Raw genomic sequence first — 50122 nt, forward strand, 5'->3', positions numbered from 1 at the left:
ACCGAGCGAGGTCGATGCCCGACCCCGGGATAAGGCCTGTCTGCCCCATCCGCACCAGCTTCTCGGCCACGAAGAGCCGACGGTCTTCCTCATTCTGGAAGAATACCGTGTGCGACCGCCGAAGCGAAACCCGGTAAAGTGCCTTTACCAGCCGCAAAAGCCAGGTGTCGGAGTGGAAGGCGGTCCCCAGGCCGGAAATGTTATTGACGACAGGAATGCCAAGGATGTGCGCCACCAGCGACCCATAGACGTTCGGCTTGATCGTGTAGCCAAGAAAGACGTCGGGGCGCTCGCGACGCAGGAGGCGCCAGTATCGGCTCATCAGCAGGAGATCCCGAACCGGTGAGCTCCCCTTGTTGTCCATCGGCAGCGGAATGTAGCGGCAACCGAGAGAAGTCAGTCGGGGCTCGTACTGATCAGGCGGGGTTGCGGCGATGACCTCGAAACCGCTGTCGATCAGCGCCCTGATGACGCCTGCTCGAAAGTTGTAGACGTTCCAGGCGCTGTTGATGGAAAGGAAAATTCGAGGTCGCGTCATGGCGATGCATTCAATGCAGGAAGTTGAAGCTGTATGGAAGCCGAGGGAATTCTCTGAACAAAAACCGACGAAAAGCGCCGGATATTTGTCGAATAAAGGATGATCGGCATCGCTGCCAGCCGATTCCCATCCTCCATGTGTCGGGAAAGCGCGAGAGCGCACAGAATTTGATCGGGATTGAGTACAGGGCCGGCCTGTCGGTCGAATCGGACGGTGATGGCATGATCAGCAACGCGAAAAAGGGGGAAGGGCCCGCCGGATATGTCCACAGTCGCGCCTCGGCGAATGGAACAGCGAACCGGCGACGAAATGCGAGGAAAGCCGCTGCGTGCAACCCATTCATAGCAATTCTGATGGCTACTCCCTCCAACTCGGGTCGGGCCGCAGTGTGATATGTCGTCGTCTCGTGACGTCGCGTCCGGGGAGGAAATAGAGCCGAGACCGCCACCCCGGTCCAGATCCCGGCTTTTTGCTTCCGCAAGCGCAGCTCGTGGGACCAGCAGAATCGCAGCGCGATGGACGAGCGCGGCAGCCGCGACCCGAAACAGAGACGTCGTGGGGGATCCGCCAAGGAGACCTGCCAGACCGGCATGGCTGGACCGATCGCGACGCTGCGCCGCGCGTACGGCATGGAAAGACCAGCTGGGAGGTGCAGTCTTCCACTGTCGGAGCCAATCGAGGTCCTCGAAGCGATCGACGTTTTCATTGGTCTGGCCGTTCAATCAGCGGCGGTAGTCATCCTCGGCGGCGGGCCTCATTCTCTTCCGTCGCTCCATCTGGACGTGCGGCGGGAGCGACAGCGGGCTCACGCCGGCTTGCGCTTGATATATCTTTGGTCCATCAATTGGATCTTGGTTCGTCTACCTGACGCGGCAAGGAGGAGAAAAACATGCTCAAACTGACGAAAATTCTGACCGCCGGCGCAGTCGCCGCGCTGATGTCGGCATCTGCAGCCTATGCAGCCGGCACGATCACCATCGGCGTGCAGGTGCCCACGACCGGTTCCGAGGCGACCTATGGCAAGGACATGGCCAATGCCGTTTCGATCGCTCAGAAGGAAATCAACGCCAAGGGCGGCGTGCTCGGGAAGAAGCTCGAGATGATCGTCGGCGACAGCGCCTGTGACCCGCAGCAATCCGTGAATGCGGCCGCCAAGCTCGTTTCGCAGAAGGTCGTCGCGGTTGTTGGCGGTTACTGCTCGGGCGCCACCGTGCCGACATTGAAGATCTATGGCGACGCCAACGTGCCCTTCGTCATCACCGCGGCCAACTCGACCGATCTCATTCCGCAGAACCCCGGCAACGCCTTCATGATCAACTCGACGGGCGACGAGCAGGCCAAGAAGGCCGTCGACTTCCTGTCGGGCAAGGGCGTCAAGACGCTCGCCATCGTCAACGAGGGCGACGCCTATTCGCAGAACCTCGCCGACCTCACCCGCGATGCCTGGAAGAAGGCCGGCAACAAGGTGGTCGCCTACGAAACCGTCAACAAGGGCGAGCAGGACTATTCCGCCATCGTCACGGCGATCAAGGCGGCCAACCCGGATGCCGTGTTCTGGACGGCGTATTACGCCGATGGCGGCCTGCTGATCCGCCAGCTCCGCCAGTCCGGCTACCAGGGCAAGATCGCTGTCGGAGACGGCTCGAATTCGAGCAAGCTGTTCGACATCGCCGGCCGTGCCGCCGAGGGCGTCTATGCCTTCTCCAACCCGATCGCCGAGTTCCTGCCGAAGGCGAAGGACTTCATCAAGACCTACAAGAAGGACTACGGCTCTGCTCCCGGCCCGTATGCGCCGCTGACCTATGACGGCATGCGCCTCGTCGCCTGGGCCATCGACAAGGCCGGCTCGACCAAGCCGGATGCGATCGAGAAGGCGCTGGCTTCTGCCGACAACCAGGAGTGGCTGGCCGGCCCGATCTCCTTCACCAAGAAGAATACGCTCGCCCGCTCGAACTTCATCGTGCTCGAAGGCAAGGGCGGCGCCTGGACGCGCGCCGACAAGTAGGCGCATCGCAGGACAGGCTGGCGTTCCACCGAGCGCCAGCCTCTTGAGGGAGCGGCCGCAGTCGGGCGGGGGGAATCCGATGAGCCTTTTCGACATCATCTGCCACCAGCTGGTCAACGGGCTGGTACTCGGCGCCTTCTACGCGCTGGTGGCGCTCGGCTACACGATGATCTTCGGTGTCATCAAGCTTCTGAATTTCGCGCATGGCGACCTGTACATGGTCGGCGGGTTCATCGGCTTCATCGTTCTGTCGGCGATTTCCAGCGTCGTCGGCGGCGACTGGTTCGGCATCTTCGTCGCCATGTTCCTGTCGATGATCGCCGTCGGCTGCCTCGGCGTCGTCATCGAGCGGGTCGCCTATCATCCGATGCTCAAGGCGCCGCGCCTGTCGATCCTGATCACGGCGCTCGCCGTTTCCCTCGTTCTACAGAATTCCGTGCTCGCCCTGACCGGTGGCCAGTACACCGCATTCAGTACCGATCTCGGCTTCGGCGGTGTCAATCTCGGCAGCGTGTTCATCAGCTACAACCAGATGGTGCTCGTCGCCACGGCAGCCGTCCTGATGATCGCGCTCGAAACCTTCGTTACCCGCACGCAGTACGGCCGCGCCATGCGCGCCGTCGCGATCGATCAGAACATGTGCGAACTGATGGGGATCAACGTATCCGTCATCATCGCCGTCACTTTCTTCATCGGCTCGGCGCTGGCCGCAGCTGCCGGCACCATGGCCGGCGCCTATTACGGCTCGATCTGGTATTTCATGGGCTTTCTCATCGGGCTCAAGGCCTTCACGGCGGCCGTCATCGGCGGCATCGGCTCGATTCCCGGTGCCATGCTCGGAGGTCTGATTCTGGGACTTCTCGAAGCGTTCGGGACGCAGGTTCCCGGAATCGGCAGCGAGTGGAAGGACGTCTTCACCTTCGCCGTCCTCATTCTGGTGCTTGTCTTCAAGCCGACGGGCCTTCTCGGCAAGTCCGAGCAGGAGCGCATGTGATGGCGGAGAAGAACGTCGAATACGCTCGTCTTCTCGGGCCGCTGGCCGGTCTGTTCGAGAGCCGCTTGGCACGCCTGACGACGCTCGCGGCGATCTTCGCACTGCTGATCGCGGCGCCCTATCTCTTCGGCAGCTACGCCACGGTCATCCTCACCAACGCATTCCTCTACGTCGTGCTGGCGCTGGGGCTGAACGTCGTCGTCGGGTATGCGGGCCTGCTCGATCTCGGCTACGCCGCCTTCTTCGCCATCGGCGCCTATACGGTCGGCATATTCACCGAGCAGTTCGGCTTCAATTTCTGGCTCACCCTGCCGATTGCCGTCTGTTTCGCGGCGATCGGCGGCATCATCATCGGCGGACCGACGCTGCGGCTTCGCTCGGACTATCTCGCCATCGTCACCTTGGGTTTCGGCGAGATCGTTCGCCTCTCGGCGCGGAACCTCAATATCACCGGCCGGGCGAGCGGCCTGTCGGGCATCGAGCAGCCCTGGCTTTTCGGCTGGCACATCGCTCGGCCGATCGACTTCTACTATGTCTTCTGTGCGCTGGCGATCATCGCCACGATCGTTTCGGTGCGGCTCGCCAATTCCCGGCTGGGCCGCGCCTGGCTGTACGTGCGTCACGACGAGGATGTCGCCGAGGCGATGGGCATCGACCGCGTGCGCGTCAAGCTCGCCGCCTATGTCATCGGGGCGATCTTCGGATCGGTCGGCGGAGCGTTCTTCGCCGTCAATCTCGGCGCCATTTCGCCGGAGAGCTTTTCCTTCACGCAGTCGGTGCTGATCCTGATGGCCGTCATCCTCGGCGGCATGGGCAAGATCCCCGGCGTCATTCTCGGCGCCTTCATCGTCATCCTGGGGCCGGAGCTGTTGCGTGATCTGGGAACCCTCCGCCTGCTCGTCTTCGCCGTCGGGCTGTTGTTGATCATGTTGTTCAGGCCGAGCGGCATCTGGCCGAGCGGGAGTGCGCGGCGATGAGCGACCGGCTTCTGGAATTGCGCGGTGTCGGTCTCGCCTTCGCCGGGAACACCGTGCTCGACGGCGTCGCATTCGGGGTCGAACGCAACGCCATCGCCAGTCTCATCGGGCCGAACGGCGCGGGGAAGACGTCTCTGTTCAACTGCATCACCGGGTTCTACAAGCCGCAACGCGGCTCCATCACGTTCGATGGGGCGGAAATGCTGAGCCTCAAGCCGCATCGCGTGACGGCCGCCGGGATCTCGCGCACCTTCCAGAACCTGCGTCTGTTCGCCGAAATGACGGTTCTGGAAAACGTCATGTCGGGAATGCACTGCCGCACGAAGGCTGGCGCGCTGGCGGCGATCTTCCACACGCCACGCCATCGCGGCGAGGAGAAGGAAGTCGCCGACTTCTCGCAGGAGTGTCTGAGATTCGTCGACATCGATCCGAAGGACTGGGACCGCGAGGCGACGACGCTCTCCTATGGTCATCAGCGCCGTGTCGAGATCGCAAGGGCGCTCGCGACGCGGCCGAAACTGCTGTTGCTCGACGAGCCGGCCGCGGGGCTCAATGCCGGCGAGAAGCAGGATCTGATCGAACTGATCGGCAGAATTCGTGATCGGCGCGGTGTTTCGGTTCTGCTGATCGAACACGACACCGGCCTGGTGATGAGTGTCTCGGAGCGCATCAGCGTCCTCGACCACGGCGTCATGATCGCGGAAGGAACGCCGAGCCAGATCCAGAAGGACCCGAAAGTCATCGAGGCCTATCTGGGCCAGGAAGGCGCGGAGGACGATCTTGAGCTCTGAGACCGGGAACGACGTCGTCCTGAAGCTTACGGGCGTCGAGGCGGGCTATGGGCGCATCCGCGCGCTGAACGGCATCGACCTGGAGGTCCGTCGCGGACAGATCGTCGCCCTGCTCGGCGCGAACGGGGCCGGGAAGACGACGACGCTGAAGACGATTTCCGGGCTGGTGCGGGCGAGCGCCGGCACGATCGCGCTGGACGGCAACGACATTACCGGCATGAAGGCGAACGAGATCGCCCGGCTCGGCGTCGTCCATGTGCCCGAAGGGCGTCACATTCTCCGCGGCCTGTCGGTGAGGGAGAACCTCGAGCTCGGCGCCTTCACGGTGCGTGACGCCGCCGTGAAGCGAGAGCGCATGGCAGAGGCCTTCCGCCTGTTCCCGATCCTGAAGGCCCGCCAGCACCAGGACGGCTCGCTGCTTTCGGGCGGCGAGCAGCAGATGCTGGCGATCGGCCGGGCGCTGATGCACGGCCCCAAGGTGCTGCTCCTCGACGAGCCGTCGATGGGCCTGGCACCGAAACTGGTTCTGGAAACGCTGAAGATCGTCAAGCGGCTGAACCGCGACGAAGGAACGACGATCCTCTTGGTCGAGCAGAACGCCCGGTTGGCGCTCAAGCTCGCGCACTACGGCTATGTCCTCGAAGGCGGCAGCATCCGCATGAAGAACGATGCGGCGACGCTGAGGCAGGATGCCTCGATCGTGCAAGCCTATCTCGGCGACTGACATTGCACGGCAAAGTGTGAGGGCGGGGAAGGGCGGGTGGAATGGAAGCGTCATCGGACGTCGGCGCAGCCGCGGACCGGTCCATCGGATCGAGGGAGATTTGACATGAGCAGCAACTGGAAAGGCGTCATCCCCGCGCTGATGACGGAAATGAAGCCGAACGGCGATCTCGATCTGGACGCCACCGGCCGCCATGTCGAGAAATGCATCGACGCCGGCTGCGAAGGCTTTGTCATGCTCGGTACGCTCGGCGAGAACTCCTCGCTCAGCGTCGACGAGAAGGCCGAAGTCGTGGCCGCCGCCGTCGAGGCGTCGAACGGCCGCGTTCCCGTACTTTCGGGCGTCGCCGAATACACCACCGATCTGGCGATCGAGAGCGGCAGACGCATGGTGAGGGCCGGTGCGGAAGGCCTGATGGTGCTTCCCTGCATGGTCTACGAGCAGGATTCCCGCGAGGCGGTGATCCATTTCCGCGCGCTCGCGCGTGCCGTCGACGCGCCGATGATGATCTACAACAATCGCGTCTCCTACAGGGTCGATCTGTCGCCGGCCGATTTTGCCGATCTTGCTGATGAGAAGAACATCGTCGCGGTCAAGGAATCGAGCCATGACAGCCGGCGCATCACCGACATGATCAATCGGCTTGGCGACCGCTACGACATTTTCTGCGGCGTCGACGACCTGGTGTTGGAAAACATGCTCTTCGGTGCTGTCGGCTGGGTGTCCGGCATGGCGAACTGTTTCCCCGGCGAAGCGGTGGAGTTGTACCGGCTCGCCCGCGAGAAGAAGGTCGACGAGGCGCTGGCGCTCTATCGCTGGTTCATGCCGCTGCTCCACCTCGACACGGCCGTCAAGCTGGTCCAATACATCAAGCTCGCCAACCAGATGACGGGCCTTGGCAGCGAATACGTCCGCGCGCCGCGCATGACGCTCGAAGGCGTCGAGCGCGAGCGGATCGAGGCGATCATCCGCAAGGCAATGGACGATCGCCCAGCGCTCGGGGGCGCCGCCTGAAAGCATGCGATGAGGGGGCGGGACGCGATGGTTGAGGCGGCTGCGGCCAGGCCGGACGCCGGGGCGGCGCATGACGTGTTGGTCGTGGGGGCCGGCATTGTCGGCCTTGCCTGCGCTCTGAAACTGCAACAAGCCGGACGGTCGGTGACGCTCGTCGACCGCCGCGGCATCGCGCGCGAGACCAGTTCGGGCAATGCGGCCGGTCTGGCTTTCTCCGACATCATCCCGATGGCGAGCCGCGGCATGATGCGCAAGGTGCCGGGGTGGCTTGCCGACCCTCTCGGTCCGCTCGCCATCCCGCCGGCCTATTTCCCTCGCATCCTGCCGTGGCTCGTCCGCTACTGGCGGGCGGGCTGGCCCGACAGGATCGAGGCGAGCATCGCGGCACAGGCGGCGATGATGCGGCTGTCGCAGGCCGAGATGAACCGCATGGTAGACGCCTGCGGCATCGCGCACATGGTCCACAGCAAGGGGTCGCTCGAACTCTACGAGAGCGAGGCGGAGTTCGCGGCCTCGCTTCCAGGCTGGCAGCGGCGCACGGACCACGACATCGCCTTCGAGCATGTGCGCGGCGAGCGACTGGCCGACTTGCAGCCCGGCCTCTCGCCCCGATTTGTGGCCGGCACCTTCGTTCCATCGTGGCAGTCGGTGTCCGACCCCTTCGAGTTCGCCGTCGCGATCGGTTCGCATGCGCTTGGCGCCGGTGCGACGCTGATCGAGGCCTCTGTCATCGATATCGCTTCCGCAGGAGAGGGTGTCAGCATCAGGCTCGACGACGGGCGCGTGCTGGCCTGCCGGCAGGCCGTGCTCGCCGCCGGAGCGTGGTCGAAGCAACTTGCCCGGAAGCTTGGCGATGCCATTCCGTTGGAGACCGAGCGGGGCTACAACACAACTCTGCCGCCGGGCGCCTTCGATGTCCGCCAGCAACTGATCTTCGGCGGGCACGGCTTCGTTGTCTCAGCGCTTTCGACCGGTATTCGCGTCGGCGGCGCGGTGGAACTCGGCGGCCTCGACCTCGCGCCGAATTTCCGCCGGGCCGACGCGATGCTGACGAAGGCCGCACAGTTCCTGCCAGGCCTCAAGACGCAAGGCGGGCGGCAGTGGATGGGTTTCCGCCCGTCGCTGCCCGATAGCCTCGCCGTCATCGGCCGCTCGCGTGCCACGCCGAACGTGGTCTATGCCTTCGGCCACGGGCATCTCGGCCTGACGCAATCGGCGGGGACCGGCAAGCTCGTCAGCGACCTGGTCTGTGGAGAAGAACCACAACTCGATCTGGCACCGTTCAGCCCGCAAAGGTTCTAACAAATGGCACGCTTCACCTTTTCCTGCCTGGACGGCCACACCTGCGGCAATCCGGTGCGTCTCGTCTCCGGCGGCGGGCCGCTGCTCCAGGGCAACACCATGCTCGAGCGCCGTGCCCACTTCCTCGCCGAGTTCGACTGGATCCGCAAAGGCCTGATGTTCGAGCCACGCGGCCACGACATGATGTCCGGATCGATCCTCTATCCGCCGACGCGCGAGGATTGCGACATCGGCATCCTCTTCATCGAAACGTCAGGGTGCCTCTATATGTGCGGCCACGGCACCATCGGCACGGTGACGATGGCGATCGAGAACGGCCTGGTGCGGCCGAAGACGCCGGGCGTCCTGAAGCTCGACACACCGGCCGGCGTCGTCACCGCGACCTATCGGCAGGAGGGTGAGCATGTCGAGGAGGTGCGCATTACGAATGTGCCCTCGTTCCTCTATGGCCGCGGCTATGAGGCCACGGTCCCCGGCCTCGGCAGGGTTGCGGTCGACGTCGCCTATGGCGGCAATTTCTACGCCATCGTGGAGCCGCAGGAAAACTACACCGACATGGCCGACATCACCGCCGGCGACATCATCCGCTGGAGTCCGCAATTGCGTGCGGCACTCAACGAGGCGTACACCTTCGTCCATCCCGAAACCCCCGATATCAACCGGCTGACCCATATCCTGTGGACCGGCAGGCCGACGGTCGAGGGAGCGACGGCGCGGAACGCCGTCTTCTACGGCGACAAGGCGATCGACCGCTCGCCCTGCGGCACCGGGACCTCGGCACGCATGGCGCATTGGGCGGCAAACGGCCGGCTCGACGTCGGCGACGAGTTCATCCACGAAAGCATCATCGGCTCCCTGTTCAGGGGCCGTGTCGAAGCGGCGACAAAGGTGGGCGACCGTGATGCCATCGTTCCGTCGATCGGCGGATGGGCCCGGCAGACCGGCATCAACACCATCTTCATCGACGACCGCGACCCGTTTGCCCACGGCTTCTCAGTCCTCTGACAGCCAGGAGCTGCGCTGACATGAAAATCACCGGCATCAAGGCATGGCAGATCGATCTGCCGCTGAAGGAGGGCCGCTATAGCTGGTCCAACGGCAATTTCGTCGAGATCTTCGACACGACCGTCGTCGCGGTGGAGACCGATGAGGGCGTCACCGGCTATGCGGAATGCTGCCCGCTCGGTTCGGCCTACTTGCCCGCCTATGCGAGGGGCGTGCGCAGCGGCATCCGGGAGATCGCACCGGCTCTGATCGGTCTCGATCCGACCAATCTCGGCGCAATCAACCGGGCGATGGACTCGGCGCTTCGTGGCCACGCTTACGTCAAGGCGCCGCTCGACATCGCCTGCTGGGACATCCTCGGCAAGGCGGCGGGCCAGCCGCTGTATACCCTTCTCGGCGGCGCTGCGCAGGAGCAGATCGCGCTCTATCGCGCCATCTCGCAGGAAGCGCCGGAGGTCATGGCGAGGAAGATCGCCGGCTATCGCGCCGAAGGCTACACCAAGTTCCAGCTCAAGGTGGGCGGCGATGCCGACGAGGACATCGCCCGCATCCGCGCCTGCCGAAACATCCTGGAGCCGAGCGACGTCCTCGTCGCCGACGCAAACACCGGCTGGACGCGCGCGGAGGCTGCTCGCGTCGTCGCTGCCGTCGCCGATCTCGACGTCTACATCGAGCAGCCTTGTCCGACCTACGAGGAAAGCCTGTCGGTGCGCCGGCGAACGGCGCGCCCCTTCGTGCTCGACGAAGTGATCGAGGGGCCGCAGATGCTCGCCCGCGCGCTCGCCGACGACGCCATGGACGTCATCAATCTGAAGATATCTAAGGTCGGTGGTCTCACCAAGGCTCGGTTGATGCGCGACATGTGCGTCGCCAGCGGCACGCTGATGACGATCGAGGACACCTGGGGCGGGGATATCGTGACGGCCGCGATCGCCCATCTGGCGCTGTCGACGCCCGCGGAGTTCTGCTTTTCGGCGACCGACTTCAACAGCTACGGAACCCGCGATATCGCCGACGGCGCGCCGAAGCGCGTCGACGGCTTCATGACCGCCTGCGACCGGCCGGGCCTCGGCGTCACGCCGATGATCGACGGGTTCGGCGACCCGGATATCTGCTTTTCCTGAGGCCGCATGCGCAGCACGAAGACCATCCACATCGTCGGCTGTCATGCCGAGGGAGAAGTCGGCGACGTCATCGTCGGCGGCGTCGCCCCACCGCCCGGCGACACGCTGTGGCAGCAGTCCCGCTTCGTCGCCAAGGACGGAAACCTTCGCCGATTTGTCCTCAACGAGCCGCGCGGCGGCGTCTTCCGGCATGTCAATCTGCTGGTGCCGCCGAAGGACCCGCGCGCCGATATGGGCTTCATCATCATGGAGCCGGAAGACACGCCGCCGATGTCGGGCTCGAATTCGATCTGCGTGGCGACGGTTCTGCTCGACACGGGCATCGTGCCGATGACGGAGCCGGAAACGAAGCTCTCGCTCGAAGCGCCCGGCGGCCTCGTCGAGGTGACGGCCGCTTGCTGCAACGGCAAGGCCGAACGGATCACCGTGCGCAACGTCGCGAGCTTCGCCGCAGCTCTCGACGCGACGATCGAGGTCGAGGGCCTCGGCACGCTGACGGTCGATACCGCCTATGGCGGCGACAGCTTCGTCATTGCCGATGCGGCAGCCCTCGGCTTCGCCATCACCCCCGACGAGGCGCGCGAAATCGCGGAGGCCGGCGTCAAGATCACGCGCGCGGCCAACGAACAGCTCGGCTTCTCGCATCCGACGAATGCGGATTGGAACCATATATCCTTCTGCCAGATCGCCGCGCCGCTCACGCGCGAGGAGGGCGGCTGGACCGGCGCCAACGCCGTCGTCATCCAGCCCGGCAAGATCGATCGGTCCCCGACCGGAACCGGCTGTTCCGCGCGGATGGCCGTGCTTCACGCCAAGGGCGAGATGGCTCTCGGCGAGCGCTATCGCGCCCGCTCGATCATCGGCTCGCAGTTTGACTGCCGAATCGCCGCCGAGACCACGCTTGCCGGCAAACCGGCGATCACGCCGGAAGTCACCGGCCGTGCCTGGATCACCGGCACACGCATCGACATGCTCGACCCCGACGATCCGTGGCCGGAAGGCTATCGGCTGACGGATACCTGGCCGCAGAAGATCCGATGAACCCGAAGTCCTGATCGTGCCCGCACCGGCGGGCCGTGCCTGTGCTGGCGGCCTCCGAGACGTCCCCGACCACCTCGGCCTGCGCTTCCTTCAAGTCATCGACGAGGTCTGCAACAAGCGAAGCTATACACCCGGTTCCCGGTCGTTTCCGCTTCTTCCAGTTTGGGGACCGACCCGCCGGTCGGCCGCGACCAGCGCTCGCTGATAGGTGCCGGCGAACGCTTCGCGTCCTTGTCCATCAACGCTGGATCTGATACTGATATATGACGAATATATTTGGATCATGGAAGGGACGAGGGTGACGAACATCTTCTCGGGCTGCGTACCGGCACTGATGACGCCTTGCGGCTCGGATCGCCGGCCGGACTTTGATGCTCTGGTCCAGAAGGGACGAGAACTGGTCGGTGCCGGCATGCGCGCCGTCGTCTATTGCGGTTCGATGGGAGACTGGCCGCTCCTGACCGATCAGGAGCGTATGGAAGGCGTCGCGCGTCTCGTCGGCGCCGGCGTTCCCGTGATCGTGGGTACGGGAGCCATCAACACCGCCCGGGCGGCAGAGCACGCGGCGCATGCCCAGGAGGTCGGCGCGGATGGTCTGATGGTCATTCCCCGCGTTCTCTCACGCGGCACATCACCGTCCGCCCAGCGGGCGCATTTCAAGGCGATCTTGTCGGCCGCGCCGAACATCCCGGCTGTCATCTACAACAGCCCGTACTACGGCTTTGCCACGCGGGCGGATTTGTTCTTCGCGTTGCGCGCGGAGCATCGAAATCTCGTCGGCTTCAAGGAGTTCGGGGGCCCGGACGACCTTCGCTACGCGGCAGAGAACATCACCAGCGGCGATGAGGTCACGCTGATGGTCGGCGTGGACACGGCAGTCTACCACGGCTTCGTCAACTGCGGTGCGGCCGGCGCGATCACCGGCATCGGCAACGTCTTGCCGCAGGAGGTGCTGCACTTGGTCCGCCTGTCGCAGGCCGCGGCCGCCGGAGACGCGGAGGCGCGGCGCCGCGCACGCGAACTCGACGAGGCCCTGTCTGTTCTCTCCTCCTTCGACGAGGGGCCGGATCTTGTCCTCTACTACAAATACCTGATGACGCTGACCGGCGACGACGCATATCGGTTTCACTTCAACGAAACCGACGCGCTGACGGAGACGCAGCGCAGCTATGCGGAAAGCCAGTTCCGAATCTTCCGCGAATGGTACGCCGGCTGGAGCGAGGAGAGCTCGAACACGCGTGCAGCCTGACGAAGCGGGCGCCGCGCGGCACATCCTCCTCCGCCGATCGTCGCGCCTACTTCCCCTGTGTGGCCTGCTATATTCCGCCCGACTGGCGCGCGCTTGCTCCGTCTGAGTTTGCTCCGTCGTTGACAGCAGATGCTGCAGATGTCGCGTGAAGATATATCAGGCTTCACAATCCTTTCCGGTCAGCCTACAGCTTGCGCGATACGTCATCCCACACGCCACTTGCGCGTTGTCGGGGGTGACCGGGAGGAATCGTCGCGTCATGCTCAAGCGTTCGCAGGTCCACGAAGCCTACCTCGCGATCGAGGACCGCATCGTCGTGCTCGATTTCCGGCCGGGGAGCATGCTGACGGAGAAGTCGATCATCGAGACCGTCGGCTACGGCCGCACCCCCGTGCGTGAGGCGATCCAGCGCTTGACCATGGAGGGCTTGACCGAGGTTCATCCGAGGCTCGGCGTGAAGATCGCCGAAATCCGCCCGGAGGACTATCCCCGTGCGATCGAGCCACGGCTGACGCTCGAACCGCTCCTGGCTCGTTCGGCGGCGCGCTATGCCGGCCCGAACGAGCGCAAGGTCATTCTGGAAGGAATGCACGGTATGCGGGCCTGCGCCGAGAACGGAGACGTGGCAGGCTACCTGAAGCAGGACAAGGCGATCGACCAGGCCATCAGCAGTGCTGCCGCCAATCCCTTTCTGCCGCGCATCCTGTCGCCTCTGCAGATCCACAGCCGACGCTTCTGGTTCCAGTATCACGGACGCGATGGAATGATGGAATCCGCCGAGCGCCACGCCGCCGTCTGTCAGGCAATTGTCGCGGGCGACGACGAGCGGGCCGTCGCGGAGTCGCGGGTGCTGATGGAGTTCCTCTTCGCGGAATCGAAGGCTATCGCGCGCTGAGGAAATCCCGGGTTGTCACGCTCGGCGGCTTTGCGAAGCCGCAGAGTTCCGGCTCGATCGACGTGCCGCGCACCCCGGTGCCGTGAGATCGGCCTTCGGTCCGCGGCTGAACGGCTGCACGAAGGCTGTCTTGCCGCCGTCGACCTTGCCGCCCGGATAGGCGTCCCTGCAGACCGCGACGGTGATCCCGGGCATCGTGGTGATCGCCGCGATCGCCTGTGCCTTCGATCTGGTCATGCGCTTCCTCGAGCGGCGAGCCGTCCCTTGGAAAGGGCGGATGTAAGCCGCCAGGCGATAGGCTTCGGGCGCGATCTGGACCACGATCGCCCGTGTGTCGCAGGTGCACCTGCGGTCTGATCGCCCCGCTGTCCTGCGGCAGCCGCGAGCCGAACGAAGACTCCTCGATCGTTCAGGTCTGTGAGCGGCAGCGACCACGATGGTCGAAGGCGAGCGCCAACGAGGGCCTGATCTCGTCGGGCCGATCGTCGAACTTCGGCTGCATCGACGTCCCCTCTGAACCCGCGGCGGCAGGAGCCGCACGTCGTGTGGGCGCCGAGCGCCGCGCCAGGCCGTCCGGCTCTGCCGGGATCACTGCATCCAGGCGAGGAGGACATGCGAGAGCTGCGGAAAGGCGGCGATGATCGCCAGGCCGATCAGGCTGGTGACGAGGAAGGGGATGGCGCCGAGCGCGATCTTTTCCAGCGACATGCGGGTGATGTTCGCGGCGACGAAGAGATTGATGCCGACCGGCGGCGTGAACAGGCCGATGGCGAGGTTGACCATCAGCGCGACGCCGAACCAGACCGGGTCCCAGCCGAGCTGGTGGACCACCGGCAGGAAGATCGGCAGGGCGATGAACATGATGGTCACCGCGTCCATGAACATGCCGGCGACGAGGACGACCAGCATGATGACCGCGAGGATGACCCACTGGTTGTCGCTGAGGGCGAGAAGGGCGCCGGAATATTTGCCGACGAGGTCGTCCACCGTGACAACCCAGCCGAACAGGCTGGCGAAGGTGACGACCAGCATGACCACGGCCGAGGAGGCGCTGGCGTCGACGAGGGCCTGATAGAGGGTGGCGAAGCGCAGGGTCCGGTAGATGAAGAGGCCGACGAAGATCGCGTAGACAGTGGCGACCACCGCCGCCTCGGTGGGCGTGAAGACGCCGCCATAGATGCCGCCGAGGATCACGACCGGGGTGAGCAGACCCCAGAAGGCGTCGAGGAAGGACCGGCCAAGGCGGGCGGGATAGCCCATGCCGCGGTAGGCGCTCGGCGAAAGACCCTCGATGCCGCCCGTCGCGCCCCCCGCGCTTGATGCCGCCGCCGCCGCATGGCGGGCCTTGCCGGCAAAGGGCAGGGCGGCGATCATCAGCACGCCCATCACGAGGCCGGGGACGATCGCCGCGATGAAGAGCTGGGCGATCGAGGTGTCGGCGATGACGCCGTAGATGACGAGGCCGATCGACGGCGGGATGACGATTGAGAGCGCGGCGCCGGTGCACACGAGCGCGGCCGCGAAGGGCTTGGGATAGCCATCCTCTTCCATGCCGCGGATGATCAGCGGGCCGATCGCCGCCACCGAGGCCGGGCCTGAGCCCGACACCGCCCCCCAGAACAGGCACACCACGGTGCCGACGACGCCCATGCCGCCGGGAAGGTCGCCGACGAGGACGCGGAAGAAGCGGATCATCCGCTCGGCGATGCCGACCGTGCCCATCAGCGCACCGGCGAGAATGAAGAACGGGATCGCGAGAAGCGAGAACTTGGAGATGCCACTCGAAAGGAGATCGCCGACGAGATCGAGGCCGAAGCCGATCTGCCACATGGCATAGAGCGAGGAGAGGCCGAGGGCGAAGGCGACCGGGACGCGCAAAGCGAGAAGCACGAAGAACAGGATCACCATCTGCGTGCCGGGATCGAGATCCAGCATGGTCAGATCCCTCCCTTGCCGTCGGCTCCGGGAAGATTGCCGGCCTGCTGCCATTCGGCAAAGCCCGCCTGAACGAGGCGGATGGCGATCAGGGCGAAGCCGATGGGCAGGCCCACCGAGAGATACCATTCGGGGATCTGCATGCCCGAAGACGTCACGCCGCTCCGGTACTGGTCCTCGACCAGCTGGAAGGTGAAGAGGGCCGACAGGGCGAGGAGCAGGATCGACAGCGCGGCCGACAGCACCACGGCGACGCGGCGCGCCGGAGCCGGCAGCAAATCGGTGAAGAGAGTGACGGCGAGGTGCTCGCCCCGCCGGGCGGCGATCGCCGCGCCGAAGACGGTGAGGAGGAGGAAGCCGTCGAGCAGCAGCTCCTGCGTGGCGGCGAAGGAATAGCTGGTGAGATAGCGCACCACGACATTGACGAAGCCGAGGCCGGTCATGCCGAGAAAGATGACGGCGCAGACGATCTTTTCCGCCTCGTCGAGGAGGTGACGCATCGAAGTTCTCATCGGATGAAGAAGGCGCTGGCGGACGGTGCTTCAGTCCGCCGCGCGATGAGAGGGGCCGTCCCACCGGGCGGCAGCAGGACGGCGGGGAGACGAAGGGCCGGCCGCAGAGCCGGCCGGCCTTTCGATGCTGGCTTTATTTCGCCCCGGTGTTCTGGCCGTGGTCGGCGATGGTCTTCTGGAACAGGGCGACAAGATCCGGACCGACCTTCTTGGCCCAGGTGTCGAAGGCGGGCTTGGTCGCCTTCCGGAACGCGTCGATCTCCTCCGCAGTCGGCTCGTAGACCTGCATGCCCTTCTCTTTCAGGAAGTCGACGCCCTTGGCGGTATCCTCGCGGGTGATCTTCTTCTGGTACGCCATCGCCTCCTCGGCGGCGGACTTCACCATCGCCTTGGTCTTGTCGTCCCAGCTGTCCCACAGCTTCTTGGAGACGCCGACGAAGATCGGGTCGTAGGAGTAGTGCCAGGTGGTGAGGTACTTCTGCACTTCATAGACGCGCTGCGGGATGATCACCGCGCCGATCGGATTCTCCTGGCCGTCGACGACGCCCTGCTGCAGCGCCGGGAAGGTCTCCGTCCACTGCATCTGCTGCGGATTGGCGCCCAGCGCGTTCATCACGTCGATGTACATCGGGCCGGCGACGCGCATCTTCAGGCCCTTCATGTCGGCCGGCGCCTTGATCGGGTGGACGTTGTTGGTGACCTCGCGAAAGCCGTTCTCGCCCCAGGCGAGGACGATGATGCCCTTCTTCGCCATGATCTCGGTCATCCGCTTGCCCGGCGCGCCGGCGGTGGTCGCGTCGACGTCATCGTAGTTGGAATAGAGATAGGGCAGCGAGAACACCGCCATCTCCGGCACCAGCGGCGTGACGTTGATCGCCGAAGTCACGACGAAGTCGAGGGCGCCGCGGCCGACCATCTCGGCCTGCTTCATCTGGTCGCCGCCGGTCAGCTGCGCCATCGGGAAGATGCGGACGTCCATCTTGCCGCCGGACTTCTCCTTCAGGAGCTCGTTGAACTTCTCGGCGCCCTTCTGCCACGTCGTCGTGTCGTTGGTGTTGTGGGACAGGCGATAGGTCTTGGCGACGGCAGGCGTCATCGCCGTGGCGGCGACGGCTGCGACGAGAGCCGCGGCGGCGGCGAGATGCTTCAGTTTCATGCGTTTTCCTCCCGGGACCGATGTCTCGATGTCGCGCCTCTCTCCTCCAAGAGGTCCATATGATGGACATGGCCGACGACCAGCATTCGTCAGGTTGCCATTCCAGCGCGGCGCTTGCAAGTTGTTATCCATTCCCTGACAATGACGACCGAAATCGATGTCCACAATCTGGATGGGGTGCAGCTTGGAGCGGCTGCCACGAGCCTTGGCGGAAGGCGGAGGAGCGCAGAGCGTCGATCGGGCGCTGACGCTCCTGTCCATGATCGCTCGCCATGGCGAGCGTGGGACGACGCTCGCCACCATCGTCGCCGACAGCGGGCTCAACCGGCCGACCGCGCGGCGGCTGGTCCTCGCGCTGATCCGTTCGCGTCTCGTCGAACAGGACGCCGTCAGCCGGCGCTATTTCCTCGGCGAGGAGGCCTATGTCCTCGGCATCCTCGCCTCCCACCGCTTCGGCTTCCTCGACTGCGCGCTGGAGAGCCTGTCGGCCCTGTCGAAGGCGAGCGGCGACACCAGCTTCGCCTGTGTGCGGCAGGGCGACTCCTCGGTCTGCCTGCACCGCGAGGAGGGCGCCTTCCCGATTCGCACCCATGCGCTGCTCCCCGGTCATCGCCACCCGCTAGGCGTCGGCGCCGGAGCGATGGCGATGCTGGCGGCGCTGCCCGACGGCGAGATCACGCGGGTGCTGGCGGCCAATGCCGCGGTTCTGGCGGAACACTATCCGAGCTACGGCGCCGAGGCGATCGCTGCCGATGTCGCCTTCGCCCGCCGCCGCGGCTATGCTCTCAATCCCGGCCGGGTGCTGCAGAATTCCTGGGCGATCGGTATGGCCGCCCGATATCCGGACGGACGCATCGCCGGAGCACTCTCGATCGCCGCGATCGACAGCCGGATGGGCGAGACCCGTCAGGCGGAGCTCGCCGGACATCTGGCGATCGAGATCAGCAAGGTGGAGGCGCGGCTCGGTCGCCGCTTCGACGCTTCGGCCGCCGGCCGGCTGTCCGAGGACGCCGTCGCGACGGCCGGAACGAACGCGGCGAACGCCGCCAGCGGGTTCTAAAGGGAGGCATCGGATCATGAGCAGGGCACGCATCGTCGGCTGGTCGCACAGCCATTTCGGCAAGGTCGAGGCGCCTTCGACCGAAGCGCTGATGCGCGAGGTCGTCGGGCCCGCCATCGCTCATGCCGGCATCGAGACCAAGGACGTCGACGGCATCTTCGTCGGCGTCATGAACAACGGCTTCTCAAAGCAGGATTTCCAGGGAGCGCTGGTCGGCATGGCCCATGACGGGCTCGGCCATGTGCCGGCGGTCCGGCTCGAGAACGCCTGCGCCACCGGCTCGGCCGCGCTCTATACGGCGATGGACTTCATCGAATCCGGCAGAGGCCGCATCGCCGTCGTCGTCGGCGCCGAGAAGATGACCGCGATCCCGACCGTCGAGGTGGGCGATATCCTTCTGGGCGCCAGCTACCGCGAGGAGGAGGCCGAGGTCGAGGGCGGCTTTGCTGGTATCTTCGGCCGGATCGCGCAGACCTACTTCCAGAAGTTCGGCGACCGCTCCGAGGAGCTGGCCATGATCGCCGCCAAGAACCATTCGAACGGCATGGCCAACCCTTACGCCCACATGCGCAAGGACTTCGGCTTCGACTTCTGCAACACCGTCTCCGACAAGAACCCTTACGTCGCAGGGCCGCTTCGCCGCACCGACTGCTCGCTGGTCTCCGACGGCGCCGCGGCGATCGTTCTCGCCGACGCGGAGACCGCCGAGACGCTGGAGCGGGCGATCGCCTTCCGGGCGCGCCAGCACGCCAACGACGTGCTCGCCATCTCGCGGCGCGACCCGACCGAATTTGCCGGCGCCCGCGCGGCCTGGGCGAAGGCGCTGGACCAGGCGGGACTGAGCCTCGACGATCTCGACCTCGTCGAGACCCATGACTGCTTCACCATCGCCGAGATGATCGAATACGAGGCGATGGGCCTCGCCAAGCGCGGCGAGGGCTACAAGGTCGTGCGCGAGGGCATCACCCGAAAGGACGGCAAGCTGCCTGTGAACCCGTCGGGCGGCCTGAAGTCGAGGGGCCATCCGATCGGCGCGACCGGCGTTTCCATGCACGTGATGGCGGCGATGCAGCTGATCGGCGAGGCCGGCGACATGCAGATCAAGGACGCCGAGACCGCCGGCGTCTTCAACATGGGCGGCGCCGCCGTGGCCAACTACGTGTCGATCCTCGAGCGGGTGAAGTGATGGCGGAGGCTTCCGGGACCGGCGCGCCGAAGGGCGGGGTCGCGCCGCAATCGACGCGCGTCTCCAACCTTGCCCATCTCGTCACGCGGGCGAGCCGCCGGCTCGGCGACCGGCCCGCCCTCGTCTGGGGCGAGCGGCAGTGGAGCTGGCGGGAGTTCGACGCCCGCATCGACGCCATGGCCGCGGCGCTCGAGGAGCGCTTCGGCGTGACGAAAGGCGACCGCATCCTCGTCCAGTCGCAGAACTGCAACCAGATGTTCGAGGCGATGTTCGCCTGCTTCCGGCTCGGTGCGGTCTACGTGCCCACGAACTACCGCCAGACGCCGGACGAGGTCGCCTATCTCCTGGAAGCCAGCGGCGCGCGCGGCATGATCTGCAACGCCAGCTTCCCGGCCCATGCCGAGGCCTGCCTGAAGTCTGCCAAGGCGCCGGAGTTCGTCATCTCCATCGGCGAGGCGGCCTTCGGCGAGGATTACGACTCGCTGGTCGCGGCACATCTCGGCCGGTCTGTGCGGAACACGCCGGTCGACCGAGACGATCCCTGCTGGTTCTTCTTCACCTCAGGCACGACAGGACGGCCGAAGGCGGCGGTGCTGACCCATGGCCAGATGGCCTTCGTCGCCGTCAACCATCTCAACGACCTGATGCCCGGCACCGGGCCGGACGACGTGTCGCTGGTCGTCGCGCCCTTGTCCCACGGCGCCGGCGTCCACCAGCTGACCCAGGTCGCGGCTGGCGCGACGACGGTGCTCATGCCCTCCGATCGCTTCGACGTGGCCGAGGCCTGGAGCCTCGTCGAGCGCTACAAGATCACCAACATGTTCACCGTGCCGACCATCGTGAAGCGGCTGGTGGAGCACCCGTCCGTCGACGAAGTCGACCATTCGTCGCTACGGCATGTGATCTATGCCGGCGCGCCGATGTACCGGGCGGACCAGAAGCGGGCACTGGAAAAGCTCGGGCCGGTGATCGTGCAGTATTTCGGCCTCGGCGAGGTCACCGGCAACATCACGGTCCTGCCGCCTGCAGAGCACAGCCTCGACGACGAGGCGGCGAGGCTCGGCACCTGCGGCTTCGAGCGCACGGGGATCGAGATCTCGATCCAGGACGAGGCCGGCAACGAACTGCCGCTCGGGGCAACCGGCGAGATCTGCGTCACCGGGCCGGCCGTGTTCGCCGGCTATTACGACAATCCGGAGGCCAATGCGAAAGCGTTCCGGAACGGCTGGTTCCGCACCGGCGATCTCGGGCATCGGGACGAAGCCGGCTATCTCTTCATCACCGGCCGGGCCTCGGACATGTACATCTCCGGCGGCTCGAACATCTATCCGCGCGAGATCGAGGAGAAGATCCTCGCTCATCCGAAGGTCTCGGAGGCGGCGGTGGTCGGCGTGCCGGATCCCGACTGGGGAGAGGTCGGCATCGCGGTTCTGGTCGCCGTCCCCGGAGAGACGGTGTCGGAGGCGGAGATCGGCGCGTTCCTGGCCGAGAAGATCGCCCGCTACAAGCTGCCGAAGCGCTTCGTCTTCTTCGACGAGATGCCGAAGTCGGCCTACGGCAAGATCACCAAGAAGCTGGTGCGCGAGGCCCTCGAAGAGCGGGGGCTTCTCTCCGGCGGCGCCGCGGCCTGAGAATGGCGATGCTGCGCCAGATCAGGCATCCCGGTCCCGCCGCCCCCATCCGGCATGCGAAGTCCTGGGCCGAGGCGGTGCCGCTCGACTTCGCGATCGAGCCCGGTGAGACGATGGAAGCCGGGCTCGGCCGCGGCGTCGCGGAAGCCGGCTGTGACGCCGGCTATGTCGCCATCGCCGCCGCACGTCTGTCGCCCTTTCGCTATGTCATGCCGGCCGGCTCGCCGGGCCCGAGCCATGCCGCCTGGTATTCCGAAACTTTTGCGCCTGAGGGCACCGTCAGCGTCCGCGAGGCCGGCGCCATCGTCGGCCGCCGTGACGGCGTCGCCTTCGTCCACTGCCACGGCCTGTGGCGAGCGGACGGCGAGGCGCTCGCCATGGGCCACATGCTGCCGGCCGAGAGCCGGGCCGCCGAACCGGTGCGGGTGACAGGCTTTGGCCTACGTGGCGCCGTGTTCGAATCCCGGCAGGACGATGAGACGAATTTCCGGCTGTTTGCGGCCGAACCGGCCGGTTCGCCCGCGCCGACGCGATCTGCCTCGCGTCCGAAGACCTCAGCTGCGCTCGCTTTAACGCTCCGTCCGAACCAGGACGTCAGCGAGACGATCGAGACCGTCTGCGCAGACGAAGGCATCACCGCCGCCCGCATCCACGGCATCGGCAGCCTCAACGGCGCCCGCTTCGAAAACGGCCCGGCGATGGAGTCCTATGCCTCGGAGCTTCTCGTCCGCGACGGCCGGCTGGCCGAGAGTCGCGCCCGCCTCGACGTCGCGGTGGTCGCCATGGACGGCACGATCGTCGAGGGCGTGCTGGTGCGCGGCGACAATCCGGTCTGCGTAACCTTCGAGCTGGTGATCGTGCCGGAGGGGTGAGGGGGCGGGAAGGGGCGCTCGCTTTCTGGCGTTTGTGCCGAGGCACCCCCCCTCTGTCCTGCCGGACATCTCCCCCACAAGGGGGGAGATCAGGCGGCTTCATTGCCGGCCCCAATCACCTGACCGTCGAGCGGGGGCAGGCGTTTCGGGAGAGGCGACTTCGTCAAACGTCTTCAATCTTCCCCCTTGTGGGGGAGATGCCGGCAGGCAGAGGGGGGTATCCGGATCCGCGAGGTTTCCGGTCTAGGAGAAATTGAGGGAGAACACACCCATGACCGAACATCGGAAGATCGCGCTGGTCACCGGCGCGGCGCGCGGCATCGGCCTGGCGACTGCGAAGCGCTTCCTCGCCGAGGGCTGGCGCGTCGCGCTGCTCGACATCGACGGCGAGGCGCAGGAGGCGGCCGTGGCGGCGCTCGCGCGGCCGGACGATACGCTGGCGATCACCGCCGACGTTGCCGAAGTCGATGCGGTGGCACGCGCCGTCGAGGCGGTGGAAGCGCGGTTCGGCCGGCTCGACGCGCTGGTCAACAATGCCGGGACGGCGGTGTTCAAGCCGCTGCTCGAAACCACTCCCGCCGAATGGCAGCGCGTGCTCGCCGTCAATCTCGGCGGGCCCTTCCTGATGACCAATGCCTGCACGCCCGTCATGGCCAGGACCGGCCGCGGCGCGATCGTCAACATCACCTCGATCTCGGGCCTGCGGGCCTCGACGCTGCGCGTCGCCTACGGCACGTCGAAGGCGGCGCTCGCCCATCTCACCAAGCAGCAGGCGGTCGAACTGGCCGGGCTCGGCATTCGCGTCAACGCCGTTGCGCCGGGGCCCGTCGACACCGCCATGGCGAAGGCCGTCCACAGTCCGGCCATCCGTGCCGACTATCGCGATGCCATACCGCTCGAACGGTACGGCCTCGAAGAGGAACTCGCCGACGCGATCTTCTATCTCTGCTCGGATCGATCGAGCTACATCACCGGCCAGATCCTCGGCGTCGACGGCGGCTTCGATGCCGCCGGCATCGGCCTGCCGACATTGCGGCGCGAAACCCGGGACGGATGAGCAGGCGAGGACCTGCCGGAGCGGTGGAAGGCAAAGCGTCGGAAGGCGAACCCGAAGGCAATTGAGCCGCTGTCCGGATGCTTCCGCGGACGGGTCATGCGTAACACCATGTGTACCGCGCGGCGATTGCAAACCGCCTGCGCCAGGAACGGCTCCGGACGGTTCGCGCTTGGTTGGACGACGACGCTGTCGGCACGGTCCGCGTGCGCTTCGGCCGAGCGGCAGGACGCCCATCCTTGCTCCGTTTCGCTGCGTTCTCAGAGGCTTGTCGGAACGACCCCGCGCCGATCGGCGTCGGGCCCCTGCAGTGCCGATCCACCGCCAGCGTTCTGGATGGCGGAAAAGCGCGGGTCGAAGGTGCGGGAGATCGGCTCGGCCGCAGCGCCGATCGCCACCATCCAGGGATCGGCGCGGCCGAGGGTGAGGCGCGGCAGACCTCGTCCCGGCCGGTCGACATGGGCCGGCAGAAGCGGCAGCATGCGTCGGTGGAGCGCGCCGAGGAGCGACGGCGGCACGGCACCGCCGAAGACGACGGTCTGCGGGTCGAGCAGCGTCTCCAGCACCTGCACCACCCAGCGCAGGGACGCCGCCGCCTCCTCCAGCCAATCATCCGCCGAGCCGGATGCAACCGCCGCATCGAGCGCTTCGAAGAGGCCGGGCGCGGACGGATCGAGCCCGAGCCGGCGGCAGAGGCCCGCGAGCGAGGCGACGTGCTCGATCGGCCGGCCGGTCGAGCCGGCGGCGAGAAAGGGGAGAGCCATGCCGATCTCGCCGGCATTGCCGTGCGCGCCGGCATGGATCTCGCCGCGCACGAAGATCGCTGCGCCGAGCCCGTAGCCGAGATAGAGATAGACGAAGTCGTCGAGACCGCGTGCGGCGCCCGCGAGCCGTTCGGCCGTCGCGGCCGCCGCGGCGTCGTTCTGGCGCCCGACGGCGAGGCCGGTCGCTTCCGATAGCGCCGCAAGGATGGGGCGGTTCTGCCAGGCCGACATCATCCACGCGTCGTCGCCGTCCGGCGCGAGACCGAACGGGCCGGGCATGGCGAGGCCGAGGCCGAGCAGCCGGCGCTCGGCGCCCGGAGAGACGACGCCGAGCTGGCGACGCGTACCGGCGACGAGCTCCGCGATCACCGCCAGGCCGGTCTCGGGATCGCCGACCGGCAGCGGCGCCTCCAGCCGAACGAGGTCGTGGCCGAGAAGATCGGCCGCGACGACCCGGGTGGCGTGGCGATCGATCTGGACGCCGATCGAGAACGCGCCCTCGGCCACCAGCCGAACCGGGCGCGCCGGCTGGCCGCGCGCGATCCGCACCGGCGCGTCTGCCGTGACCAGGCCGCTGGCGGTGAGTTCGGCGACGATGTTGGAGACGGTCTGGCCGGTGAGGCCGGTCGCGCGGGCGAGGTCCGCCCGCGACAGCGCGCCGTTGACCCGCAGCGCCTCCATGACGACGCGGCGGTTGTGGGCGTTCGCGCCGCCGAGATTGGCGCCCTGCTTGGCTCGGATCGGATTGGCGGTGACCATTTCGCTCGCACGTGTTGACAATGCCGAAGTCTCGGGCAACGATTAACCCAAATTGTTTGGTTTAATCGAGTGCAGTCCCGCAACCTTCGTCGGAAACCGCTCTGGGAGGGGCGGTCCGCGGACACAGACAGATGGAGCTGGTCATGTCGCATCGCCTTCTCTCGACCGTTATGGGGGCTGCGCTCGCCGCAGGCTTCCTGTCTTCCCCGGCCTTCGCCGAGACGACGCTCCGGGCGTTGTTCATGGCGCAGGCGGCCTACAGCGAAGCCGACGTCCGGGCGATGACGGCCGAGTTCACCAAGGCCAATCCGGACATCAAGGTCGATCTGGAATTCGTCCCCTATGAGGGCCTGCACGACAAGACGGTGCTCGCCCAGGGGTCGGGCAGCGGCTACGACGTCGTCCTCTTCGACGTCATCTGGCCGGCGGAATACGCCAAGGACAACGTCCTCGTCGACGAGACGGACAAGATCACGCCGGAGATGAAGAAGGGCGTCCTGCCCGGCGCCTGGACGACCGTCCAGTACGACGGCAAGTACTACGGCATGCCGTGGATCCTCGACACCAAATATCTCTACTACAACAAGGACATCCTGGCGAAGGCGGGCATCAAGGAGCCGCCGAAGACCTGGGAAGAGCTGGCGGCGGACGCCAAGACGATCAAGCAGAAGGGTCTGCTGGAATATCCGATCGTCTGGAGCTGGTCGCAGGCCGAGGCGGCGATCTGCGACTATGCGACGATCCTGTCGGCCTATGGCGGCCAGTTCCTCAAGGACGGCAAGCCGGTCTTCCAGACCGACGGCGGCCTCGATGCGCTGCAATACATGGTGTCGACCATGAAGGACGGGATCACCAATCCGAACTCGAAGGAATATCTCGAGGAGGACGTGCGCAAGGTCTTCGAGAACGGTGACGCGGCCTTCGCGCTCAACTGGACCTACATGTACAACATGGCCAACGACGCCAAGGACTCCAAGGTGGCGGGCAAGGTCGGGGTCGAGCCGGCACCCGGCCACAAGGGCACCAGCGAGCTCTCGGCCGTCAACGGCTCGATGGGCCTTGGCGTGACCACCACCAGCCAGCACAAGGACGCGGCCTGGAAGTACGTGGTCTTCATGACCTCGCAGCCCGTGCAGAACCAGTACGCCAAGCTGAGCCTGCCGATCTGGAAGTCCTCCTATGACGATCCCGCCGTCACCAAGGGCCAGGAGGATCTCGTCGCGGCCGCCAAGAAGGCGCTCGCCGTGATGTATCCGCGCCCGACGACGCCGCACTATCAGGAGCTGTCGCAGGCGCTGCAGCTGGCGATCCAGTCGGCGATCCTCGGCGCGGAAAGCCCGAAGGACGCGCTGACGACGGCCGCCGAGAACAGCGGGCTCTGACACCCCTCGCATGAAACCGGCGCGGCGCGGGGCGTGCCGCGCCGTCGCCCTTCCACCCCTTGCAGCGAGGCCGCCTTGTCGAGCGCCTGGATCACCACCCGCGCCTGGCTCCTGATGCTGCCGCTGCTGTTCGTCATGGTGGCGGTGATCGGCTGGCCGCTGGCCGACACGGTGCGGCTGTCCTTCACGGATGCCCGGCTGGTCGGCACCTCCGGCGACTATGTCGGCCTCGCCAACTACGCCAAGGTGCTGACCGGCCGCCCGTTCCTCGGCGCGCTGGGCAACACCGCCTGGTTCGCGGTGCTCTCGGTCGCGGCCGAAATGCTGCTCGGCGTCCTCGCGGCGCTGCTGCTCGACCAGGAGTTCCGCGGCCGGGCCTTCGTGCGGGGGCTGATGATCCTGCCCTGGGCGCTGCCGACCGTCGTCAACGCCATGCTGTGGCGGCTGATCTACAACCCGGAATACGGCGCGCTGAACAGCCTTCTCGTGCAGCTCGGCATTCTCTCCGACTATCGCTCCTGGCTCGGGCAGCCGGGCTCGGCGCTCTTCGCGATCGTCGCGGCGGACTGCTGGAAGAACTTCCCGCTGGTCGCCCTCATCGCGCTGGCCGCGCTCCAGGCGGTGCCGCGCGACATCAAGGCGGCCGCGATCGTCGACGGGGCCGGTCCCTGGGCGCGCTTCCGCTTCGTGATCTGGCCGTATCTCGCCGGGCCGCTGACGATCGCCCTGGTGCTGCGCACGATAGAGGCCTTCAAGGTCTTCGACATCATCTGGGTGATGACGCGGGGCGGCCCGATCAACTCGACGCGGACCCTCTCGATCCTGGTCTACCAGGAGGCGTTCTCGTTCCAGCGGGCCGGCACCGGGGCCTCGATGGCGCTGATCGTCACCCTGATCATCACCGTCTTCGCCTCGGCCTACATCGCCATGATGCGCCGCAGCGGTTCGAAGGCGTAGGCGATGGAGCGCCGGTCCCTCCTCGCCAGCATCCTCGTCTATGGCGCCGCCATCGTCATGTCGCTCGTCATCCTCGCGCCGATGGTCTGGCTGTTCCTGATGAGCATCTCCTCCTCGGCCGACCTTTCTGCGCATCCGCTGCACTGGTGGCCGCAGCATGTCGACCTGTCGCGCTACCGCACGCTCGTCTCGCTGGCGCAGAACAGCGCCGGCGCGGCATTTCTTTCGGCGCTGCGCAACAGCCTCTTCGTCTCGGGTCTCGCGACGCTCGGCGCCATCCTGATCGCCGTTCCGGCCGCCTGGGCGGTGTCGCGCACGCCGAAGGTGCAGTGGTCGCTCTACGCGGTGATCGCGACCTACATGCTGCCGCCGGTCTCGCTGTCGGTGCCGCTCTACATGGGCCTTGCCAGCCTCGGCATGCTGAACACGGTGACCGGCCTTGCGCTCGTCTATCTGACGATCCTCGCGCCCTTCGCGACCTGGCTCCTGAAGACCGGCTTCGACACCATCCCGCAGGAGATCGAGAGCGCCGCGATGATCGACGGGGCGCGGCTCGACCAGACGATGCGCATCGTCACCCTGCCGCTGGCGGGGCCGATCGTCGCGACGACGGCGCTGTTCGCCTTCCTGCTCGCTTGGGACGAGTTCTTCTATGCGCTGCTGTTCACGGCGGACGAGCGCGCCAAGACGGTGACCGTGGCGATTGCCGATCTCGCGGCCGGCCGAGTCGCCGACTACGGCCTGATCGCGACCGGCGGGCTGCTCGCCGCCCTGCCGCCCGTGCTGATCGGGCTCGTCATGCAGAGGGCGGTGATCTCCGGCCTCGCAACCGGTGGAGTGAAGGGATGACCCATCCAGAGGACGCCGGCCGTTCGGCGGGACTGGCCGCGATCGATCGCGAGATGGCCCGGCAGGGCGAGGATGCGCTGGCCTCCTTCGAAGCCGGCCGCGAGACGGCCGGGCAGATCGCGGCCTCGCTGCGGCGCACCGGCCGGCTGCTGATGCTCGGCATGGGCGGCTCGCATGCCGTCGGCCGGGCGGTCGAGCCGTTCTACCGCGCGCTCGGCATCGCGGCGGTCGCGCTGCCTCTGTCCGAGCAACTCGTCTCGCCGCTGCCCGCCGACGCGACGACCATCCTCCTGACCTCCCAGTCCGGCGAGAGCGGCGAAGTGCTGCGCTGGCTCCGCGAGGGTGGCGCGACGCCGGACACGTTCGGCCTGACGCTCGAAGCGGGCTCGACACTCGGGCGCGCGGTGCCGTGCCTCACCGGGGCCGGCGGCAGCGAGCAAGCCTTCGCCGCGACGCGCAGCCTGACGATCACCTTCGCCCAGCACCTCGCGATCCTGGCTGCGCTGGGAGCCGATCCGGGTGCCGCGCTCGCAGCCTTGCGGGACGGGACGGATGGCCCGGTCGACGCGGCCGTGGAGGCGCTGGCCGGCGTCGATACCGTGGTCACCTCGGGCCGGCTGCTGCGCGGCCTTGCCGAGACGATCGCCCTCGGCTTCACCGAACTCGCCCGCGAACCCGCTTATGCCCTGGAGGGCGGGCAGCTGCGCCACGGGCCGATGGAGATGCTCGGGCCCCGGATCGGCGTCCTCCACTTCTGCGCCGACGAGCCGTCCGAGCCGCTGGTGAAGAGCCTTGCCGCCGCCTGCGTCGCTGCGGGTTCGCCGACGGTCGTCCTCGATGCGTCCGGGAGGGAGACGGTGCCGGGCGCGGTCAACCTGACTTTGCCGCCGGCGGCCGGCATGGCCGCGGTCTTCCGCATCCTGCCGGTGGCGCAGCGCCTGATGATCGCCCATGCCGCGCGCCGCGTTCCCGATGCCGGCACGCCGCTCCGCTCCAACAAGATCACGCGGGTCGAATGACGCAGATGCGGCCGCTCGGCGTCCTCGGCAACGTCAATGTCGACCTGATCCTCGGCCCGACCGCGCCCTGGCCGCAGCCGGGCACGGAGGTGATGGTGGCGCATGACGACCTGCGCGTCGGCGGCGCGGCCGGCAACACGGCGCTCGCCTGGCAGGCGCTCGGCGTTCCCTTCGCGATCTTCGCCAGCGTCGGCTCCGACATGTTCGGCCGCTGGCTGGCGGAGGCGTTCGGCGAGCGGGCGACGGGCTGGCCGGCCGCGGGGAGCGCGACCACCGTCTCCGTCGGCATCACCCATCCCGGCGGCGAGCGCACCTTCTTCACCTCGCGCGGCCACCTGCCGCTGTTCGGCTGGGCGGATCTGCAGCCGATGCTGGAGCAAAGTGCCCTGTCCGGCGGCATCCTCCTCGTCTGCGGCTCGTTCCTGATGGACGGGCTGGCGGCGGACTATCCCGCCCTGTTCGACTGGGCCGACGCGAACGACGTCGAGATCGCGCTCGACACCGGCTGGCCGGTCGAGGGCTGGACGGAGCCGGTGCGGGCGCGGACGATGGAGTGGCTGCCGCGCTGCCGCTATCTCCTGCTGAACGAGATCGAGACCACGAAACTCGCCGGCGCGCCGGACGTGACTGACGCGGCGCAGGGCCTTCTGCCGCGGCTGCACCCGGATGGCGTCGTCGTCACCAAGCTCGGGCCGCGCGGCGCAGCCGCCCACGGTGCGGGCGGTACGATCGAGCGGGCGCGGGCGCCAAAGGTCGACGTCATCGACACGATCGGGGCGGGCGACGTCTTCAACGCCGGCTTCCTGATGAACATCGCCGCCGGCAGGGCGCTCGCACAGGCGCTGGCGGCTGGGACGCAGCTCGCATCACTGGCCGTCTCGACGTCGCCCCGGCGCTACGTACTGGAAGATCCCACATGAGCACGCTCGAACTCGTCGGTATCGGCAAGCGCTACGCCAACCTCGAGACCCTGAAAGGGATCGACCTGAAGCTCGAGAGCGGCGAGTTTCTCGTCCTTCTCGGGCCGTCCGGTTGCGGCAAGTCGACGCTGCTCAACATCATCGCCGGGCTGACGGAGCCGAGCCGGGGCGACGTGAGGATCGGCGAGCGGTCGGTGGCGCGGGTGCATCCGAAGAACCGCGACATCGCCATGGTCTTCCAGTCCTACGCGCTCTACCCGAACCTGTCGGTGGCGCGGAACATCGGCTTCGGGCTGGAGATGCGCAAGGTGCCGAAGGCGGAGCGCGAGGCGGCGGTCCGCCGCGCCGCTGAGGTGCTGCGGATCGAGCAGCTGCTGGACCGCAAGCCGTCGGAGCTCTCGGGCGGGCAGCGCCAGCGCGTCGCCATCGGCCGGGCGATGGTGCGGGATCCGAAGATCTTCCTGTTCGACGAGCCGCTGTCGAACCTCGACGCCAAGCTGCGCACCGAGATGCGGACGGAGCTGAAGCGCCTGCACCAGGCGCTGAAGGCGACGATCGTCTACGTCACCCACGATCAGGTGGAGGCGATGACGCTGGCGACGCGCATCGCGGTGATGCACCAGGGCGCGATCGAGCAGATCGGTACGCCGCGGGAGATCTACGACCATCCCGCCAACCTCTATGTCGCGAGCTTCATGGGCTCGCCGCCGATGAACGCGCTGAGGGGAACGGTCAGCGCCGACGGGACCGGCTGGGAGCCGGAAGACGGCAGCGGACGGATCGCGATCGCGCCGGCGTTGCGCGGCGGCTTGCCGCCCGGCGCGCCGCTGACCGCCGGCATCCGGCCCGAGCGCCTGCGCCCCGCGGTGGACGGCGCCGCGGCCGATCTCGTGATGGATGTCGAGGTGGTGGAACTGACCGGAGCGGAGACCCTGGTGATCGGCCGCGTCGGATCGCAGCCGCTGGTCGCGAGCGTCAGCGCCGACGCGGCGCCGGAGCCGGGCGGAACGCTCGCCTTGCAGATCGTCCCGGAGAGCGTGCGCTGGTTCGATCCGGACACAGAGCGGGCATTGGCGCTCGGTCCAGAGGCGCTGCCCACAGATCGACTTGGCCACGCTCGCCGGGCCGATGCTTGATGATCTGGGATTAAAGGTGGTCGAGCCGGTTCGGCTGCGGTTGCGAGACAGCGCGGAAGCCATCTGCATCGCAAAGTTCGCGCCGGCCCGGGCCTGCGCGCCCATGTCGTCATCGGCCGCAGGCGACCGCTCTATGCAGGATCGGGCAAGACAATCCTCGCATTCTTGGCGGCTGAGCAACCAGACCGTTCCAGCCGGAGGACCTGACCGCGTTCCCCCGGAACACGATCGTCGATCCCGAGCTCTTCCGCGCGGAACTCCAGCGGATCCGGAACAGGACCGTTGCATCAGCCGCGGCGAGGTGAGCGGACAGCCAATCGCGGTTTCGGCCGGTCTTCGCCGTCGACGATTCCGGGGTCGCCTCCATCAACATCGCTGCGCCCGCCTTCCGCACGAAGGAGCCCGACATCGACCACTTCATCGACCTCGTGACGGTCGCGGTGCGGCGCATCTGCGAAGGTCTCGGCTGGCGTCAGGAGCGAGCGCTATCGATCCGTCGACCACCTGCCCACCGCTGACGAGAGGGATGACCACCGTGCCGAATGCCGGCGTCATGGTAGTCCGGATCGGCCTACGGGGCGCTCGTCCTTCCCGGCGGTGTGGAACACAGCGCAGAACGGCGCGGGCGTGCTACTCGATGACGAACTTCCCGTACATGCCCTCCTCGGCGTGTCCGGGCGTGGGGCAGACGTACCAGTAGGTGCCGGCGCGGTCGGCGAAAAACGTCGTCCCGACGGCCGCGAACTTCGCCTTCGACAGGTCTTTGCTGCTGCGCCAGGGAAGCAACGGCATGACCGCCGCAAAGCCGGGTCCGGTCGCCATCATCGCCATGCCGGGATAGGGCGGCGGATCCCTCGTCAGGATCACGCCGTGTTCCATGGCATCGCCATAGTCCATGTTCAGCAGGTTGAGGTGGACGGTCGCGCCGCGAGGCACGATCAGCGTCGGGTTGGTCAGACCGTCGACCTCGAAGGTCTGGTCCTCATGGCCTGGCTGGACGGCCACCATGTCGATCGTCACATCGCTTCCGCGATAGGTGATGGTGTCGTTCTTTGCATCGACCGCGCCCTTGTCGGCGCCCCGCCGGATGAAGGTCTCGGCCTGATCGTGATCGAGAACCCGGCCGCCCCAGCCCGGGGTCACGGGACGGTCCGCTCCGCCGCCGCCCATCATCCGCGGCCCCATGCCTGCGCCCATCATGCCTCGGCCCATGATGCCGGATCCGCCGAGCGGCTGCGCAGTCGCGCCCTGCGACAGGAGAAGGACCGCGATGGACGCCGAGAGGACGGCGAGACGAGATGGGGAGCGTTCCGATGACATTGCTCAAGTTCTCCGGGTGATGGCGGGGCCGCCCTTGTTCACGAGCTTTCTACTGCCGCAGGCACAGCGCCTTGATCCGGCGCAAGCCGGGCTTTTCCGGTCCGCCCGTCGGACGGCGGCTTCAGACGTCGTCGTCTGGACCGCGCGAGGCGACCTTGATGACGCTGATCGCGCCGTTGCGCTCCAGATACGCCTCGGCCACCTCGTCGATGCTCGCCACGCCGTTCAGGCGCAGGCTCTCTGTCAGATCGCGTTCGCCGAGACGTGCCCGGCGCATGGCTTGCCGATCGACGCTGCCGTCGCGCACGAGGCGGATTGCGCGGCCCTTGGCCAGGCGCGACAGCCACTCCGACCGCGGTGCCAGGGTGGACGCCCCGGCGTACAGGCTCGCCAGCACCGCCGTCGCGGCAAGCACGGGGATCAGCGGCGCGTTGGCCGTGATGGCCCGGCTGAGGCTCGAGCCGAGAACGACCGTCACGACGATGTCGAGGGCTGCGGTGCCGCCGAACGCCTTGCGCGGCAGGATCCGGTAGAGGATCAGCGCATAGGCGAAGATTAGGACGGCCCGGTCGCACATCTGCCACCAGGCGACCGGGCCGGACGTATCCCCGAAGACGAAGCGGAAAAGGTCCATCCAAGGATCCAAGGAACGGCGGGTGCGCTTGGCCGGCGACACCTGTCGCCGGACGATCCGGAGCGGCTGGGGCCGGCGCCCCGGCCGCTGCCCCCATGAGGGATCACCGGCGCAGGTACCTGACCAGCACCGCTATCAACAGGACGAGGATGACCAGCCATAGGAAGCCCCATGCTCCCATGCCGAAGGGCATCCATCCGCCCATGCCGTATCCGCTGTTCATCACCGGTGTCGTCCTTTCCCGCCTTCCACCGGCCGTCCGGCCTCCCGCCAGCCCTTGAGGCCACCCTCGATCGGGCGGGCGACGTAGCCCATCTCCGTAAGCGTCGCGGCGGCGAGACTCGCCCGTGCGCCGGATGCGCAGAGGACGTGGACCGGCCGACCCTCGGCCTGGGCTGCGTGCAGCGCCTTCTCGCCGCCTTCGTTGGTGAGGTCCGCCTTGGCTTCCAGATATCCGCGGGCAACGTGGAGCGCGTCGGGCACGCGGCCGTCGTCCGCGAGTTCATGCGCCTCGCGAACGTCGAGAACCAGACCCTCGGCATCGCCGGGCGAAATCGAGCCGCCCGTCTTCTCGCGCGCCTCGGCTACGAAGTCCTGCATCGTCTTGGGCATCTGGGTCTCCTTTCAGAAACGGTTGACGGGGATCTTGAGATAGACGTGGCCGTCGGCCTCGGCAGGCGGGAGCCGGCCGGCCCTCAGGTTGATCTGAAGTGCGTGGAGCATCCGGTCCGGGAGCGAGAGCGTGGCATCGCGCTCGGTCCGCGTCCTGACGAACTCGTCCTTGGTGATGCCGTCCCGGACGTGCTTGTTGGCCTTCCTGTGCTCGGCGACCGTGGCTTCCCAACGGATCTCGTCGCGGTCGGCAGCCCCGTAGTCATGGCCGACGAAGAGCCGGGTCTCGGGGGGCAGAGCGAGGATCTGCCGGATGCTGTCCCAAAGCATGCCGGCGTCGCCGCCGGGAAAATCGGCGCGGCTCGAGCCCATGTCGGGATACATCAGGGTGTCATGTACGAATGCCGCGTCCCGGCCGACGAGATAGGTGATCGAGCCGAGCGTGTGGCCCGGGGAGAGGAGCACCCGCGCTTGGAGCGAACCGACCGGGAAGGTGGCGCCGTCGGTGAACAGATCGTCGAAGTCGCGGGCTGGATCGAAGGCGTCGGGAAGATGATAGAGTTCGCGCCAGAGGTCGGCGATTTCCAGCACCTTCTCGCCGATCCCGTTCGGCACGCCCAGCTTCTCCTTCAGATAGGCGGACGCCATGACGTGGTCGGCATGGGGATGCGTGTCGAGCACGCGCTCGATCGTGATCCCCTGCCTCGAGACGACTGCGAGGATCTCGTCCGCGCTGTCGAAGCCGGTTCGTGCTCCGGCCGGGTCGAAATCCTGGACGACGTCGATCAGAACGCCCTTTCGGGTTTGCGGGTCGGCGACGAGATACTGGATCGAGCCCGTGTTCTTTTCGTAGAAGCCCCAGACGTCGGGCGATCCTTCGCCCTTCGATGGGCTATAGCGGGTCAGCATGAGCGCCTCCTCCTTCAGTCATTGCATCGAAATGCGTTGTGCCCCACGTATGAGCTATGTCTAATTTAGCAAGTTCTGATATTCGAAAATTGGAGCGGCGGTCGGAGGAGGTCGCCGCCATCCTCGCCTTGATGGCGAACCCGGTCAGGCTGCGCATCCTCTGCCTCCTGGCGAAACAGGAGATGCAGGTCGGGGCGCTCGCCGGCGCCGTGGGGCTCAGCCAGTCGGCGCTGTCCCAGCATCTCGCCAAGCTGAGGGCCGGCGGCGCGGTGGAAACACGCCGTGACCGTCAGGCCATCCACTACCGCCTCGCCGATGGTGAGGTCCGCGCCATCATGGCCAGCCTCTATGAGATCTTCTGCAAGCCTTTGGAAGCGGCGACAGACGAGAGATCGTAACCTTAGCGCCCTCGCCACGAGCCCCTGACTCATCGCCGGCCCTGGCAGCAGGCGGCAGCGGTCACCGCGCCACGACCGAAGTTCCATGCGCTACACGGTCGCCCGGATAGAGGACCACGGTCTCGTCCTTCGCGAGGCCCGAGCGGATCTCGACCGAAAGGCCGGTCCGCTCGCCTGTCTCGACCGGCCTCAGTTGCGCCGTCCTGTCCTTGGCGACGAACACCGCCCAGCCGCCCTCGTGCCGGAACAGCGCGCCGAGCGGCACCTGCAGCACGTCGCCCTGGAACAGGACGATCCGCGTCTCGACCCGGTAGCCATGGCCGAGGCTCTCTCGTTCGGCGGGCGGCCCGGCGAAATCGAGCACCACGTCCACCCGCTGCTCCTCGATGCCGAGGGCCGAGACCTTGGTCTGGCCGAAGGGCTCGATGCGGCGCACCCTGGCAGCGAGATCCGGGCCGCCCCAGCCGGTGATGATCGCCTTCTGCCCGGGCCGGATGCGCACGGCGTCTTCCGACAACAGGTCCGCGACGACCTCCAGCCGGTCGGGATCGCCGATATCGAGCAGCGGCGTGCCGGCTTCCACGATCCCGGCGCTGCGGCGCAGTACCCGCAGCACCGTGCCGCTGATCGGCGCGGTCACCGGGACGCAGTCACAGGTCCCGGCCTCCGGCCGTGCCAGCTCGGGAACCGGGAGGAGGCGCGACAGCGCCTGCTGAAGTTCGTGGTTGCGCATGTCGAGCTGCGCCCGTGCGGTCGCGACATTGGCCTCGGCGACGCGATGCGCCCGTTCGGCATCGTCGACCGCCCGCTCCGAGACGGCGCTCTTGGCGATCAGCTTGGCGGTGCGCTCGCGCTCGGCGGCGGCATAGGCGAGGTCGGCCTCGGCACGCTGCAGCTCGGCGGCGGCGAGATCGCGCGCGGCCTTCGCCGCCTCGATCGCGGCCTGCTGTTCGGCCCGGCTGCGCAGGTCGAGGAAGGCCGGCGGCGCCGGCTCTATGCGCGCGAGTTCGGTCTTATCCGCGGCGACGGCGTCGCCGGCCTCCGCCGAGATCCGCAGGAGATAGCCGGAGAGCGGCGCGTAGACGGTATAGACGTCGCGCACGCGCGCCTCGCCTTCCTCGTCGATGGTGACGGTCAGCGGCTTCACCTCGGCCCGGGCGAGGTCGACCGGCACCGGCTGCGGCCGCAGTGCATAGGCGATGCCGCCCGCGAGAAGGACGAACAGGCTGCCCCAGATCAGGATGCGGCGGAGGACAACGCTCATGGCTATTCCCGCGTCTTCAGGACGGCGACGAGGTCGAGCCGGTCGAGCCGGCGGCGGATGAAGACGGCGCAGGCGGCGGTGGCGGCCAGCGTGATCAGCGCCGCCTTGCCGTAGGTGGCGTCGGTGATCACCAGCGGCACCCGGAAGAGCTCCGTCTCGAAGGCGCCGGCGAGATAGACCGCGAGGCCGAAGCCGGTGGCGCAGCCGAGCGGGATGGCGAACCAGGTGAGGAGCCCGACCTCGCCGAGCAGGATGTAGGCGATCTCCGTCCGGCTGAAGCCGAGCACCCGCAATGTGGCAAGCTCCCGGGCGCGCTCGGCGAGGGCGATACGCGCCGAATTGTAGGTCACGCCGATCGACAGCGTGCTGGCGAAGCCGATCAGGAAGCCGACGAAGACGAACATCGTCCGTCCCAGCGTCTCGTGGAACTTGTCGATCGCCGCCTGTCGGAAGGTGACGGCCGAGATCGCCGGGTTGCGCTTGATCTCGGCGACGAGCTCCGCCCGCCGCGCCGGATCGACCGCGACATGCACCCCGTTCGCGACCCGGCCGTCCTTCAGGATGCGGTCGAGCGCTCCGAGCTGCATATAGGCCGGGGTCCCGATATAGGTCTCGAACAGCTGGGCGACGGGCAGCTTCAGCACCGGGCGCCGGCCCTCCTGCACGGCGACCGTCACCTCGTCGCCCACCTTCACGCCCAAGCGTTCGGCGAGCTTGCGCGACAGCAGGAGACCATCCGGCGGCACCTCGATGCGGCCCCGTTCGGCGTCGAACACCGGGCTCAGCTCCGCCCGGGCCGGCACGCCGGTGATCGCCTCGCGCTTCGACAGCGGGCCGTGGCTCAGCCGGGCAGACACGCTGCGGAACGGCTCGACCGCCTCGACGCCCGGCAGCCGCAGGACGCTCGCCGTGACGTCCAGCGGCTCGAGCTCGCCGAAGGCGATGCTGGCGTCCTGGCGCTGTGCCCGGACGAAGGTGCTGTCGACGAGAAAGTCCACGGCATCGATCCACTGCAGCGCCATCACCAGCACCGCGACCGACATCGCGATCCCGGCGCTGGTCGCGAAGGCGCGCAGCGGCCAGCGCAGGACGCGCCGCAGGATCATCCGCGTCGGCTCGTCGAGCAGCGGCCCGAGCACTGCCGGGGCGAGGCGGCTCTTGTGGTAGCTCGGCGGTGCCGGCGGCAGCATGGCTTCCGCCGGGGGCAGCCGGACGGCCTTGCGCACGGCGTGCATGCTGCCGGCCAGCGCCGCGCCGAGGCTGACCAGGCCGGCGGTCAGGAACGCCGCGGGCCCCGGCCGGTAGAGCAGGAAGGGGAAGTGGTAGAGGGTCGCATAGAGCGCGGTGTCCCAGCGCCCGAGCCAGGCGCCGGCGACCGAGCCGATCGCGACGCCGATCCCGGCGATGATCAGCACCATCTTGGCGTAGTGCCAGCCGATCTCGAGGCTGGAGTAGCCGAAGGCCTTCAACAGCCCGATCTCGCGTCGCTCGGTCGCGATCAGCCTGGCCATGACCATGTTGGTGAGAAAGGCCGCGACGCAGAGGAAGATCGTCGGCAGGAGATGCGACATGTTCTTCTGCTGCTCGATCTCGTTCTGCAGGAACCAGTTGGAGAGCTGGTCGGCGCGCGCATAGGCGCCGCGTCCGCCATAGCGGTCGAGCAGCCCGTCCAGCCGGTCGATCACCGCCTGCTGGTCCGCCCCGCGCAGCAGTCCGATCGCGACGGCATTGAACGAGCCCTTCATGTCGTAGGCGGCCGCCAGCGCGTCGCGGCCCATCCAGAGGACGCCGAAGCGCTGGTCGTCCGGCATCAGCCCGCCCGGCGAGATCGCATAGACGAATTCCGGGCTGAGCAGCGTCCCGACGACGGCAAGGCTGCGGCGGCGGCCGTGCAGGACGGCGTCGAGACGGTCGCCGGGCCGCAGCCGGTGCGCGGCGGCGAAGGGCTCGCTCAGGGCAACCTCGTCCGGCCGGTCCGGTTCGGGCAGCCGCCCACTGCGCAGCGTGAGCCGGTTCAGGACCGGCTCGCCGTGCTTCGGCAGCGAGACGAGCTCGCCGATCACCGGGTCGGTGAAGCCGGGAACGTCGAGAATGGCGGTTTCGAGGATCCGCGTCTCCACCGCCGTGACCCCCGGGATCGCGGCGATGTCGCGGGATAGCCGCTCCGGCGCGCGCTTCACGCCGGCAAAGACGTCGGCGAAGCGCGTGCGCTCGTAGAAGGCGTCGGCGGTCTCCTGCAGCGCCTCGACGGCGGTGCGCGACATGATCAGCAGCGCGGCACCGGAGGCGACGACGAGGGCGATCGCGAGGACCTGCGCCCGCAGGCGCCAGATTTCGCGAAGGAGCTTGCGGTCGAGGCTGCGCATGGCGTCACCAGACGAGCTCGGCCGGGGGCTTCCGGGCCGCGTTGGTGCGGATGTCGCGGATGCGCCCGTCGGCGAAATGGATGACGCGGTGCGCGATGTCGGCGATGACCGCGTTGTGGGTGATCAGCGCGGTGGTGGTGCCGAGCTCGACATTGATCCTCAGGATCGCCTCCAGCACCAGGATCCCGGTCTCGCGGTCGAGCGCTCCGGTCGGCTCGTCGCAGAGGAGGAGGTCGGGCCGCTTGGCGATCGCCCGCGCGATCGCCACCCGCTGCTGCTCGCCGCCCGAGAGCTGGGCCGGAAAATGGTCGAGCCGCGCGCCGAGCCCGACGAGGCCCAGCGCCTCTTCCGGCCGGATCGGATGGGCGGCGATCTCGGTGACGAGCGCGACGTTTTCGCGGGCGGTGAGGCTCGGGATCAGATTGTAGAACTGGAAGACGAAACCGACATGCTGTCGCCGGTAGCGGGTGAGCAGGCGCTCGCCGCCCGAGGTGAGGTCGAGGTCGCGGAAGCGCACGGTCCCCGCGGTCGGCGTGTCGAGCCCGCCGAGGATGTTGAGGAGGGTCGACTTGCCGCTGCCGGAGGGCCCGAGCAGCACCAGGAGCTCGCCCGAGAAGAGGTCGAGATCGACGCCGCGCAGTGCCGCCACCTCGACCGCGCCCATGCGGTAGGTCTTGGTCAGGCCGCGCGCCTGGAGCGCAGTCTCGGCTGTGTTGGCAGGCACTGCGGCAGAGAGCATCGACAATGACCTTTCTTCCGGCCGAAGGGTGCGGCCCGCGCCTGCGGGTATGCCATCCGGGCCTGCACAGATGCGCCGATCCCCGGAGTTCGTCTCTGGCGCCGGCTTCGCGCCACCGCGCCAGGAACAGCAGCGACGGCGGCTTCTCCCTCTGCGGGCCGGGACGCCGACGAGGACGCGCTCGCGCCTGCGGGAGTGGCCGCAGCCGCCCATCCCGGTCATCTTTGCGCCGACGTTGCCAGCATGCAGGCGATGACGTCTCAGAGGTCGTCTGGCGGCGCCGGAGCTTTGCTCGCTTGCATTTTCGACGGCCGGCCGCCGGGCGCCTTGCGATAGCGCAAAGCGGAGCGGCGGCACGCCGGCCGACCTGACATCCGCCAGGTCCGATTGTTGGAAGCCGGTTGCGCCAGATCAATTCGGCACGGCGAGGCCTCGTTCATCCTCGGCTCAGATCGATGATCCTCTTCGACCAACGACTTCAGCCGGGAGCCCATCATGGCCAGCGATCTCGACACTCTGATCCTTCGCTGCAAGGAGGCCGCGGAAGCCGACGAGGTGCTGGCGCGCGACCTGCGCGCCGCCCTGGCGGAGCATGTGCGGCCGGTCGAAGGCGAGGCCGATGCGAGCCGAGCGCTCGCCTCGACGGACGGCGCGCTGGAACTGGCCGTCAAGGCACTTCCCGGCTGGCACCTGCAGCTCAACGGCACGAATCTCGGCGGGGCGCAGTGGAGCTGCATCCTGCGGGAAGGGCGCGACGATGAGGAGACGGTGGGCGCCGGCCTCGGTGCGACGCCGGCCATTGCAATCAACGCGGCGATCCTCGGTGTCATCAGCGGATTCGAGAGCGGCTTCAATTAGTTGTCAGCGTTCATAGGCCGCCGGGCGGGCCGGTAGAGCTTGTGAGCGCGACGGCCGAGCTGGCGGAATCGAGCCTCGGGAAGGCGCCGCCTGCGCGGCGGCCCAGGAACGCAAACCCATTCCCGCCTCCGGAAGCAACGGCTTGTGGCTCCCGGGCCCGGCTGTGTCGGGCAGGCGGCGCGCGCAAGGCATATCGGCAGGAGGCAGACCATGCCCGACAGTGAGATCCTCTGGTTCGAAGAGACCGGCCGCCACGACGTCGCGAAGGTCGGCGGCAAGAACGCGTCCCTCGGCGAAATGGTCCGCGCACTGGCGCCGAAGGGCGTGGCCGTGCCCCCCGGCTTCGCCACGACGGCCGCGATGTTCCGCCGTTTCGTGGAAGCGAACGGTCTCGCCGATCTGATCGACGGCACGCTTGCCGACGAGGCTGCGGGCAAGATTCCGCTCGCCGAGGCCGGTCGATCGATCCGCGCAGCCTTCCTGCGCGGCGACTTCCCGGCTGACTCTGCGGCTGCGATCCGCGCGGCCTATGCCGAACTTGCGCGCCGCTGCGAAACGGACGACGCCGACGTGGCGGTTCGATCCAGCGCGACCGCCGAAGATCTCCCGGATGCGAGCTTTGCCGGGCAACAGGAGACCTTCCTCAACATTTCCGGCGCCGAGGCCGTGCTCGAGGCGTGCCGGCGCTGTTACGCCTCCCTGTTCACCGACCGGGCGATCAGCTATCGCAAGGCCAAGGGCTTCGACCACATGAAGGTCGCGCTCTCGATCGGTGTGCAGCGCATGGTTCGCTCCGATCTCGGCGGCTCGGGCGTCATGTTCTCGCTCGACACCGAAACCGGTTTCGATCGGGTCGTGCTGATCAATGCCGCCTTCGGCCTTGGCGAGAACGTCGTGCAGGGAGCTGTCGACCCCGACGAGTTCCAAGTGTTCAAGCCGTTCCTCGCCGATCCCCAGCTGAAGCCGATCATCCACAAGGCGCTGGGCGCCAAGGAAAAGAAGATGATCTACGCCCGCGACGGCGAGCGGTCGGTGAAGAACGTCCCGACCTCGCTCGCCGAACGGCGCAGCTTCGTCCTTTCGGACGACGAGATCCTCGCCCTGGCGCGCTGGGCGGTGACCATCGAGGCGCATTACGGCTGCCCGATGGACATGGAATGGGCGAGGGACGGGCGCGACGGCTCGCTGTTCATCGTGCAGGCGCGTCCGGAGACGGTGCAGTCGCGGCGCCGGTCCGGCGCCCTCAAGAGCTATCGTGTCGGCGCCCACGGCGGCCGGCTCTGTACGGGCCTGTCGATCGGCGAGGCGGCGGTCTCGGGACCGGTCTGCCTGATCCGCGACGCCAGCGAGATCGACCGCTTCGTCGACGGTTCGGTGCTGGTCACCGAGATCACCGATCCGGACTGGGTGCCGATCATGAAACGCGCGGCAGCCATCGTCACCGACCATGGCGGGCGCACCTCGCATGCCGCCATCGTCAGCCGCGAACTCGGGCTACCGGCGATCGTGGGAACCGGCAACGCGACCGAAATCCTGCATGACGAGCAGGAAGTGACCGTGTCCTGCGCCGAGGGCGAGAACGGCTTCGTCTATCGGGGCGAGGCCGAGATCACCGTCGAGGAACTCGATCCGGACCGGATCGTCCCGACGCGGACGCATGTGATGCTCAACCTCGCAAATCCCGACGCGGCGATGCGCTGGTGGCGACTGCCGGCGGACGGCGTCGGCCTCGCCCGGATGGAATTCGTCATCAACAACGCCATCAAGATCCATCCGATGGCGCTGGTTCATCCCGAACGGGTGGCCGACGCCGCGGCGCAAGCCGAGATCGCCGAGATCACCCGCGGCTATGACGACAAGCCCGCCTTCTTCGTCGATCGGCTTGCCCGCGGACTTGCGCGGATCGCAGCGACGGTCCATCCGGCGCCCTGCATCGTGCGGATGAGCGACTTCAAGACCAACGAATACGCCCACCTCATCGGCGGCCGGGAGTTCGAGCCGGAGGAGGCGAATCCGATGCTCGGGTTCCGCGGCGCCTCACGCTACTATTCGCCGCGCTATCGCGAAGGCTTCGCGCTGGAATGCCGCGCGATCAAGCGGCTGCGCGAGGAGATGGGCTTCTCCAACGTCGTGGTGATGATTCCGTTCTGCCGCACTCTCGCCGAGGCCGACCGGGTCCTCGCCGTGATGCGCGAGAACGGGCTGGTTCGCGGCGAGAACGGTCTCGAGGTCTACGTGATGTGCGAGATCCCCTCGAACGTCATTCTCGCCAAGGGCTTCGCCGAGCGCTTCGACGGCTTCTCCATCGGCTCCAACGACCTGACGCAGCTCACCCTCGGCATCGACCGCGACTCCGATCTCCTCGCGGCGCTGTTCGACGAGGAGGACGAGGCCGTCAAGTGGATGATCCGGAACCTGATCACCGCCGCGCATGCGGCCGGCGCGAAGGTCGGTCTGTGCGGGCAGGCGCCGAGCGATGATCCGGGCTTCGCGGCCTTCCTCGTCGAGTGCGGCATCGACTCGATTTCGGTGACGCCGGACAGCTTCGTCGCCGTGAAGGATCACGTCGCCCGGGCGGAAGCCGGGAAGGCGCGGCAGCAGGAGGTGGCGAGGCCGCTGAAAACAGCCTGACGCGCGAGCGGATCCTTCCGGCGGACGCGCATTTGCTGCCGCCACGTCGTTCCCGAACGCGTCAGGGGGCGGGGCAGGGCAGGCTTCCTCACGGGTCTCGAGCCTTCGCAAGGCGCCCGAACGGAATGCGGTGAAACCTGAGGATCAGAACCTCTCAAACCGGAAACGGCCCATGAGCGACAGAACAATCCATATCTTCACCCATCACGCCGAAGAGGCCCAGCACTGGGTCAATGCGCTCTGTGAGGATCTCGACTGGCCGAGCGACAAGCGCGGCTATCATCTCCTGCGGGGGGTTCTCCATGCACTGCGCGACTGGCTGTCGCCGGAGGAACTCGCCGACTTCTCGGCGCAGCTGCCGGTGCTCGTGCGGGGCGTCCTGTTCGAGGGCTGGAACCCGGCGGCGCTTCCGGTAACCGACCGCTCGCGCGAGGATTTCTTCGACAGGGTTCGGGCGGAATGCGCCGAGGATCTTCCCGATTATCCCGACGGGGAAGTCGCCGCGGTGTTCCGGCTGATCGACAGGCACATTTCGGCAGGCGAGGCGCGCCAGGTGCGCGGAGCCCTGCGGAAAACACTGCAGGGGCTTTGGCCGACCCACTGAAATTCCTCCCGCAGCCGAGGTTTCGGCCGGGGCAAGCCGAAGGGCTCGATCGTGACGACGCTCGCTCTCACTCCGCTGCCGCTGCGCCGGCTGTTCCGGCGCGTCGACTCTTCGCCGCTGCCGCGGGACGAAGGGATCGCCGACCTTCTGAAGACATGGCGGCAGCGCCGCGAAGCGGCTCTCTATCCTTCGGGCGAAGCGGCGGCGACGATCGATCCGTCGGGCCGCCTCGCCTTCGTGTGGGAGAGGTTGCCGGGCTCGCGCGATTATACGCTCCGATCCGGCGCTGCGGCGCTCGCGCCGCTTGTCGGGCCGGTCGACATTGGGAGCAGGTTGTCCGCCCTCAGACAGAAGCGCGTTGCCGTCAGGATGCGCCGGCTGTTCGACTTCGTCCGCGAGACCGGCGAGCCGGTGCTCGCCCAGTTCTCCCTCTGCGGCGATCACGGGAGGCGTGCAGCTGTCGAACTGCTCGTCGCGCCGCTCTCGTCCGACGGCCGCAGCGTGGATGCCCTGTTCGGGGCGGCGGCCCTGCAGGCCGAGGCACCGGCGCCGGGGAAGGCCGGCCGGCATTGGGGCACGGCGCGCGCGGCGCCTCTCGTCTTCGGGCTTGATGCGAGCGCCGCCTATGCCGAGGCTGTCGCCGCCGAGCTCGGCCTTGCGCTTGCAGACCACGAGGAGCGCGCCTTCGAGGACGGCGAGTTCAAGATCCGGCCGCTCGTCGACGTGTCGCGACGCGACGTCTGGATCGTCGCCAGCCTCGAGGGCGAAAGCGGGCTGTCGGCGAATGACAAGCTCTGCCGCGTGCTGTTCTTCGCCGGCGCCCTGAAGGACTCCGGCGCCCGGAGCGTGTCGGTCGCTGCGCCCTATCTCTGCTATGCGCGCAAGGACCGCCGGACCAAGAGCCGCGATCCGGTCACCATCCGCTATGTCGGCCAAATCTTCGAGGCGATGGGTGTCGCACGCCTTCTCACCGCCGAGGTGCATAACCCGGCCGCCTTCGAGAACGCCTTCCGCTGCCCGACCCTCAATCTTGATTTCAGCCCTGCCTTCGCCCGGCATTTCGCTTCCCGGCTTGGAACCGAGGCGGTGACGGTGGTCTCGCCCGATATCGGCGGTTCCAAGCGGGCCGAGGCGTTCCGTCAGGCGCTGGAGGCCGAGCTGGGGCGGCCGGTCGGAAAGGCGTTGATGGACAAGCAACGCAGCGGCGGCACGGTCACCGGCGATCTCTTCGCCGGCGACGTCATGGGGCGGTCGGCGATCGTCATCGACGATCTGGTCAGCGCCGGAAGCACGATGGCGCGGGCGGCAGCCGCCTGCCGGGCGCGGGGCGCAAGGCGCGTGCTCCTGGCGGCGACGCACGGGCTCTTCGCCGACGGAGCGGAGGCTCTCTGGGAGGAGCCCGCCGTCGAGGCGATGATCGTGACCGACACGGTCCCGCTCCGGCCGCTCGACCAGGCCCTGGTCAGGGGCCGGCTTACCGTGCTTCCGACGGCGGCGACAGTCGCCGGGGCGATCGCCGCCGCAGGCTGACGCGCTTCCTCCTCATGCGAGGGCGGCGCTGGAATCGAGAACCGCCGAGCGCCGAACGGCCGCGACCGATCCGGAGCCTGCCTCAGCCGACCGCCGCGGCGGCAAGAGCGAGGTAGCTCTCGGCAAGCGGCTCCCAGCGTTCGGGATCGCGGGGCACGGGGTCCAGGAGGTGGGCGAGCGCCAACCGTGCGCGGAGCAGGGCTCGGAAGGCGGTGTAGAAGCGGGTGAGTTCCCGCGGCGGCGGATCTGAGAGCGACCGCGCCAGATAGGCTCCGAGATGCGCTCCCACCTCCGCATGACCGAGCAGGGTGCACTCCAGACCGAGGTAGGCGATCTCCTCGAAGGGATCGAGAAGGCGCAGGTCTCGGTCGAATTCCAGGCAGTCGAAGATGGCGATCGGCTCGCTCATGCAGATGTGTTCCGGCCGCAGATCGCCGTGCCCTTCGACGATGCAGCCGGAGGAAACACGCCGCTCCAGGAGCGGCCGAACCGCGTCCAGACGGCGTTCGAAGCGATCGAGGATCGACGCGATCCGGCCGTGATCGATGCGCCAGCGACCGGCCGTCAGCACCGCCCGGTTCTCCGCCTGCTGCCGGACGATGCGCGCGAGGTGGTCGTGAGCGGTGAGACGGGGATGCCCGGTGCGGTGGTAGAAGCGCGCCAGCACGGCGCCGAGCCGGTCGAGCTGGTGCGGGCTGACATGGCCTCGCGCGAGCAACCGGTCGAGCATCAGCCAATCCGGAAGGCGGCGCATGGCGACGAGCCAGTCGACGACGGTCACGCCGCGTCCGAGCACCAGCGCGCCTTCGGCCGTCACGGACAGCGGCATCGCGCCGCGATAGACCTGCGGCGCAAGCCGCCGGTTGAGCCGCACCTCCTCCAGGCAGTTCCGCTCGCGCGCCGCGAGAGTGCTGAAATCGAGGAAGGGGAAGGAGACCGGCTTCTTCAGCTTGTAGACCCGGTCGTCAGCCAGAAAGACGACCGACATGTGGGTCTCCCGGATCTGCACTGACCGCGGAGCGTGCGGATAGCTCTCCGGCCTCGCGAGAAAGCGCAGCTTCTCGTCGAACGGCACCTTCTCGCTCGCCTCGGCGCAGGTCGCGCCCCCGCAGTCGGGACGGCCAACCGCCGCCGGGGCATGCCCGACGTCTTGCCGATCTGCCGGCACGATCCGCTCAGCGAACGATGATGCAGGTGCAGGGAGCCGCGTGGGCAACCTTGTGGGACACGCTGCCGAGCAGCAGGCCTTGGGCATCGCCGAGGCCGCGGCTGCCGAGGACGATCATGTCCGCGTGGTTCTCCCGCGCCGTCTCGACGATCGCTCGCACCGGGTCGCCCGCGCGGATCTGCGTGCGCACATCGCTCGCCCCGAGCGCCTCGGCCGATCGCTTGGCCTCTTCCACGACCGCTTCCGCGGCACGTTGCAGGATATCGGCTTCGGTGACGCGGATGTGCTCGATACGGGCATATTCCTCGAGTTCGGGAGGAACCTGGCCACCGCCGCGGTGCGCCTGGACGTGCAGGATCAGGAGTCGGGCGTCTTTGAGCCTGGCAAGATCGACAGCAAACTCGAGGGCTCGCCGCGCATCTTGCGAGCCGTCGGTCGGGTGCAGAATGAGGCGGGGGTTGATCATCGGACGTCTCCTCGAAGCCACGCTCTCGTGGCGGTCGAAAAGCATCGCCCGGGCAGAGCTTCGCGGCATTGATCTTGCGCAAGCGGCGACTGCCTGCTGCAGGACGCGGCGAGGTGGCGGCCTCGGTCGCTCTAAGCCCTTCGGGCGTGACTCCCGGGATGTCCAACGAACTGCCCGGCGTCGAAGCGGGACAGGATCTCCTTCACCTCCAGGTCGGACACCTGCCGAAAGTCGTCGTAGTAGAGGCCGATCGCGCAGAACGGGTCGTAATCCTCCAGGCAGATAATGTCGTCGGCCTCCGCGCGCATTGCTTCCAGCGTTTCGGTCGCCCCGACGGGAACGGCGAGAAGCAGCCGTTGCGGTGCGCCGAGACCGACGGCGCGCAGTGCCGCCCGTGCGCTGGCACCCGTCGCCAGCCCATCGTCGACCACGACCGCCGTCTTGCCGGCCACGCTGATGCGGGGCCGTCCGCCGAGATAGGCACGCCGGCGGCGCTCAATCTCGGCCAGCTCCTTCTCCAGCACACGGTCGAACTCGGCTGCGGATATTCCCGCCAGGCGCATCGTTGCAGTGTTGCGCTCGACGAGCGGGGGCTCGCCTTCCGCCACCGCACCCATGGCGAGTTCCGGCTGACGTGGCACGCCGATCTTGCGCACGAGGACGAGATCGAGCGGCGCATCCAGGGCTGCCGCGATCTCTGCCGCGACGGGAACACCGCCGCGCGGCAGGGCGACGACGACGCAGTCCGCCCCTCTTGCGCCCGTTCGCCGCGCGACTTCCGCAGCCAGGCGGCGTCCGGCGTCCTTACGATCCGTGAACGGCATCATGGGCTCCATGCTGAGGCGGTGCCGCGGGTGCCGATCCTCCGCGCGGCGCTTCGGATCGGCTTCCTGCATCGCTGGATCTGCGGGGGCATCTGCGGACGTTCCGCCCGCGGCGCTTCGGCAACTGCGTTCGCCGAGCGATGTGCGTTCGCGAGCATGACGGATGTGCGTTCGCGAGCATGACGGTGACTCCGACGGGTCGATCGAAAGCGGACAGCCTGGCAGCCCGCCGGACCCCCGTCCTTGATCTGCATCATTGGAGACCAGCGCGACCACGCCGGTGGACGGGCGTCAGAGAAAGGCTGCGGTGACCGCCGTCGCCACGACGGCGAGGGCGCTCGCGGCGACGACCGGGAAGCCGACCGGCCGTCGGCCGATCCACAGCGCCATGGCTGCCTTGACCGCGGTGTTGACGCCGACGGCGATGAGGATGGCCTGTCCGGCGATGCCGTAGCTGCCAGACCGGGACGCCATCTCCGCCATGGAGATCGAGATCGCGTCGACATCCGCCAGACCGGACACAGCGGCGAGAGCGAGGACACCGGCATTGCCGAGCACTTGCCGCATCAGGACGCTTGCCACCAGGATCAGCGCGATGAAGCCCCCCATCTTCAGGGCCGCGCCCAGCTGCAGGGGATTGGACAGCTGGAGCTCGGTTTTCTCCGCCGCCCTGTTCCGGAACAGGAGCACCACGGCGAAGGCGACGAGGACGACCGAAAGAACGGCAAGCTCCGGCGCGATGGAGAACAGCAGGCCACGGTCGATGACGCCGACGACGATCGCGACCCGCACCGCCATCACCACGCCGGCGACCAGGATCCCGGCGGAAATCAGCCCCGCCGAATGCGGCCTGTCACGCCCCAGCCTGGCCAAGGTCAGCGTGGTAGCCGTGGACGACGCCATGGCACCGGCCACCGCCGCGATGACCACGCCCAGCCGATCTCCGAACGCCCGGATCGCGACGTAGCCGCCGAAGGAAAGCGCCGCGATGAAGATGGTCAGCATCCAGATGCGCGTGGGATTGAGCGCGCCCCACGGATCGATGGCCCGGTCCGGCAGGATCGGCAGCAGCAGAAACGTCATCGCGAGGAGCGTCAGGACGGCGCGGATCTCCGACCAGGAGAGCGCCTGCACCCAACGATGCAAGGGCTCGCGTAGCGCCAGGAGCAGGGTCATGGCGACGGCGCCCGCTGCCGCGATCGGAATCGCCCCGATGATCGCGTAGGTTCCGAGGAGAAAGGTCAAAAGTCCGGCGACCACCGAGGTGGCGGAGAAGTTGCGGGTCGCGCGCGCCTCCAGCGCATGAAACGTCGTGAAGGCGACGGCGAATGCCAGAAAGTCGAGCCCGATCACCAGCGGCGCGGACAGGGCGGTCGCGACGGTGCCGCAGATCCCGCCCAGCAGCCCGGTCAGCGCGAAGGTGCGAAGGCCTGCCGCGCGAAGATGCGGCTCCTCCTCGCGGGTCTGCCACCCGCGCTCCAGACCGACCAGAAGCCCGATCGACAGCGACACGGCAAGGCGGATCAGGAGATCGAGGTCGTTCATGCTGGCGCCGGGCAAGGCGGGAGCGAGAGGTGCGGGTCAGTCAGCATGCAGCGCTTCCCGCAGATGCGCCCCAAGACTGCCTCGAAGCTCGCTGCGACGCATAGCGCCTTGCTTTTCTTCAGTACATCCGTTGCGTCCTTCGGGCAGGCCGAGGCAGGGGGCTCTCGGCCCGGCACGGCGAGGCGGTCCAGCCCGTGCTCGCTTGTCTGCTCATCCCCCCGCCAGGTGGGGTGGCAGGAGAATTCGGGAAAAGGCGACGCCTTCGGGCGTGTAGACGACGGTGCAGCCGTGCCCGCGGGCGAAGTTGCGCAGGCGGCCCCCCGCGACATCGTTGACGCCAAACAGCCGCTCGCAGTCGTCGCGCCGAAGCGCGAGCGTCTCGCCGACCTTCATTAGGTCCAGCTGCGCCTGCAGATCAGGAAGGGTGAAGTCTTGGCGCATCGGGCGGGCTTTCGGCTGTAGGTTCGGGGACGACCTGCGAGCGTGCTTAATCATGCCTCGAAGCCGCCCGCTTCGCATTGATCGGCGTCAATACGGCAGGCGGGGCCGGGCCTGCGCCGGATCAAGGAGCGCGCCCCATCCCGTCCGACACGAATTTCGCGATCCCGGTCAGCCTGTTCCGAGCGCAGCCGCTGATCCGCATTGCCTTGCCACCGGCGACGATCTCGGCGGCGTCTTCCAGCCGGCCGATCGCGGGCGCGTGACCGGTCTTTCCGGCGAAGGAAGCGGCCGCGGCAATCTTCGGCCGCATCGACCCCGGCGGGAAGCTCTCCAGGGCGGTCGCCGCTGCCGAAAGCGCGTCGATCCGCCGCGCCTTCTCGGTGCCGAAATCCGCATAGACCGCGTCGACGTCGGTCAGGAGCAGGAGCATGTCGGCGCGAAGCTGGCGCGCCAGCAGCTCGCTCGCGAAGTCCTTGTCGATCACCGCCTCGACGCCGGATAGGCTGCCGTCCTTCCTGGTGACGACGGGAATCCCGCCGCCGCCGCCGCAGATGACGATGATGCCGCGCTCGACCAGCAGGGAGACGACGCGCGCCTCGAGGATTTCCAGCGGCTTCGGCGAGGCGACGACCCGGCGCCAGCCGTCGCCGTCCGGCGCGACCTGCCAGCCGCGCTCTCTGGCAAGCCGCTTCGCCGCCGCCGCGTCGTAGACCGGGCCGATCGGCTTGGTCGGGCGCGCGAAGGCGGGGTCGTCGCCGCGACCTTCACCTGCGTCAGCAGCGTTGCGATGTCGCGGCCCGGCAGGAGGCCTGCGAGTTCCTGCTCGATGAGATAGCCGATCATCGCCGGGTCGTCGCTCGGGAAATGGCCGCGGGCGCGGACAGCCCGGCGAAGCTTTGAGTTCAGTGCCTCTATAGCATTCGTAGTATAGATGATTTTGCGGACTTCCTCGGGGAAGGCGA

At 67.6% G+C, this 50122-nt stretch carries 47 protein-coding genes and 1 pseudogene (1 of these 48 only partly in view); 28 read left to right on the forward strand and 20 right to left on the reverse strand.

Going from position 1 to position 50122, the window contains the following annotated elements:
- A protein-coding gene (locus AB5S17_RS03105) for a glycosyltransferase family 4 protein (RefSeq protein ID WP_369236000.1) crosses the window boundary here: on the reverse strand, nucleotides 1-538 show its 5' portion. Its footprint begins 608 nt before the window's first position; 538 of the gene's 1146 nt are visible here — the first part of the coding sequence; the start codon lies at nucleotides 536-538; its stop codon lies beyond the left edge, outside the window.
- 889 nt (nucleotides 539-1427) lie between these two features.
- Here AB5S17_RS03105 and AB5S17_RS03110 point away from each other — a divergent pair.
- The 12 genes from AB5S17_RS03110 (at nucleotide 1428) to AB5S17_RS03165 (ending at nucleotide 13659) form a co-directional block, all read left to right on the forward strand.
- A complete protein-coding gene (locus AB5S17_RS03110) occupies nucleotides 1428-2543 on the forward strand; it encodes a branched-chain amino acid ABC transporter substrate-binding protein (protein ID WP_369236002.1) in 1116 nt (371 codons plus the stop codon).
- A 79-nt stretch (nucleotides 2544-2622) separates the two neighbouring features.
- A complete protein-coding gene (locus AB5S17_RS03115) occupies nucleotides 2623-3537 on the forward strand; it encodes a branched-chain amino acid ABC transporter permease (RefSeq protein ID WP_369236004.1) in 915 nt (304 codons plus the stop codon).
- Nucleotides 3537-4514 carry a branched-chain amino acid ABC transporter permease gene (locus AB5S17_RS03120; RefSeq protein WP_369236006.1) on the forward strand — a complete coding sequence of 326 codons (978 nt, stop codon included), beginning with the start codon at nucleotides 3537-3539 and terminating at the stop codon, nucleotides 4512-4514. The genes AB5S17_RS03115 and AB5S17_RS03120 overlap by 1 nt, the downstream gene beginning before the upstream one ends.
- Before the next feature lie 53 nt (nucleotides 4515-4567).
- Complete coding sequence (locus tag AB5S17_RS03125; protein ID WP_369236008.1) at nucleotides 4568-5305, forward strand: ABC transporter ATP-binding protein; 738 nt, start codon at nucleotides 4568-4570, stop codon at nucleotides 5303-5305.
- Nucleotides 5295-6029, forward strand: coding sequence for an ABC transporter ATP-binding protein (locus AB5S17_RS03130; RefSeq protein ID WP_369236010.1), 735 nt, complete (start codon nucleotides 5295-5297; stop codon nucleotides 6027-6029). The genes AB5S17_RS03125 and AB5S17_RS03130 overlap by 11 nt, the downstream gene beginning before the upstream one ends.
- Before the next feature lie 105 nt (nucleotides 6030-6134).
- Entirely contained in the window at nucleotides 6135-7043 is a 909-nt protein-coding gene (locus AB5S17_RS03135; protein ID WP_369236012.1) for a dihydrodipicolinate synthase family protein, read from the forward strand.
- A 27-nt stretch (nucleotides 7044-7070) separates the two neighbouring features.
- Nucleotides 7071-8345 carry an NAD(P)/FAD-dependent oxidoreductase gene (locus AB5S17_RS03140; RefSeq protein ID WP_369236014.1) on the forward strand — a complete coding sequence of 425 codons (1275 nt, stop codon included), beginning with the start codon at nucleotides 7071-7073 and terminating at the stop codon, nucleotides 8343-8345.
- Between the two features lie 3 nt (nucleotides 8346-8348).
- Complete coding sequence (locus AB5S17_RS03145) at nucleotides 8349-9350, forward strand: 4-hydroxyproline epimerase (protein ID WP_369236016.1); 1002 nt, start codon at nucleotides 8349-8351, stop codon at nucleotides 9348-9350.
- Nucleotides 9351-9370: 20 nt separating this feature from the next.
- The gene (locus tag AB5S17_RS03150; protein WP_369236018.1) at nucleotides 9371-10474 is read left to right on the forward strand and encodes a cis-3-hydroxy-L-proline dehydratase; all 1104 of its coding nucleotides are present in this window, start codon (nucleotides 9371-9373) and stop codon (nucleotides 10472-10474) included.
- 6 nt (nucleotides 10475-10480) lie between these two features.
- Complete coding sequence (locus AB5S17_RS03155) at nucleotides 10481-11515, forward strand: proline racemase family protein (protein ID WP_369236020.1); 1035 nt, start codon at nucleotides 10481-10483, stop codon at nucleotides 11513-11515.
- Between the two features lie 298 nt (nucleotides 11516-11813).
- A complete protein-coding gene (locus tag AB5S17_RS03160) occupies nucleotides 11814-12764 on the forward strand; it encodes a dihydrodipicolinate synthase family protein (RefSeq protein WP_369236022.1) in 951 nt (316 codons plus the stop codon).
- 145 nt (nucleotides 12765-12909) lie between these two features.
- Nucleotides 12910-13659, forward strand: a complete 750-nt coding sequence (locus tag AB5S17_RS03165; protein WP_369236024.1) for a GntR family transcriptional regulator — start codon at nucleotides 12910-12912, stop codon at nucleotides 13657-13659.
- A 15-nt stretch (nucleotides 13660-13674) separates the two neighbouring features.
- Here AB5S17_RS03165 and AB5S17_RS03170 read toward each other — a convergent pair whose 3' ends face one another.
- The 4 genes from AB5S17_RS03170 to AB5S17_RS03185 all read right to left on the reverse strand — a co-directional run bounded on the left by AB5S17_RS03170 (nucleotide 13675) and on the right by AB5S17_RS03185 (nucleotide 17262).
- Nucleotides 13675-13980 carry a hypothetical protein gene (locus tag AB5S17_RS03170; RefSeq protein WP_369236026.1) on the reverse strand — a complete coding sequence of 102 codons (306 nt, stop codon included), beginning with the start codon at nucleotides 13978-13980 and terminating at the stop codon, nucleotides 13675-13677.
- Between the two features lie 267 nt (nucleotides 13981-14247).
- Nucleotides 14248-15594 (reverse strand): TRAP transporter large permease, encoded by a 1347-nt coding sequence (locus AB5S17_RS03175; RefSeq protein ID WP_369236028.1) that lies wholly within the window; start codon nucleotides 15592-15594, stop codon nucleotides 14248-14250.
- 2 nt (nucleotides 15595-15596) lie between these two features.
- Nucleotides 15597-16094: a TRAP transporter small permease gene (locus AB5S17_RS03180; RefSeq protein WP_369236030.1), complete on the reverse strand. Its 498-nt coding sequence runs from the start codon at nucleotides 16092-16094 to the stop codon at nucleotides 15597-15599.
- A 145-nt stretch (nucleotides 16095-16239) separates the two neighbouring features.
- The gene (locus AB5S17_RS03185; protein WP_369236032.1) at nucleotides 16240-17262 is read right to left on the reverse strand and encodes a DctP family TRAP transporter solute-binding subunit; all 1023 of its coding nucleotides are present in this window, start codon (nucleotides 17260-17262) and stop codon (nucleotides 16240-16242) included.
- A 172-nt stretch (nucleotides 17263-17434) separates the two neighbouring features.
- On the opposite strand from AB5S17_RS03185, the gene AB5S17_RS03190 reads away from it, so the two are divergent.
- The 5 genes from AB5S17_RS03190 to AB5S17_RS03210 all read left to right on the forward strand — a co-directional run bounded on the left by AB5S17_RS03190 (nucleotide 17435) and on the right by AB5S17_RS03210 (nucleotide 23068).
- A complete protein-coding gene (locus tag AB5S17_RS03190) occupies nucleotides 17435-18322 on the forward strand; it encodes an IclR family transcriptional regulator (RefSeq protein WP_369236136.1) in 888 nt (295 codons plus the stop codon).
- Between the two features lie 16 nt (nucleotides 18323-18338).
- Nucleotides 18339-19508, forward strand: coding sequence for an acetyl-CoA acetyltransferase (locus AB5S17_RS03195; protein ID WP_369236034.1), 1170 nt, complete (start codon nucleotides 18339-18341; stop codon nucleotides 19506-19508).
- Complete coding sequence (locus AB5S17_RS03200; RefSeq protein ID WP_369236036.1) at nucleotides 19508-21139, forward strand: acyl-CoA synthetase; 1632 nt, start codon at nucleotides 19508-19510, stop codon at nucleotides 21137-21139. Before AB5S17_RS03195 ends, AB5S17_RS03200 begins: the two co-directional genes overlap by 1 nt.
- A gap of 8 nt (nucleotides 21140-21147) precedes the next feature.
- Complete coding sequence (locus AB5S17_RS03205; protein ID WP_369236038.1) at nucleotides 21148-22011, forward strand: DUF296 domain-containing protein; 864 nt, start codon at nucleotides 21148-21150, stop codon at nucleotides 22009-22011.
- 271 nt (nucleotides 22012-22282) lie between these two features.
- On the forward strand, nucleotides 22283-23068 hold the full coding sequence (locus tag AB5S17_RS03210) for an SDR family NAD(P)-dependent oxidoreductase (RefSeq protein WP_369236040.1): 786 nt from the start codon (nucleotides 22283-22285) through the stop codon (nucleotides 23066-23068).
- 257 nt (nucleotides 23069-23325) lie between these two features.
- On the opposite strand, the gene AB5S17_RS03215 is transcribed toward AB5S17_RS03210, so the two are convergent.
- Nucleotides 23326-24588: an ROK family transcriptional regulator gene (locus tag AB5S17_RS03215; protein WP_369236138.1), complete on the reverse strand. Its 1263-nt coding sequence runs from the start codon at nucleotides 24586-24588 to the stop codon at nucleotides 23326-23328.
- Between the two features lie 143 nt (nucleotides 24589-24731).
- On the opposite strand from AB5S17_RS03215, the gene AB5S17_RS03220 reads away from it, so the two are divergent.
- The 6 genes from AB5S17_RS03220 (at nucleotide 24732) to AB5S17_RS03245 (ending at nucleotide 30851) form a co-directional block, all read left to right on the forward strand.
- Nucleotides 24732-25970, forward strand: coding sequence for an extracellular solute-binding protein (locus AB5S17_RS03220; RefSeq protein WP_369236042.1), 1239 nt, complete (start codon nucleotides 24732-24734; stop codon nucleotides 25968-25970).
- A gap of 75 nt (nucleotides 25971-26045) precedes the next feature.
- Entirely contained in the window at nucleotides 26046-26927 is an 882-nt protein-coding gene (locus AB5S17_RS03225; protein WP_369236044.1) for a carbohydrate ABC transporter permease, read from the forward strand.
- A gap of 3 nt (nucleotides 26928-26930) precedes the next feature.
- Nucleotides 26931-27776, forward strand: a complete 846-nt coding sequence (locus tag AB5S17_RS03230) for a carbohydrate ABC transporter permease (RefSeq protein ID WP_369236046.1) — start codon at nucleotides 26931-26933, stop codon at nucleotides 27774-27776.
- The gene (locus AB5S17_RS03235; RefSeq protein ID WP_369236048.1) at nucleotides 27773-28795 is read left to right on the forward strand and encodes an SIS domain-containing protein; all 1023 of its coding nucleotides are present in this window, start codon (nucleotides 27773-27775) and stop codon (nucleotides 28793-28795) included. Before AB5S17_RS03230 ends, AB5S17_RS03235 begins: the two co-directional genes overlap by 4 nt.
- Nucleotides 28796-28800: 5 nt before the next feature.
- Nucleotides 28801-29715: a carbohydrate kinase family protein gene (locus AB5S17_RS03240; RefSeq protein WP_369236140.1), complete on the forward strand. Its 915-nt coding sequence runs from the start codon at nucleotides 28801-28803 to the stop codon at nucleotides 29713-29715.
- Nucleotides 29712-30851, forward strand: coding sequence for an ABC transporter ATP-binding protein (locus AB5S17_RS03245; protein WP_369236050.1), 1140 nt, complete (start codon nucleotides 29712-29714; stop codon nucleotides 30849-30851). The genes AB5S17_RS03240 and AB5S17_RS03245 overlap by 4 nt, the downstream gene beginning before the upstream one ends.
- Nucleotides 30852-31481: 630 nt before the next feature.
- Here the strand turns inward: AB5S17_RS03245 and AB5S17_RS03250 are convergent.
- The 4 genes from AB5S17_RS03250 to AB5S17_RS03265 form a co-directional block, all read right to left on the reverse strand.
- On the reverse strand, nucleotides 31482-32171 hold the full coding sequence (locus tag AB5S17_RS03250; RefSeq protein ID WP_369236052.1) for a sulfocyanin-like copper-binding protein: 690 nt from the start codon (nucleotides 32169-32171) through the stop codon (nucleotides 31482-31484).
- A gap of 121 nt (nucleotides 32172-32292) precedes the next feature.
- On the reverse strand, nucleotides 32293-32805 hold the full coding sequence (locus tag AB5S17_RS03255) for a DUF421 domain-containing protein (RefSeq protein ID WP_369236054.1): 513 nt from the start codon (nucleotides 32803-32805) through the stop codon (nucleotides 32293-32295).
- A 222-nt stretch (nucleotides 32806-33027) separates the two neighbouring features.
- Nucleotides 33028-33417 carry a rhodanese-like domain-containing protein gene (locus AB5S17_RS03260; protein WP_369236056.1) on the reverse strand — a complete coding sequence of 130 codons (390 nt, stop codon included), beginning with the start codon at nucleotides 33415-33417 and terminating at the stop codon, nucleotides 33028-33030.
- Nucleotides 33418-33429: 12 nt separating this feature from the next.
- Nucleotides 33430-34326 carry an MBL fold metallo-hydrolase gene (locus AB5S17_RS03265; protein WP_369236058.1) on the reverse strand — a complete coding sequence of 299 codons (897 nt, stop codon included), beginning with the start codon at nucleotides 34324-34326 and terminating at the stop codon, nucleotides 33430-33432.
- A gap of 56 nt (nucleotides 34327-34382) precedes the next feature.
- On the opposite strand from AB5S17_RS03265, the gene AB5S17_RS03270 reads away from it, so the two are divergent.
- A complete protein-coding gene (locus AB5S17_RS03270; protein ID WP_369236060.1) occupies nucleotides 34383-34724 on the forward strand; it encodes an ArsR/SmtB family transcription factor in 342 nt (113 codons plus the stop codon).
- A gap of 61 nt (nucleotides 34725-34785) precedes the next feature.
- Here AB5S17_RS03270 and AB5S17_RS03275 read toward each other — a convergent pair whose 3' ends face one another.
- From AB5S17_RS03275 to AB5S17_RS03285, 3 genes are read right to left on the reverse strand one after another with little or no spacing between them, the layout of a single operon-like run.
- Entirely contained in the window at nucleotides 34786-35988 is a 1203-nt protein-coding gene (locus AB5S17_RS03275) for an efflux RND transporter periplasmic adaptor subunit (RefSeq protein WP_369236062.1), read from the reverse strand.
- Between the two features lie 2 nt (nucleotides 35989-35990).
- Nucleotides 35991-38354, reverse strand: a complete 2364-nt coding sequence (locus tag AB5S17_RS03280) for an FtsX-like permease family protein (protein ID WP_369236064.1) — start codon at nucleotides 38352-38354, stop codon at nucleotides 35991-35993.
- Between the two features lie 4 nt (nucleotides 38355-38358).
- Nucleotides 38359-39093: an ABC transporter ATP-binding protein gene (locus AB5S17_RS03285; protein ID WP_369236066.1), complete on the reverse strand. Its 735-nt coding sequence runs from the start codon at nucleotides 39091-39093 to the stop codon at nucleotides 38359-38361.
- Nucleotides 39094-39588: 495 nt separating this feature from the next.
- Between AB5S17_RS03285 and AB5S17_RS03290 the strand changes: the two genes are divergently transcribed.
- The 4 genes from AB5S17_RS03290 to AB5S17_RS03305 all read left to right on the forward strand — a co-directional run bounded on the left by AB5S17_RS03290 (nucleotide 39589) and on the right by AB5S17_RS03305 (nucleotide 44716).
- Nucleotides 39589-39951, forward strand: coding sequence for a hypothetical protein (locus tag AB5S17_RS03290; protein WP_369236068.1), 363 nt, complete (start codon nucleotides 39589-39591; stop codon nucleotides 39949-39951).
- 210 nt (nucleotides 39952-40161) lie between these two features.
- Nucleotides 40162-42582, forward strand: coding sequence for a phosphoenolpyruvate synthase (gene ppsA / locus AB5S17_RS03295; RefSeq protein ID WP_369236070.1), 2421 nt, complete (start codon nucleotides 40162-40164; stop codon nucleotides 42580-42582).
- Between the two features lie 172 nt (nucleotides 42583-42754).
- Nucleotides 42755-43186, forward strand: coding sequence for a DUF2267 domain-containing protein (locus AB5S17_RS03300; protein ID WP_369236072.1), 432 nt, complete (start codon nucleotides 42755-42757; stop codon nucleotides 43184-43186).
- A gap of 51 nt (nucleotides 43187-43237) precedes the next feature.
- On the forward strand, nucleotides 43238-44716 hold the full coding sequence (locus AB5S17_RS03305; RefSeq protein WP_369236074.1) for a ribose-phosphate diphosphokinase: 1479 nt from the start codon (nucleotides 43238-43240) through the stop codon (nucleotides 44714-44716).
- Nucleotides 44717-44798: 82 nt separating this feature from the next.
- On the opposite strand, the gene AB5S17_RS03310 is transcribed toward AB5S17_RS03305, so the two are convergent.
- The 7 genes and pseudogenes from AB5S17_RS03310 to AB5S17_RS03340 form a co-directional block, all read right to left on the reverse strand.
- Nucleotides 44799-45704: a hypothetical protein gene (locus tag AB5S17_RS03310; protein ID WP_369236076.1), complete on the reverse strand. Its 906-nt coding sequence runs from the start codon at nucleotides 45702-45704 to the stop codon at nucleotides 44799-44801.
- A 187-nt stretch (nucleotides 45705-45891) separates the two neighbouring features.
- Complete coding sequence (locus AB5S17_RS03315; RefSeq protein WP_369236078.1) at nucleotides 45892-46350, reverse strand: universal stress protein; 459 nt, start codon at nucleotides 46348-46350, stop codon at nucleotides 45892-45894.
- Between the two features lie 131 nt (nucleotides 46351-46481).
- Entirely contained in the window at nucleotides 46482-47450 is a 969-nt protein-coding gene (locus tag AB5S17_RS03320) for a phosphoribosyltransferase (protein WP_369236080.1), read from the reverse strand.
- A gap of 15 nt (nucleotides 47451-47465) precedes the next feature.
- A complete protein-coding gene (locus tag AB5S17_RS03325; protein WP_369236082.1) occupies nucleotides 47466-48719 on the reverse strand; it encodes an MgtC/SapB family protein in 1254 nt (417 codons plus the stop codon).
- A gap of 210 nt (nucleotides 48720-48929) precedes the next feature.
- A complete protein-coding gene (locus AB5S17_RS03330; RefSeq protein WP_369236084.1) occupies nucleotides 48930-49160 on the reverse strand; it encodes a hypothetical protein in 231 nt (76 codons plus the stop codon).
- Nucleotides 49161-49281: 121 nt separating this feature from the next.
- Nucleotides 49282-49881 (reverse strand): hypothetical protein, encoded by a 600-nt coding sequence (locus tag AB5S17_RS03335; protein ID WP_369236142.1) that lies wholly within the window; start codon nucleotides 49879-49881, stop codon nucleotides 49282-49284.
- A 104-nt stretch (nucleotides 49882-49985) separates the two neighbouring features.
- Nucleotides 49986-50122: pseudogene (locus AB5S17_RS03340) on the reverse strand (transposase); the annotation flags it as partial.

It is taken from the genome of Jiella sp. M17.18 (assembly GCF_041027365.1).
Lineage (GTDB): Bacteria > Pseudomonadota > Alphaproteobacteria > Rhizobiales > Rhizobiaceae > VKMB-3413.

Coding starts and splice junctions, on each gene's coding strand:
- AB5S17_RS03110 (WP_369236002.1), top strand. CDS start 1,428: ATGCTCAAACTGACGAAAATTCTGACCGCCGGCGCAGTCGCCGCGCTG.
- AB5S17_RS03115 (WP_369236004.1), top strand. CDS start 2,623: ATGAGCCTTTTCGACATCATCTGCCACCAGCTGGTCAACGGGCTGGTA.
- AB5S17_RS03120 (WP_369236006.1), top strand. CDS start 3,537: ATGGCGGAGAAGAACGTCGAATACGCTCGTCTTCTCGGGCCGCTGGCC.
- AB5S17_RS03135 (WP_369236012.1), top strand. CDS start 6,135: ATGAGCAGCAACTGGAAAGGCGTCATCCCCGCGCTGATGACGGAAATG.
- AB5S17_RS03140 (WP_369236014.1), top strand. CDS start 7,071: ATGGTTGAGGCGGCTGCGGCCAGGCCGGACGCCGGGGCGGCGCATGAC.
- AB5S17_RS03145 (WP_369236016.1), top strand. CDS start 8,349: ATGGCACGCTTCACCTTTTCCTGCCTGGACGGCCACACCTGCGGCAAT.
- AB5S17_RS03150 (WP_369236018.1), top strand. CDS start 9,371: ATGAAAATCACCGGCATCAAGGCATGGCAGATCGATCTGCCGCTGAAG.
- AB5S17_RS03155 (WP_369236020.1), top strand. CDS start 10,481: ATGCGCAGCACGAAGACCATCCACATCGTCGGCTGTCATGCCGAGGGA.
- AB5S17_RS03175 (WP_369236028.1), bottom strand. CDS start 15,594: ATGCTGGATCTCGATCCCGGCACGCAGATGGTGATCCTGTTCTTCGTG.
- AB5S17_RS03180 (WP_369236030.1), bottom strand. CDS start 16,094: ATGCGTCACCTCCTCGACGAGGCGGAAAAGATCGTCTGCGCCGTCATC.
- AB5S17_RS03185 (WP_369236032.1), bottom strand. CDS start 17,262: ATGAAACTGAAGCATCTCGCCGCCGCCGCGGCTCTCGTCGCAGCCGTC.
- AB5S17_RS03190 (WP_369236136.1), top strand. CDS start 17,435: ATGGGGTGCAGCTTGGAGCGGCTGCCACGAGCCTTGGCGGAAGGCGGA.
- AB5S17_RS03195 (WP_369236034.1), top strand. CDS start 18,339: ATGAGCAGGGCACGCATCGTCGGCTGGTCGCACAGCCATTTCGGCAAG.
- AB5S17_RS03200 (WP_369236036.1), top strand. CDS start 19,508: ATGGCGGAGGCTTCCGGGACCGGCGCGCCGAAGGGCGGGGTCGCGCCG.
- AB5S17_RS03205 (WP_369236038.1), top strand. CDS start 21,148: ATGCTGCGCCAGATCAGGCATCCCGGTCCCGCCGCCCCCATCCGGCAT.
- AB5S17_RS03210 (WP_369236040.1), top strand. CDS start 22,283: ATGACCGAACATCGGAAGATCGCGCTGGTCACCGGCGCGGCGCGCGGC.
- AB5S17_RS03215 (WP_369236138.1), bottom strand. CDS start 24,588: ATGGTCACCGCCAATCCGATCCGAGCCAAGCAGGGCGCCAATCTCGGC.
- AB5S17_RS03220 (WP_369236042.1), top strand. CDS start 24,732: ATGTCGCATCGCCTTCTCTCGACCGTTATGGGGGCTGCGCTCGCCGCA.
- AB5S17_RS03230 (WP_369236046.1), top strand. CDS start 26,931: ATGGAGCGCCGGTCCCTCCTCGCCAGCATCCTCGTCTATGGCGCCGCC.
- AB5S17_RS03235 (WP_369236048.1), top strand. CDS start 27,773: ATGACCCATCCAGAGGACGCCGGCCGTTCGGCGGGACTGGCCGCGATC.
- AB5S17_RS03240 (WP_369236140.1), top strand. CDS start 28,801: ATGCGGCCGCTCGGCGTCCTCGGCAACGTCAATGTCGACCTGATCCTC.
- AB5S17_RS03245 (WP_369236050.1), top strand. CDS start 29,712: ATGAGCACGCTCGAACTCGTCGGTATCGGCAAGCGCTACGCCAACCTC.
- AB5S17_RS03250 (WP_369236052.1), bottom strand. CDS start 32,171: ATGTCATCGGAACGCTCCCCATCTCGTCTCGCCGTCCTCTCGGCGTCC.
- AB5S17_RS03255 (WP_369236054.1), bottom strand. CDS start 32,805: ATGGACCTTTTCCGCTTCGTCTTCGGGGATACGTCCGGCCCGGTCGCC.
- AB5S17_RS03260 (WP_369236056.1), bottom strand. CDS start 33,417: ATGCCCAAGACGATGCAGGACTTCGTAGCCGAGGCGCGCGAGAAGACG.
- AB5S17_RS03265 (WP_369236058.1), bottom strand. CDS start 34,326: ATGCTGACCCGCTATAGCCCATCGAAGGGCGAAGGATCGCCCGACGTC.
- AB5S17_RS03270 (WP_369236060.1), top strand. CDS start 34,383: ATGTCTAATTTAGCAAGTTCTGATATTCGAAAATTGGAGCGGCGGTCG.
- AB5S17_RS03275 (WP_369236062.1), bottom strand. CDS start 35,988: ATGAGCGTTGTCCTCCGCCGCATCCTGATCTGGGGCAGCCTGTTCGTC.
- AB5S17_RS03280 (WP_369236064.1), bottom strand. CDS start 38,354: ATGCGCAGCCTCGACCGCAAGCTCCTTCGCGAAATCTGGCGCCTGCGG.
- AB5S17_RS03285 (WP_369236066.1), bottom strand. CDS start 39,093: ATGCTCTCTGCCGCAGTGCCTGCCAACACAGCCGAGACTGCGCTCCAG.
- AB5S17_RS03290 (WP_369236068.1), top strand. CDS start 39,589: ATGGCCAGCGATCTCGACACTCTGATCCTTCGCTGCAAGGAGGCCGCG.
- ppsA (WP_369236070.1), top strand. CDS start 40,162: ATGCCCGACAGTGAGATCCTCTGGTTCGAAGAGACCGGCCGCCACGAC.
- AB5S17_RS03300 (WP_369236072.1), top strand. CDS start 42,755: ATGAGCGACAGAACAATCCATATCTTCACCCATCACGCCGAAGAGGCC.
- AB5S17_RS03310 (WP_369236076.1), bottom strand. CDS start 45,704: ATGTCGGTCGTCTTTCTGGCTGACGACCGGGTCTACAAGCTGAAGAAG.
- AB5S17_RS03315 (WP_369236078.1), bottom strand. CDS start 46,350: ATGATCAACCCCCGCCTCATTCTGCACCCGACCGACGGCTCGCAAGAT.
- AB5S17_RS03325 (WP_369236082.1), bottom strand. CDS start 48,719: ATGAACGACCTCGATCTCCTGATCCGCCTTGCCGTGTCGCTGTCGATC.
- AB5S17_RS03330 (WP_369236084.1), bottom strand. CDS start 49,160: ATGCGCCAAGACTTCACCCTTCCTGATCTGCAGGCGCAGCTGGACCTA.